At 48.3% G+C, this 57,671-nt stretch carries 53 protein-coding genes (1 of these 53 running past the window's edge); 32 read left to right on the top strand and 21 right to left on the bottom strand.

What is annotated here, in order from left to right; genetic code table 11:
* From GBK04_RS00245 to GBK04_RS00215, 6 genes are all read right to left on the bottom strand, one after another.
* Window positions 1-995 carry the 5' portion of a hypothetical protein gene (locus tag GBK04_RS00245; protein ID WP_373330562.1) on the bottom strand. The gene continues 97 nt to the left of window position 1, outside the view, so 995 of the gene's 1,092 nt are visible here — the first part of the coding sequence; the start codon lies at window positions 993-995; its stop codon lies off the left edge, out of view.
* Between the two features lie 12 nt (window positions 996-1,007).
* Window positions 1,008-3,449 carry a TraG family conjugative transposon ATPase gene (locus tag GBK04_RS00240; protein ID WP_373330561.1) on the bottom strand — a complete coding sequence of 814 codons (2,442 nt, stop codon included), beginning with the start codon at window positions 3,447-3,449 and terminating at the stop codon, window positions 1,008-1,010.
* A 291-nt stretch (window positions 3,450-3,740) separates the two neighbouring features.
* Window positions 3,741-4,085 carry a hypothetical protein gene (locus tag GBK04_RS00230; protein WP_373330560.1) on the bottom strand — a complete coding sequence of 115 codons (345 nt, stop codon included), beginning with the start codon at window positions 4,083-4,085 and terminating at the stop codon, window positions 3,741-3,743.
* Window positions 4,086-4,359: 274 nt separating this feature from the next.
* Entirely contained in the window at window positions 4,360-4,791 is a 432-nt protein-coding gene (locus GBK04_RS00225) for a hypothetical protein (RefSeq protein ID WP_152755812.1), read from the bottom strand.
* 52 nt (window positions 4,792-4,843) lie between these two features.
* A complete protein-coding gene (locus GBK04_RS00220; protein WP_152755810.1) occupies window positions 4,844-5,146 on the bottom strand; it encodes a hypothetical protein in 303 nt (100 codons plus the stop codon).
* Between the two features lie 2 nt (window positions 5,147-5,148).
* Window positions 5,149-5,811 (bottom strand): ParA family protein, encoded by a 663-nt coding sequence (locus GBK04_RS00215; RefSeq protein WP_152755808.1) that lies wholly within the window; start codon window positions 5,809-5,811, stop codon window positions 5,149-5,151.
* 277 nt (window positions 5,812-6,088) lie between these two features.
* Between GBK04_RS00215 and GBK04_RS30110 the strand changes: the two genes are divergently transcribed.
* The 11 genes from GBK04_RS30110 (at window position 6,089) to GBK04_RS00165 (ending at window position 15,101) form a co-directional block, all read left to right on the top strand.
* Entirely contained in the window at window positions 6,089-6,241 is a 153-nt protein-coding gene (locus tag GBK04_RS30110) for a hypothetical protein (protein WP_373330559.1), read from the top strand.
* Between the two features lie 69 nt (window positions 6,242-6,310).
* On the top strand, window positions 6,311-6,514 hold the full coding sequence (locus tag GBK04_RS00210) for a SymE family type I addiction module toxin (RefSeq protein WP_152755806.1): 204 nt from the start codon (window positions 6,311-6,313) through the stop codon (window positions 6,512-6,514).
* Complete coding sequence (locus GBK04_RS00205) at window positions 6,515-7,186, top strand: hypothetical protein (RefSeq protein WP_152755804.1); 672 nt, start codon at window positions 6,515-6,517, stop codon at window positions 7,184-7,186.
* A 58-nt stretch (window positions 7,187-7,244) separates the two neighbouring features.
* Entirely contained in the window at window positions 7,245-7,616 is a 372-nt protein-coding gene (locus GBK04_RS00200; protein ID WP_152755802.1) for a DUF3846 domain-containing protein, read from the top strand.
* A gap of 57 nt (window positions 7,617-7,673) precedes the next feature.
* Window positions 7,674-8,321, top strand: a complete 648-nt coding sequence (locus tag GBK04_RS00195) for a PD-(D/E)XK nuclease-like domain-containing protein (RefSeq protein WP_152755800.1) — start codon at window positions 7,674-7,676, stop codon at window positions 8,319-8,321.
* 881 nt (window positions 8,322-9,202) lie between these two features.
* A complete protein-coding gene (locus GBK04_RS00190) occupies window positions 9,203-10,039 on the top strand; it encodes an ABC transporter ATP-binding protein (protein ID WP_152755798.1) in 837 nt (278 codons plus the stop codon).
* Between the two features lie 44 nt (window positions 10,040-10,083).
* On the top strand, window positions 10,084-10,869 hold the full coding sequence (locus GBK04_RS00185) for a hypothetical protein (RefSeq protein WP_152755796.1): 786 nt from the start codon (window positions 10,084-10,086) through the stop codon (window positions 10,867-10,869).
* Between the two features lie 12 nt (window positions 10,870-10,881).
* Window positions 10,882-11,262 (top strand): GntR family transcriptional regulator, encoded by a 381-nt coding sequence (locus GBK04_RS00180; protein ID WP_152755794.1) that lies wholly within the window; start codon window positions 10,882-10,884, stop codon window positions 11,260-11,262.
* Between the two features lie 4 nt (window positions 11,263-11,266).
* Window positions 11,267-11,950: a hypothetical protein gene (locus tag GBK04_RS00175; protein ID WP_152755792.1), complete on the top strand. Its 684-nt coding sequence runs from the start codon at window positions 11,267-11,269 to the stop codon at window positions 11,948-11,950.
* Between the two features lies 1 nt (window position 11,951).
* Window positions 11,952-14,180, top strand: a complete 2,229-nt coding sequence (locus GBK04_RS00170; protein WP_152755790.1) for a S41 family peptidase — start codon at window positions 11,952-11,954, stop codon at window positions 14,178-14,180.
* Window positions 14,181-14,285: 105 nt separating this feature from the next.
* A complete protein-coding gene (locus tag GBK04_RS00165; RefSeq protein ID WP_152755788.1) occupies window positions 14,286-15,101 on the top strand; it encodes an alpha/beta hydrolase in 816 nt (271 codons plus the stop codon).
* A gap of 48 nt (window positions 15,102-15,149) precedes the next feature.
* On the opposite strand, the gene GBK04_RS00160 is transcribed toward GBK04_RS00165, so the two are convergent.
* Entirely contained in the window at window positions 15,150-15,809 is a 660-nt protein-coding gene (locus GBK04_RS00160; RefSeq protein WP_152755786.1) for a DUF6624 domain-containing protein, read from the bottom strand.
* A gap of 579 nt (window positions 15,810-16,388) precedes the next feature.
* Window positions 16,389-16,607, bottom strand: coding sequence for a hypothetical protein (locus tag GBK04_RS30105; protein WP_373330558.1), 219 nt, complete (start codon window positions 16,605-16,607; stop codon window positions 16,389-16,391).
* A 210-nt stretch (window positions 16,608-16,817) separates the two neighbouring features.
* On the opposite strand from GBK04_RS30105, the gene GBK04_RS00150 reads away from it, so the two are divergent.
* The 4 genes from GBK04_RS00150 (at window position 16,818) to GBK04_RS00140 (ending at window position 20,333) form a co-directional block, all read left to right on the top strand.
* A complete protein-coding gene (locus tag GBK04_RS00150; RefSeq protein ID WP_152755784.1) occupies window positions 16,818-18,080 on the top strand; it encodes a thioredoxin family protein in 1,263 nt (420 codons plus the stop codon).
* A gap of 171 nt (window positions 18,081-18,251) precedes the next feature.
* The gene (locus tag GBK04_RS30100) at window positions 18,252-18,722 is read left to right on the top strand and encodes a winged helix-turn-helix domain-containing protein (protein WP_373330554.1); all 471 of its coding nucleotides are present in this window, start codon (window positions 18,252-18,254) and stop codon (window positions 18,720-18,722) included.
* Between the two features lie 49 nt (window positions 18,723-18,771).
* Window positions 18,772-19,263, top strand: a complete 492-nt coding sequence (locus tag GBK04_RS30095; RefSeq protein WP_373330555.1) for an IS630 family transposase — start codon at window positions 18,772-18,774, stop codon at window positions 19,261-19,263.
* Window positions 19,264-19,337: 74 nt separating this feature from the next.
* Window positions 19,338-20,333: a hypothetical protein gene (locus GBK04_RS00140; RefSeq protein WP_152755782.1), complete on the top strand. Its 996-nt coding sequence runs from the start codon at window positions 19,338-19,340 to the stop codon at window positions 20,331-20,333.
* A gap of 214 nt (window positions 20,334-20,547) precedes the next feature.
* Here the strand turns inward: GBK04_RS00140 and GBK04_RS00135 are convergent, their stop codons facing one another.
* The 3 genes from GBK04_RS00135 to GBK04_RS00130 all read right to left on the bottom strand — a co-directional run bounded on the left by GBK04_RS00135 (window position 20,548) and on the right by GBK04_RS00130 (window position 24,485).
* Window positions 20,548-22,152: a TlpA family protein disulfide reductase gene (locus tag GBK04_RS00135; RefSeq protein WP_152755780.1), complete on the bottom strand. Its 1,605-nt coding sequence runs from the start codon at window positions 22,150-22,152 to the stop codon at window positions 20,548-20,550.
* Window positions 22,153-22,736: 584 nt separating this feature from the next.
* Complete coding sequence (locus tag GBK04_RS30090) at window positions 22,737-22,841, bottom strand: hypothetical protein (RefSeq protein ID WP_373330586.1); 105 nt, start codon at window positions 22,839-22,841, stop codon at window positions 22,737-22,739.
* 333 nt (window positions 22,842-23,174) lie between these two features.
* Window positions 23,175-24,485: a hypothetical protein gene (locus GBK04_RS00130; protein ID WP_152755778.1), complete on the bottom strand. Its 1,311-nt coding sequence runs from the start codon at window positions 24,483-24,485 to the stop codon at window positions 23,175-23,177.
* A 154-nt stretch (window positions 24,486-24,639) separates the two neighbouring features.
* Between GBK04_RS00130 and GBK04_RS00125 the strand changes: the two genes are divergently transcribed.
* Together GBK04_RS00125 and GBK04_RS00120 are read left to right on the top strand one after the other, a co-directional pair.
* The gene (locus tag GBK04_RS00125) at window positions 24,640-25,923 is read left to right on the top strand and encodes an AAA family ATPase (protein ID WP_152755776.1); all 1,284 of its coding nucleotides are present in this window, start codon (window positions 24,640-24,642) and stop codon (window positions 25,921-25,923) included.
* The gene (locus GBK04_RS00120) at window positions 25,920-26,756 is read left to right on the top strand and encodes an HNH endonuclease (RefSeq protein ID WP_152755774.1); all 837 of its coding nucleotides are present in this window, start codon (window positions 25,920-25,922) and stop codon (window positions 26,754-26,756) included. Before GBK04_RS00125 ends, GBK04_RS00120 begins: the two co-directional genes overlap by 4 nt.
* Here the strand turns inward: GBK04_RS00120 and GBK04_RS00115 are convergent.
* From GBK04_RS00115 to GBK04_RS00090, 6 genes are all read right to left on the bottom strand, one after another.
* Window positions 26,740-27,777: a hypothetical protein gene (locus GBK04_RS00115; protein WP_152755772.1), complete on the bottom strand. Its 1,038-nt coding sequence runs from the start codon at window positions 27,775-27,777 to the stop codon at window positions 26,740-26,742. The two genes, GBK04_RS00120 and GBK04_RS00115, sit on opposite strands and share 17 nt — an antisense overlap.
* Window positions 27,778-27,878: 101 nt before the next feature.
* Window positions 27,879-28,262 (bottom strand): hypothetical protein, encoded by a 384-nt coding sequence (locus GBK04_RS00110; protein WP_152755770.1) that lies wholly within the window; start codon window positions 28,260-28,262, stop codon window positions 27,879-27,881.
* Window positions 28,259-30,772: an argonaute/piwi family protein gene (locus GBK04_RS00105; protein ID WP_152755768.1), complete on the bottom strand. Its 2,514-nt coding sequence runs from the start codon at window positions 30,770-30,772 to the stop codon at window positions 28,259-28,261. Before GBK04_RS00105 ends, GBK04_RS00110 begins: the two co-directional genes overlap by 4 nt.
* Window positions 30,714-31,751 carry a PD-(D/E)XK nuclease family protein gene (locus GBK04_RS00100; RefSeq protein ID WP_152755766.1) on the bottom strand — a complete coding sequence of 346 codons (1,038 nt, stop codon included), beginning with the start codon at window positions 31,749-31,751 and terminating at the stop codon, window positions 30,714-30,716. The genes GBK04_RS00105 and GBK04_RS00100 overlap by 59 nt, the downstream gene beginning before the upstream one ends.
* A gap of 15 nt (window positions 31,752-31,766) precedes the next feature.
* Window positions 31,767-32,333: a hypothetical protein gene (locus GBK04_RS00095; RefSeq protein ID WP_152755764.1), complete on the bottom strand. Its 567-nt coding sequence runs from the start codon at window positions 32,331-32,333 to the stop codon at window positions 31,767-31,769.
* A gap of 2 nt (window positions 32,334-32,335) precedes the next feature.
* Window positions 32,336-32,938 (bottom strand): RNA polymerase sigma factor, encoded by a 603-nt coding sequence (locus GBK04_RS00090; RefSeq protein WP_152755762.1) that lies wholly within the window; start codon window positions 32,936-32,938, stop codon window positions 32,336-32,338.
* Between the two features lie 1,674 nt (window positions 32,939-34,612).
* Between GBK04_RS00090 and GBK04_RS30085 the strand changes: the two genes are divergently transcribed.
* From GBK04_RS30085 to GBK04_RS00070, 5 genes are all read left to right on the top strand, one after another.
* Complete coding sequence (locus GBK04_RS30085) at window positions 34,613-34,750, top strand: hypothetical protein (RefSeq protein ID WP_373330557.1); 138 nt, start codon at window positions 34,613-34,615, stop codon at window positions 34,748-34,750.
* A gap of 592 nt (window positions 34,751-35,342) precedes the next feature.
* Window positions 35,343-38,744: a helicase-related protein gene (locus GBK04_RS00085; RefSeq protein WP_152755760.1), complete on the top strand. Its 3,402-nt coding sequence runs from the start codon at window positions 35,343-35,345 to the stop codon at window positions 38,742-38,744.
* A gap of 17 nt (window positions 38,745-38,761) precedes the next feature.
* A complete protein-coding gene (locus tag GBK04_RS00080; RefSeq protein WP_373330556.1) occupies window positions 38,762-42,601 on the top strand; it encodes an Eco57I restriction-modification methylase domain-containing protein in 3,840 nt (1,279 codons plus the stop codon).
* A 22-nt stretch (window positions 42,602-42,623) separates the two neighbouring features.
* A complete protein-coding gene (locus GBK04_RS00075; protein ID WP_152755756.1) occupies window positions 42,624-44,375 on the top strand; it encodes an AAA family ATPase in 1,752 nt (583 codons plus the stop codon).
* Between the two features lie 342 nt (window positions 44,376-44,717).
* Entirely contained in the window at window positions 44,718-45,959 is a 1,242-nt protein-coding gene (locus tag GBK04_RS00070; RefSeq protein ID WP_152755754.1) for an HNH endonuclease, read from the top strand.
* Window positions 45,960-46,006: 47 nt separating this feature from the next.
* On the opposite strand, the gene GBK04_RS00065 is transcribed toward GBK04_RS00070, so the two are convergent.
* From GBK04_RS00065 to GBK04_RS30075, 3 genes are all read right to left on the bottom strand, one after another.
* On the bottom strand, window positions 46,007-47,023 hold the full coding sequence (locus tag GBK04_RS00065; protein ID WP_152755751.1) for an IS110 family RNA-guided transposase: 1,017 nt from the start codon (window positions 47,021-47,023) through the stop codon (window positions 46,007-46,009).
* Between the two features lie 448 nt (window positions 47,024-47,471).
* Window positions 47,472-47,963, bottom strand: coding sequence for an IS630 family transposase (locus tag GBK04_RS30080; RefSeq protein WP_373330555.1), 492 nt, complete (start codon window positions 47,961-47,963; stop codon window positions 47,472-47,474).
* Between the two features lie 49 nt (window positions 47,964-48,012).
* Entirely contained in the window at window positions 48,013-48,483 is a 471-nt protein-coding gene (locus GBK04_RS30075) for a winged helix-turn-helix domain-containing protein (protein WP_373330554.1), read from the bottom strand.
* 119 nt (window positions 48,484-48,602) lie between these two features.
* On the opposite strand from GBK04_RS30075, the gene GBK04_RS00055 reads away from it, so the two are divergent.
* The 5 genes from GBK04_RS00055 to GBK04_RS00035 all read left to right on the top strand — a co-directional run bounded on the left by GBK04_RS00055 (window position 48,603) and on the right by GBK04_RS00035 (window position 53,229).
* Window positions 48,603-49,259, top strand: coding sequence for a hypothetical protein (locus tag GBK04_RS00055; protein ID WP_152755749.1), 657 nt, complete (start codon window positions 48,603-48,605; stop codon window positions 49,257-49,259).
* 229 nt (window positions 49,260-49,488) lie between these two features.
* Window positions 49,489-50,043: a hypothetical protein gene (locus GBK04_RS00050; protein ID WP_152755747.1), complete on the top strand. Its 555-nt coding sequence runs from the start codon at window positions 49,489-49,491 to the stop codon at window positions 50,041-50,043.
* Window positions 50,044-51,364: 1,321 nt separating this feature from the next.
* Complete coding sequence (locus tag GBK04_RS00045) at window positions 51,365-51,829, top strand: hypothetical protein (RefSeq protein ID WP_152755745.1); 465 nt, start codon at window positions 51,365-51,367, stop codon at window positions 51,827-51,829.
* A 285-nt stretch (window positions 51,830-52,114) separates the two neighbouring features.
* Window positions 52,115-52,474 carry a hypothetical protein gene (locus GBK04_RS00040; protein ID WP_152755743.1) on the top strand — a complete coding sequence of 120 codons (360 nt, stop codon included), beginning with the start codon at window positions 52,115-52,117 and terminating at the stop codon, window positions 52,472-52,474.
* An 8-nt stretch (window positions 52,475-52,482) separates the two neighbouring features.
* Window positions 52,483-53,229 (top strand): hypothetical protein, encoded by a 747-nt coding sequence (locus GBK04_RS00035; RefSeq protein ID WP_152755741.1) that lies wholly within the window; start codon window positions 52,483-52,485, stop codon window positions 53,227-53,229.
* 181 nt (window positions 53,230-53,410) lie between these two features.
* Here the strand turns inward: GBK04_RS00035 and GBK04_RS00030 are convergent, their stop codons facing one another.
* On the bottom strand, window positions 53,411-53,626 hold the full coding sequence (locus tag GBK04_RS00030) for a hypothetical protein (protein ID WP_152755739.1): 216 nt from the start codon (window positions 53,624-53,626) through the stop codon (window positions 53,411-53,413).
* 201 nt (window positions 53,627-53,827) lie between these two features.
* Here GBK04_RS00030 and GBK04_RS00025 point away from each other — a divergent pair, with 201 nt between their 5' ends.
* From GBK04_RS00025 to GBK04_RS31545, 5 genes are all read left to right on the top strand, one after another.
* On the top strand, window positions 53,828-54,109 hold the full coding sequence (locus tag GBK04_RS00025; protein ID WP_152755737.1) for a hypothetical protein: 282 nt from the start codon (window positions 53,828-53,830) through the stop codon (window positions 54,107-54,109).
* A complete protein-coding gene (locus GBK04_RS00020; RefSeq protein WP_152755735.1) occupies window positions 54,094-54,339 on the top strand; it encodes a hypothetical protein in 246 nt (81 codons plus the stop codon). Before GBK04_RS00025 ends, GBK04_RS00020 begins: the two co-directional genes overlap by 16 nt.
* Window positions 54,336-55,253 carry a hypothetical protein gene (locus GBK04_RS00015; protein WP_152755733.1) on the top strand — a complete coding sequence of 306 codons (918 nt, stop codon included), beginning with the start codon at window positions 54,336-54,338 and terminating at the stop codon, window positions 55,251-55,253. The genes GBK04_RS00020 and GBK04_RS00015 overlap by 4 nt, the downstream gene beginning before the upstream one ends.
* A 128-nt stretch (window positions 55,254-55,381) precedes the next feature.
* Window positions 55,382-55,633 carry a hypothetical protein gene (locus tag GBK04_RS00010; RefSeq protein WP_152755731.1) on the top strand — a complete coding sequence of 84 codons (252 nt, stop codon included), beginning with the start codon at window positions 55,382-55,384 and terminating at the stop codon, window positions 55,631-55,633.
* 31 nt (window positions 55,634-55,664) lie between these two features.
* Window positions 55,665-57,593, top strand: a complete 1,929-nt coding sequence (locus GBK04_RS31545) for a PA14 domain-containing protein (protein WP_152755729.1) — start codon at window positions 55,665-55,667, stop codon at window positions 57,591-57,593.
* The last annotated feature ends 78 nt before the right edge of the window (window positions 57,594-57,671 follow it).

Genomic DNA, 57,671 nt, shown 5'->3' with positions numbered 1-57,671 from the left:
TTATCTGAAACGCTTCTTCTATCGGTGGAACTGCTCGAACGAGATGCTGAACCGCCGCCACCGCCCGACCCCATTCTGCTGACTGTCTGAGCGGTGCGGGCTGCGGAACCAGGCAGGTTGGCCCCTTTGCTTGCCGCCCAACTTCCCAATCCTCCGGCCGAGGTCATACCGCCAATGAAAGCGTTTGTCAAAAAGGGCGTGGCCAGGTAGGCCCCAATCACGCAGTAATGTACCACGACCAAATTGAACACAGCCCCGAATCGCTCTTCCAGTGAGGCGTTGTTCATCATATTGTCGATATGCGTATCCACGAGATTATCCACGTAGAAATTGACCATATTGTCGAGGACGCCAATTGTCAAAGCCCAAAACTTGGCATGAAGCAAATTCCGAAACCAGTAGCCCATTGCGCCCTGTAAGCCGGGAATCATGGAAACCAGTATGGCAATCGGCCCGGTAATCATGAGGAAGACCGTGACCAGCACCTGCATCTTGGCCACGAAAGCCCGGATGAGTAGCGTCAAACCTTCGGCCACCAGACGAACCATTTTTAGAATGACCATTTCCATAGAATTGCTCATCACGCCCAGCACGATGTCGATGTCCTTCTTCATCTGATCCGAGTCCCAGGACAAGTCGAAATCCTTCCAGAGGTTTGAGTTGGCTGTGGTGAAAGCACCGTCTACTTTGGCAGTCATAGCTTTCAGGGACGCCAGTACCTCTTGCGGGTCTTTTGGCGCGAAAAGTCCGGCGATGAGGTCGATCATGCCCGTTACGATGTTCAGTAGATCTCCGTAGAGTGTTAGTACAATGGTCAGTATAATAGCCCTGATCAGAGGCGTGTAGTCGGTGGTCAGATCGGAAGACACGAGGAAAGTGCGGCCCAGAGCCCAAAGGAAATTGATCATCATGAGCAACGCCGCCAACCCTAGTACCTTAGTACGGATGAGATCACCGTTGCTAGCCATCAGAAAGCTAAACGATTCTTCTTTCACGCGATAAATGGTTTAAATGATTCCTTCGGCTTTGTCTTCGTTGTATTGGCGCACGGCGTACACAATATTCCCCTGATAGGTCTGGGTCAAATCACGTAGATGTTCCCGTTCGGCGGGCTTCGAAGTCAACAGGGGATAGATGTTTGGGGCCGCTTCCAGACGGTACACTTTTCCGTGTTCTCCCTGTCGGATAAAGATTTCCCGCCAGGTCTTGGTTACTCTGATCGAGCGCATTTTCTCCATTTCGTGCCGGGTGAAGCCCAGTACCGCTGAGACCCGATCAAGTTGCTTGGCATCTTGGTGGTTTAGAATGATTTTGGTATCGGCGTTGGCCACAATCACCGGGCCGACCGTCGAATCCTCGATTTCCTTCACCCCCTGCGTAATGATGCACATCGAGCCGTTATTCTTGCGAATGGTTCGGTACATCATTTCCACAAAATCGCCCATTCCTTCCGAAAGCATAGACCATGCTTCGTCCATATAGAGGTACTTCACATCCTTTGGAAAGCGGCGGATCACGTCTAGGGAAAGCTCGGTGATTAGCATCGTGACCACTGATTTCAACAATTCGTTGTCCTTGATTCGGGCCATGTCGAAGCATACCAAAGGGTAGGCGCTGATGTCTTCATTTTCGCTGGCGTCCAGTACATCTCGGTAGTGACCCACCACAAAGGGTTCCAGGCAGGTAAAGAATTCTGCGAAGTCAAAGGCTTTGTGCCAGCGGATTAATTCCTCGCAGTTGTCATTGTCCTTCAAGTATTGATACAAGAAGTCATAGAATCCAATGAGGCTGGGAACAGTCGTTGGCGGCTCGGGTTGTGTGTTATACCATTCATAATAAATTGGGATAAGTCGTACCAGAACCGAGCGTTCCGCCTGCCTTATCGGGCGTTTGTAGCCCTTCCAGATTATGGCCAGCAGCGTAGAGAGGAAATTGATTTTATCTCCATCGGGAAGATACTTGCCCTCCGCATCCATATGAATACCGAAGGGGTTAAACTTGATCGGCTTCTGCGGATCGTATTGATAGTAGCGTCCGCCCAAAGCGGTCATTAGCGATAGGTAAGTACCGCCAACGTCAATGATGATTTGTCTACGACCGGCCTCGTAACGCTGAAGCATAAAATAACCCATCGTGAAGGATTTACCCGAGCCGGTTGGACCCACGACCACGCTGTTTTGATTGTTCAGGTCTGTATTGAATAAATTGACCAAAACCGGATTTCCGTAGCGATCGGCGAGTAATTCACCTTGGTTGGCCGTGCGGTAATTCGTCGCACAATTAAGATAACAGGCCGCATTGTCGCCCGACATTAGTAGCCAGCGGTAATTTTGGTAGCCATTGCCGGGTGCCAGGGCAAAGAAAAGATTGGTCGTATCCATCGTTTCGACGAAGACATCGGCTCCACCCATAGCCCGGAATGCCGCAATCCCTTGCTGCACCATTTTCTCCCGTAGCTTGTTATCTGTGCTCCAAACCACCAGCGATAGATTGAGACTCATTAAGCTCTTATTGTCCGTACGAAGCGCGTCGATATAATCCTCGAGTTCAAGCATTTTGATCTTGTTCTCGTGGGTCATCAAGAAGTCGAGATTGCGGTTAATTTTCTGTTCGAACTCCAGCGAACTTATCATTTTCTCGGTGTCCTCGATCAGGAAACTCGTTACCAGTAAGTGCGGTATTTGTAAGTCAAGAGCAAGAGTGGATATGAAGGGAGCTTCCACGCCAGTCCGGCCGGGCTGGGTGTTGTGGATCACCGAAGGTTGACCGATCATGGTTAGCACATTGACCTTCTTTTCACCCACCCCGACGAAGGTAGGATCCGGCTGTATCGACCGATTCAGGGTCGTCGGTTGTCGGTCAAAATCCAAGTTGAAGAACTGGAAATAAAGATTTTCCAATTCTTCTTCATCTAGTCTGGTCAACCGTATCTTTCCGAGCGAAATGCTTTGGGCAAACTCTTCGGCCGCTCGTTCCGCCCGTTCGGCCAAAGCGTCGATGCCATCGAAAGGGTTTTTAAGCATCGGTAACCCCAGACGCGCCCAGATTGTATTGGCAGCATTGGTCCGAGGTTGCCGCTCGTTCCCAAAAGAGAGGCATAAGTAGGCTGCGTGGTGCAACACAGGCTTGTCCTGCATATGGACATGCTGTTGCTGGGTAAATGGCGCATTTACTTTCTCCCTCAAACCTTTGGGAATCCGGTGACGTTCGGTATGGTAAGCGTCCAGTCTCTGTAAGACTGTACCGACAGGAAGCGTTCGGGAAGCCCGGTAAAAAGCCGAACTTAGGGCATCGAACTCCCCGTCCGTGATGCTTTCAGCTTCAACACCTTCAAACCGGTAGCAAAGAGCAACGCGCCCATCTTTCATAACTGCTACCGCTCCGCCGTCGCTGCTATTCTCAATGCTGAAAACGGGAAATACCGCGTCATAGTTGACTGTTTTTGCCACGAAGTTTGATAATTACGTGATTGACTTTTTTAGGTTGGAGCCAAGCCCAGGAAATTATTGAAATCAGAAAAGACGGGTGTTTGTGGCGCTCACCCCACCGCAGTACAAGCCACGACATTACGAGTAGTACCAGAATAATCCCGTAAACGGCGCGAGGAACAGGGACAATCGTTCGGGCCAAGGACGCCAGCGTTATGAGACCAATTAACAAGCTGACATACAGACCTAACTCTTGCATTCGCATCCCCAGAATCCGGGTCGGCTTCTCTAAGGACTTTTGGACTTTCATGCCTACTTGGTAAGCGTGTAACCGCCCGTCGAGCCGCCCGAAGTAGTCTGGACATCAGTAACTATTAGATTGAAACCAAACCAAATCACGGCACCCACCACCAGATAGAGCAGGTTGCGGACTGAATTGGGGGAGTTACTAATAAAGGAGGATACGACCTTCACGACGCCCACAACCATCAGAATACCGAAAATCACGTTGCCGATGGTGACAATAGTTTGGTAGTAGCCTGTCAAGGCTTGTGACACAGAACCTCCTGCCCCCTGAGCGAGAAGATTCATCGAAAAGCAGGAGAATGCTAGAGTAGCGAAACAGATTACTGTCTTTTTCATTTTGATCGGTTTCATTTTGATTGTTTATGTTTGGTAACTAATTGAAATTGAGACTTTTAATGTCAAATTAGTGTGTGTTTCCCAAGACTTACGGCACAATCGTAACGGAACGCCCCGATACAAAAACGAGGTTTAGGCGGTGTAAAACAGAAGGCAAAGCTCCGCCAGAAGCACAAAAAGTGCGTATGGATTGGAAGCACTCGCTTGCGCGAACACCGTCTGGATTTATACGTAAATTGGATTAGTGGGCCCGTTAAAGAGGTATCGGGCCAAAATGAAGTTTATATTCTCATACTATTTTGCTGTTACGGTTGTAAATATCTTTCAACTCCTTAGCCGCACTTTCCATGTCGGCAAATCTCGACCTCCTCCACTTTACAAGCGTACTCGCATTCTCTGTCTGGGTTTGCTCAATGGCTAAGCCCAGGTCTTCACCAAAACCAGAATCCATAGCGTCTACAGCTTCAGGTTTTGCATTTTCCTGATTTGAGGGTTCCGTTTGCCCTGTCTTTTGGACGGTGGATTCCCCTCTGATTTGCCTGCGTCGTTCGTTGACAACTTTCTTCTGTTCCGTCAGCAAAGCGGAACGATTTGTCTGTAATGGTACGGTTACTAATTTTTGGGGAATACTACAATATTTATTATATATCCGATAGAGTAGATAGATTAATAAACAACAAATAATTGCGCCCAAGAGTGTGACCATTATTTGAGTCGTCATCTTGGGCACAAATTTAAAAGTGTCGTAATGTAAAAAGCAAGTGACAGAATTATTATTTTTTCATCAACTCCATTATTTCCTGAATTCTTGGATCGTTGGCGATTGCTTCTGAGGCTAATTCCCTGATTTCCATACCCTGTTGGATGGAAGCTATTTTCAGTAGGCGGTGCACCGATTTACGAATTGTAATGTTTTGATACCCGTCCGATTCGGCTTTTTCTTGGGGCCGGATTGGGGCAGTATCAGCCTTCATATCCTTTGGTAATTGCGCCGGAGCTTGCAGCGCATCCTGAATGCTCTTCTTGGCTTCTGGATCATCCAGTAGAGAGGAAAACGGTTTCTTATTTTTTGCCATAATTATAATATTTGGTAACGTTGCTTGAATTCCTGATAAAATGCTCCGTAGGGTTCGGCGATGCTGGTATAGTCCAGCGGGCAGTCCGTAGTACCCACCCGCATGAAATCGGCCCGGTTCGGAAGCGCGTGTTCAAAAATGGTTATATCCAGCATTTCGGCGTAACGGTCGATATCGCTGTTCTCCCGCAGGTTGTGCTGCCGAAAATTCTGGACACCGTAAATATTGAAATCAAAACCACGTTCCATACGAATATCCCCCATCTTCTTAGCTGCCTTGATAAACTCAAAAGCCGATAAGACATCGGAATCTCCCAACCGGATAGGGACAAGGAGACTATCGCAAAAAGTTAGTGCCATTACCGCCTCATCAGGTCCAGTCATTCGGGGTAGATCCAGGAAGATGATGTCGTAGTCTTCGTAACGTTCATCCAACACCGAAGCCACGTCGTCCGTGGCCATTACTTCACAAGCGTTTTCCGGCTCACCGAGTCTCTCTATCTCCCTGGCCCGCAGCTTGGCGATGGTTCGCTGTCCATCGGCATCCAATACCAGCACCCGTTTATTTTCCCGGCTCAGGCAATTCGCCAGCCAGATGGTGATGGCTGATTTTCCGCTGCCCCCCTTCTGAGAGCAAACGGAAATAATTCGTGTGTCCTCTTTCATTAGTTCAATGTGATTTAATGCAAAGAAATCCAATATTTTGATATAATGAAAGGTTGCTATATCAAAATTTTAAAACATCGACTAATAATTGGCTTAGTACGTGTTCAATGCTCCTTGTAAGCCAAATGTAACTTGTTGAATAGAAGGGAACAAAAGTTTGGCACTACACCAAAATCTGTAATTTTGCTATCTCATTATTTTAATATTTTGATATAATGACTTATCTTTATGTAGTCAACCAGTAAGGAAAACAGCATTAAAACTATAAACTGGACCAATGAAAAACACCTTGGAATTAGAAGTTCCCAGACATGAAACGGAATGGCAAACACGGGATTTTTGGCAGAACAGCCAGCATGATGCAGAGGGAGCCCAACAAGTAGAAGACGAAGCGTTCGCCGCTCAGATAGAAGCATACGAAGCATGGTAAGCAGCCATTTGGCCGTACTGAAAAGCACATTATCCATTCCAATCCCAGCAACTTTTTAACATTTTCAGAATGAACTCATCGAACGTAAACCAGACCCGGCCCCGAAAAATTGGCTACCAGGCACGGCCCAATTGGCGAACCTGCCGAACCAGATTTTTTCCTTCCCTTCTACTGGCGGGCAACTGGTTTGCCGAAGCAGGATTTGATGTCGGCCAGTCCGTTACCGTCGAGGTGCAAAGCGGAATTATTACCATCCGGCCAGCCACTAGCTAGATGAATCACCCGTTGGCCGGACAGGCAGTCATTTCCGGCCATTTTTCAACTCCAAACTTTATTCCCAATGTCAAAAGCCGCAGCAACACCGAGACCTCAGACCTGTCAAATACGATTAAGTATATGCCAGGCAGTACAGGACAATACCGATTTAATGCCCAAAATGGTCGTTTTAATATCGATGGAAAACAAGATGTCGGCGACAGCTTTACTTTTCAACCCATCGCTTGGAGGATTTTTGAAAATAGTCTCTTTGCCCGTGGCCGGGTCGAGACATGGGCGGAATTGTTCTTCGTAGACGACAAGAAGGCTATGTCTTCCGTGATGTATAATAACAGTAGCGTTTGCGAACTGCGTAGACTGATGGAACGGCTTTTCTATGACGACCTGAAACTTTCCGACATAGTGCTGAAAGTTACCAGCGAAAAGAAGATCAACGAGAAAACTACGCACAAAGGAACATGGTATCGGGCTGTTTTTCAGTATGAAACAGCAAACCGTGCCATTGTGGCCGAACTAGCTGCATTTGCACAAGCGAACCCGATTAACAGGACTGAAACCTTAACGGAATCAGGAGTACACAGACTTATTTCAGACTCCTATGCTTATGGCTTATCCTTACCGGGCCTGCCAGTCGCTCCGGTGTTACTAACGCCCAGACTAGCAGCTTGAATGACCACATAGACCAGGCTCCCGCCAGTGGGCGGGAGCTTCTTCAAAACCTTACCATATGCTTATTTCAGCCATCAAAATCGACGTTGTTAAACAAGAGGTTTACCAAATTCAAATCGAAAACGACCTAGATGCTATGTATGAAGTCATTGACTGTCAGATAGTGGAACGTGTAGTTATTGACCATAAAAATGATCTATGGCTTGATGAGGAAGGACTTTTACACCATCCCCAACCGCCAAAGTTTATGTTTAAAGGAGCAAACGCGCCTTTCAGCGGCAACGGCCTCATCTGTGGATATAATGGAGAAGGTCAAACCATAAGTACCACGCTCACCACAGAGGAGATTGAACCGCGAATTTTATTTCTAGGAGACGCTCACATAGAGCCACAATGTGGGTTCATTCCATGGGATGAATTACCCAAATGATTTTTTAGTAACCCGGCCCGATGCGCTAAGCATCGGGCCATCACGCCACCTACGCACATGGAATATCGTTCAATCCCTCGCATCAGCAATAGCGATCTAACCGAATTTAGAAATTTTTTATTTGGTCGTTCTGAAAAGATACCCGTGAAAGCTTTTGCATTCGGTACTGCATTACACGAAATGATTTTGGAACCCGGCAAAGGCGGAACAAATCCACCTTTTGTGGATTTGGAATTAGTTAATAAACTGGCTAGAGTCGCCCGTGAGGATAAATTTCTCAAATGGATCCTTCAATTTTCTTCTAAGGAGGAAGTGCGTCTTTGGCAAGACACCGAGACTGGATTAACATTGAAATCGCGGTTGGATATCGTATACAAAAACAGATTGGTTGTCGATATTAAATCCACATCATGCCGTACCCGAGAAGACTTTGTAGCCAGCTGTCTCAAATATGATTATGACCGACAGGCGGCCTTCTATCTCGACTCGCTCGGGGCAGAGGAAGGAGTAGGGCGACGCTTTGCTTTTGTCGCTATTCAAAAGGTCAAGCCGTTTAATGTCTGGAGGATCGAGTATTCGGGTGGAAGCGACTTTATTGAACAGGGGCGGCACCGCGAATTTTTGGGATTGCCTTTTGTACCTATGACTTGGAAGCCTGGACTGTTTCCGAATGATGAGGAAAGCCCTAGCACGCTTGCTGCTTAAATTGAAAGGGACTAAGTTATTTGCTTGTAATTGAATGATTTGCCTGGCAGAACAAATCATCGATGAGCGTTATAGATTTGTGATAGCTGCAGAATTTTGCCCAAATCCCCCTAAGTTATAAAAATCCAAATTGTTCTAAGCATTTATTACATAAATCTTAAAGCTGATTTGCCAAGCGCCACAGGCAGCCTTCATTTGCCAGAGCTGGACACATTAGGTATGGATGCAACAAGCAGGGAGGTAATTGTGTCGATCTGCATTGATGGCCGCTAGCTCCCGGCCTTGTCCATCCCTTTTCATTCGAGATGTTACTCCGCTTTTATACGTGGACAAGCCGGTGCGTTCATGAGGCAGGGGGGCACACTCCAGCTCCCCTGTCCCCAACCATACCTGACACACTCCGCCCCGGGTGGCCTCTTCGAGCCGCTGACCAATTGCAGGGGTTGCCTGGGGTGTGGGAATGAAAGCGTTGTCAGCAGGGTTCGGGCGGGTAGGCTCAGTGAGGCGTTTCCTTATCTGGCCTTTTGTGCCGTCCGCGCTTTTTACAGACAGTGTCTGTAAAATTGATAAGGAAACAAGGCCGGCGGCAATACTGTCAGCCAACCACAATCAGGCCAAATCCAGGTTCCTGGGGAGGAATAAGTTGGCCTCAGTCTTTCCTTCAGCTTTTGAAAGCAGTCCGGCGCAAGGGTTCCTAGGCCCCTGACTGCTCCGGTATGGCCCTGGTGACTTGCCGAACGTGGCTTTGGCCTATGCTGGTTTTCAAAGGTCTGACAGAATCATGTGTTGTGTCCGGGTAGCGGATTAAAATTTCTATTGCTTATTTGATTTAGAGTTATAGATTTGTAGTGTACTATATAACTACAACACTTGCCAAACGTATGATTACGCTCAGTAATGTCTGCTTTGGGTATCCTAAAAAAAGCCCATTATTCAAGGACCTAAGTGCAGAATTGCCCCCAGGCCGCATTTACGGCCTGTTAGGCAAAAACGGGGAGGGAAAATCCAGCCTGCTGCGGAACATCGCTGGACTCCTTTTCCCGGACAGCGGGATGATTCAGGTGGACGGATATGAACCCAGACTGCGTGATGCCGAATTCCTTCAGGAGGTGTTTTTTATACCGGAAGAGATTTATCTGCCCCCAATTTCGGTCAACGGACTATCACATCACTACGGCGGCCTATATCCCAGGTTCGATGCCGACCGTTTTTTTGAGCTAATTTCAAAACTGCAAATTCCCGTTAAAAATAGGCTTGATAAAATGTCATACGGGCAGAAAAAGAAGGCTTTGATCGCGTTTGCCCTGGCGGCAAATACAAAATTGGTGCTTATGGATGAGCCTACGAACGGACTGGACATCCCCTCCAAAAGCCTCTTCAGGAAGTTGGTTTTATCCCATCTTGGTTTTGACCGTTTGTTTATAATATCCACGCACCAGGTAAGGGATTTGGATAATTTGATAGACTCCGTAATTATCCTGAATGATGGAGAGATCGTTGTTCAGGAAAGCCTCGACAATATCTGCCAGCGTATAGAGTTCGATACGCTGGCAGGTATTGATATTGACGAAAGGATATTGTACAAACAGCCCTTCCTTGGTGGATTTAAAGTGTTGAGGGAAAATGTGTTTGGTGTTGAAAGCGTATTGGATATTGAACAATTTTTTAACGCTGCGATCGAATATCCTGACAGGATTAAACAGGTATTTCATGATTAGTGTTCTGGAAAGCAAGTGAATTGATTTAGTAAACCGGTATTCAAATGCGCCAATCTTTCAGCGTTCAACGATTAGTGATATTAATCAGGATAAATTTTGTCGAGAATGGCAGAAACTATCTTTTAATGGGGGGCGTGTTGGTGGCTTTGCTGCTCATCATGATGCTTCCAGTGTGTTTTTTTGATACATACAATAACCCAGCTCAATTATTGCAATTTGCCGCCGTTCCCATAGTCGTCATATTGGGAAGCAGCCTGTACACAAGCCACGCACTGACGCAGTATGCCGCTGGTTCAAAGGGCATGCTGTCCCTTATGTCCCCTGCCACCAGCTTGGAGAAGTTTCTCAGCTCACTGATCGTCAACTTGCTGTTTCTTATACCTTTTCTGCTTTTCTTTCTGCTTCTGCATCATCAGACGATCACTTTTGGAAATCGGAGAATTCCGGCCAACGGCATGCAATACAGTTTCATTGCCAGGGGTGTGCTGATTTATATCGGCTTTTCCTATTTCTTATTTCATAGCGTATTTTTCCTGGGCTCCATATATTTCACAAGGTCGTCCTATGTGAAGACATTTGCCAGTCTGATTTTCGTGATGCTGACCGTCGGCATTTTGAATTCCCTGCTGGCAAAATACTTGGCCTCCTATCCTTTAATGATGAGCACCGTTCCTATGGCTGGCTGGAGCATCGTCCGTGATGCGGGCTTGAAGGTGTACAGAATACCCTTTCCAGACAAGGGATTGATACTTTTGTACCTGACTCTCACATTGACAACCCTGGGATTATGGCTTGCTGCCTACCAGCGTTTAAGAGAAAAGCAGATTTAGTTACCCGAACAGATGGAATTTCGTGATAAACAGGCCATTTACATTCAAATCGCAGAATATGTCTGTGATGGGATACTCAATGGGAAATGGGTTCCCGGGGAGCGTATCCCTTCGGTGCGGGATTTGGCTCTGACTTTGGAGGTAAATCCGCACACCATCTTGCGGAGCTACGAATACCTTCAGAATGAGGGAATCATTTTTTCTAAAAGGGGTTTGGGATATTCCGCTTCAACCAGGGCGAAGGAATTGATCATCTCCTACCGGAAAGAACGGTTCTTGGAAAAAGAGCTTCCCCGTTTCTTTGCATCCATCCACCAGCTCAATATAAGTATGGAGGAGATCGGGCGACGCTACGGTTTTTTCGTTGACCAGATACACCCCGTCAACCCTTAAATCGATGCAAAAAAGTAACAAAATACTGATCTCTGTTGTGTCGCTTTTCACGATTGTAACGCTGGGATGCAATGTAATCCTTAAAGCGCAGTACGACAAGATTGACTTTGATGATCCCTATCATGGCTACGGGACAGAGATAGTCAGCCCGTTCAAACATGTCGTTCTCTCCGGAACGGGGCGCGGCCTCACCCAAATTTTGCCCGGAAGGGAATTTCAGATAAAAACAACCCTCTCAGAACGAGCGCTTAATTGGAAGGTTGAGGGCGATACACTCAGGGTAGACTTGGCCAGGAATTTAAATGAGAATAATTGGGCGCCGAATGACCTTTCCAAGGCTGAACCAGTCGCTTTTATTATTGCACCGCGCGTTTCAGGGGTTTACTCTACTGGTGTCAACTGTAAGGTAAGTGATTTGAAAAATGAGCGTTTCACTCTAAGGCAGGAAAAGAGCAGGGTGCTGCTCGTAAACAATTCGATCCAGAACCTAACCGCCCAGGTAGTTCTGGGATCGTCTCTCACGATTGATCAAAAGAGCCGCATTGATACAGCCGCCATTAGCCTCAATGACAGCAGTCGGCTGACTGCCGCCGATGATAATTTTAAGAGGTTCCAATTGCAAGCCGATGAATCAGCCCACCTGGAGCTACCCATGAGTCTGATAAACATAATCTCAAAAAAACAGTGATATGAAAGCCCTTTCTGTAATCCTGATCCTTTCTGTCCATTCGGCCATGCTCTCGGCCCAACCCGTTGCTGATTCGACGGACTACAATTTGAATTTCGAGAAATTGGCGCAAAACAAGAAGTTGCCCGAGAAGTGGATGCAGTGGGGAACCGGTTATTCCCTGAGCGTTGACACAACCCAGAAATTTGACGGCAAGTCTTCCCTGCGAATAAAATCTTCCGACCAGAAAACGGATGGCTCATTTGGATCTGCCGCCAATACGATCCCGGCGGTATACGAGGGAAAAGAGATCGAGCTGCGTGGCTATGTCAAACTGGACCGGGTTGAGAACGGCTGGGCGGGTCTGATGCTCAGGGTGGACGGAGCTTCCGGGATGCTGCAGTTCGACAATATGCAGAAAGAGAATGTAAGCGGAACCTCCGATTGGAAGCAGTACAGTGTGAAGTTGCCCTATTCCAGGGATGCCAAAAAAATCCATGTGGGTGCGCTGCTTACCGGGACTGGGTCCATGTGGATAGACCACTTCGAACTGCTCATCGACGGCAGGCCATTCACGGATGCACCGTTAAAGGCACTTTCCGCCGTTGAACTTGATAAAGAATTTGTACAGGGGTCCAAAGTTACGTTCGGGGAGCTGAGTTCGAAAATCATCAAAGACATGACCGAAGTCGGCATGCTTTGGGGGTTCCTGAAATACTACCATCCGGCCGTCGCCTCGGGTAATTACAACTGGGATTTTGAGCTGTTCAGAATCCTGCCGAAAATCCTCAATGCCAAAACAGAGGCAGAGAAGCAGCGGGAGATCTATCAATGGGTTCAAAAACTGGGAGCCGTTTCAATCGACAGACCTACCGAAGGCCAGACTGGTACAGTGAAATACAAACCTGACCTGGCCTGGATAAACGCCCTTGGCTATGACAGGGAACTTCTGTCAAAGCTCGATTCTGTCAAAAGGGCGGCCCGCCCACAGGAACACTACTATGTGGGGCTCGTCCCCAATGTCCTGAATCCTATTTTCAAAAACGAGAACCCCTACGCCACTATGGCTTATCCGGATGCCGGTTACAGGCTGCTGACCTTATTCCGTTACTGGAACATGATCGAGTATTTCTTTCCCTACAAGTCTTTGATCGGAGAGGACTGGCGCGGTGTATTGGCGGAATTCGTTCCAAAATTCATCGGGGCATCCAACGAAACGGAGTTCAAACTGGCGACGCTGGCTTTAATCGCCAGGGTAAACGACACCCATGCCAATGTTTACAATTATGACAGGGCACTTGACAATTACTTCGGTAATAACTACGCGGCGGTTGAGACCGGTTTTATCGAAAACAAGGCGGTTGTGGTCAATTATTTCAATCAAAAGCTGGGGTTGAAATCTGGTTTGAAGATTGGCGATGTCATTGAAACAATCGATGGAAAAACCATCGAACAAATCACCGGGGAGAAGCTTCCATACACCCCCGCGTCCAACTATCCAACGCAACTGAGGAATCTGGCCAGGGACCTGTTGCGAACCAACGATACCCTGCTGTCGGTGGGATACAGAAGGAACGATGTTTCTGACAAAACAGACGTTGCCGCCTATGACAGAAAGAAAATCAACTTCTACGCCAATCACACTAAAAGGGACACCTGTTTCAAACTGATCGGCCCGGATGTCGCTTATCTGTACCCCGGAACGATTAAAGGGTCCTACCTGCCTCGGATTGCCCCTGACCTTTTGAAGACAAAAGGCCTTATCATCGACATGCGGTGCTACCCGTCGGACTTTATTGTGTACTCCCTGAGCGAATACTTACTACCCAAACCCGAACCTTTTGTAAAGTTCACCGCCGGAAGCTTGTCCACTCCGGGGCAGTTCACCGTGGGGCCTGACCTCAGCGCCGGTAAAATCAACCCCGGTTATTACAAGGGCAGGATTATCATCATGGTTAACGAGAGCACGCTGAGTCAATCCGAATTCAGCACCATGGCGTTTTCGACGGCTCCGAATGTGACGATCATCGGAAGCACAACCGCCGGTGCGGATGGCAATGTTTCCCAGATTGTGCTTCCTTCGGGAATCACGACCGGCATCAGCGGGATAGGCGTGTACTACCCTGACGGTAGGGAGACACAACGCGTGGGCATCGTACCGGACGTCGAAATCAAGCCAACAATCCTTGGCATTGCCGCAGGGAGAGACGAACTGTTGGAAAAAGCCATTGGGATGATAAATTCAAAATGAAACGATTAGTGAGCGGAGAAACTGACCGCCCAACTCCGTGATTTTAACAAGATTTAACAGCGGCATAAAAATGCGAGCGGCGATCTTTGTAAAAAGACCATCGCCATGAACCGCTTGCTGCTCGCCTTCTTTTTTTTCGTTCCTTCCATCGCCAGTGCTTTGCCGCCCGAACGCGAATACTGGATCACGCCTGACTCACTGGGCCTGGATTACGTGCAGAAGGAGCTGGTCACGCCCGACGGCGCGCGGCTGCTCTCTTGGTCGCTGCCCACCAAGAGCAGCGAACCGCTCCACAAGACCCTGCTGATCACCAATGCGACTACGGGCAACATGGCCAATATGCTTCATTACGCCAAGGCCTTCCTGGCGGCCGGTTTCGATGTGGTGCTGTTCGACTACCGCGGCTTCGGCCACAGCTCCGATTTTCCAAAGGATCCGGCCTACCTGTACTACAATGAGTACGTGACGGACATGGAGACCGCCATCGTGGCCGCCAAGAAGCAGTTCCCTGAAAACCAATTGGGTATCCTGTCCTTTTCGGCAAGCACCATTCTGGCGACGCTGGCCGTGCAAAAGCGGCCGGTCGACTTCATCATTGGCGAAGGCTACGTCCGGGACCCGTCCAGAATCATCGAAATCTGGAAAGTGATGGACCCATCGCTGAAACTTGTTCTCCCGGCGGGGGCGGAGGGCTACGTGCAGGCCACCCGCCGGATCCCTTGCCCCATGCTCCTGATGACCGGCACCCAGGATGACATCACGCCCCCGGCTGACGTTCGGGCCGTTGCCGACATGCGCCCGAACCGTACGTTTCTGCTGTACGAGGGACACCATCTGCAAGCGACCATCGTGTGGGAGGAGAACGAATTCGCCGACGGCTACGTCCGCCGCATTCGGGAGTTCGTTACATCCCTCAGGTAAGGTGATCCTATTTGAAATGGAATATTCTGTACCAATATGGACGTTCCCCTACTTTTCAGGAACTACATACTCAAACCCCCAGTGTCTAGCGTACTCTTCAAGTGGGGGCAAACCCATTTCTGTCCGACGTTTGTTCACATTGGACTCATCTTCGATAGGCTCAAATCCGCTTGGCCTGCCATCTGGCCCGTTATGCACCTGAGTGCCATATAATTGCTTTTGTCCCTTTTTGAGTCGCAACCGGTCGATTAACAAAGCTAAGTTTGACTTATCCAATTCCCCCTGCTCAGCAGCCTGCTGTATGAGGGGCAGGTATTTTTCCTGAACAGATAAAGAAGAATGTTGAATGATCAGCCATGCGGTACTGGATAGCTTATTGCCCACCAGCCGTTTGCCCGGATATCCAAACAGTTGCAAAATCTGCTCCACTTTTGGCAGGTTCATGGAATCTACCCGGCGCATTTCGTCCCACACGGGCTTCGCCTGTGGAGAATTAAACCCATAGTGCCTGCCAACTGTGTCCATCAGTAGTCTTGGCCTTTGATCTGCTTCAAGGATTTGTTTAAGTTCCCGTTCCAGATCTGGATTTCTACCGGCTGCTACTTTACTTTTATTTAAGTGAACCTCAAATTCCTTCGCTATTGAACCAGTTCTTAAAGGATTCAGCTCTGGATATTCCTTCTGCTCCTCCCAGAGGTACTCACTCATTTCCCAATCTAGGGCGACCGCTTTTTTTAGATAACTGGTCGTCACTTCTTTCTCTTGGCATTGGAAGGCACAAACAGCGGCCCGTAAAGTACTTACAATGCTTTTATGAGAAATTGCAAAAGCGTGACGATATTCTGTGAGACAGGAAGTGCAATCACCTTCTTAAAGTGCCCTCAAAGCCGCCTCGGCCGCATTAATGTAAATCGTGTCTTTGGTGGCGTAGATAGATAGCTTCCTGTGCTTGGACAGATATGGTCAGCAATAGGAATAAACTCAAAGCAAATCCAAAGAATTTCATATATTGATGTTCTGCATCACAGGGTTAAATGAAGGGATCCTCGCACACTTGCTGATGTTCTTTACTGAAATAGTGAAGGCATATGATTAGTGAAGTTGTGTAATTTTTACAGGGAATGGATGAATTGTCGTTTTCTTGATAAGCTGAATATACGTTTTCAGAACGATTTTTGCCTTGCTCGGAATTCGGCTTGCGATGCCCTCGATGATCGTTGCCAAGTGGTCTATTTGGTTCTTAATATCTGCCGGAGCTGTTAGTAGTTGGGCCTGGGTGAGCTAGTTTTAAGCGAAGCTGCGAACATCTTCATTGGTGTACTGGCCGATAGTCTTACCCGCCCGCTCAGCGGCCTTCTCGATCACCGAACGGGTGTCTCGTTCAATGCCTCGATTGGACCAGGGGGTAGGTGCCTTGACTTTTCGGGATGGCCTACCTATTCTGCTGGGCTTTTCAGTAAGTGGAGCGCTTAAATCACATTCTGTCTTACCCTTCTGAGTACCCATAGGATTTCTGCCATACATGAGGTATGACAGAAATGTACGAAGAAATCGGGGATCAACAAGAGTGTATGACAAAAACGCATTCATACACTAAACAACATAATTCCACTTACACAACATCCTTCGGCCTTTGCAAAAATGTATCAGTAGTATGTATCGTTAGAAAGCGTCTTTTAAAGAGCAGCAAAAAGTTTATCCTAAACCATAATCCCTATGAGAACCAAGTATTTAATCGTTATGTTTTTTATCATGGGTGTAGCTAATGCCCAGAAAACGACAGGTATCAAATTTGAGCATGGTTTAAGTTGGCAACAGATCCAGGAGAAAGCAAAAAAGGAGAATAAATATATTTTTATTGACGCATACACCACCTGGTGCGGCCCTTGTAAAATGATGGATCAGAACATCTTTCCACAGAAGAAAGTGGGGGAATTCTTCAATGCCTTTTTTATAAATGTAAAGGTGCAGATAGATTCCACCCAAAAAGACGACGATCAGACGAAAAAGTGGTATAAGGATGCTCAGGACCTGGTTAATACATACAACATAGATAGTTATCCCACCTATTTGTTTTTTAATCCAAAGGGTGAGATTGTGCACAGGATAAATGGAGGATCAACTACTGCGGATGAATTTATCTCCAAGTCAGAAGCGGCCCTAGCTGGATATCCGAAACAAAAGTGGCAGTTTATTAGAGGAAGCAAAGATTTTGAATCACTTTTAGGGATGATGAAGTCAGCCCGACTAATGAATGACAGAGAGTTTATACCGGTGGTCACGAATACATATCTGACGACTCAGAACGACCTTTTGACGGAGGAGAACCTGAAACTCATCGCGAGCAACACGAGGCATATAACTGATCCAGGGTTTTCCGTCCTAAGGAATCAGGCAGATAAGGCGGATCAGGTATTAGGAAAAGGGAAGAGCGCAAGACTGGTGAAGATCGTAGTATTTGACGATATAGTGTTCCCGTACCTGAGGAAGAATGGTGTCAAAAAAGACTATGGTGGAATGTTTGGCTATTTAGGGGAGGTAAACGAGAGTGTGAATTGGACGGAGGTAGAGGGTAAGCTAAAGAAGGAGTTTCCAGACCTTTCCGATGAAATTCTACTGACATCTAAACCCACGTACTACAAATGGGCTGCTAACTGGCCCGCATTCGCTTCCTATATATCTTCCCAAAAAAATGTAATTGCTAAGGACCAGTTAGATTCCTACGCCAACGATGTCTTCCTGTTTTGTGATGATCCGGCGAGCATTGAAAAAGCAGTTGGGTGGTCTGAGTACTTATTGACGAGCGAGAACGAGCACAACATAGGTTTTTTATCTACCTATGCCAATCTATTATATAAGACTGGTAAGAAGGGCGAAGGGGTTAAAACCATGGAACAAGTGGTTGCCCTTTCAGGAGAAAAAGAGGGAGATCTAATAAAAAGGCTTGAAAAGATGAAGAGTGGAGAAAAGACATGGTAATACCTTGTTGTATGAAAAATTACCCACATGAGAATAAAGCTAAACCCATTTATAGTGGCGGACTACATTGGTATTTTAACAAGACTACTTCAAAGCACATATCAGTCTCACTTCCCGGAAATATCTTTTATTGATCAGTGAATAAATATATTAAGTTTGTACTTTGCAAGAATGAGAGCAAAATACAAACCTAGCGACTACGAAGCTTTCCGGAAGCGCTGCGTAGAGATGAAAGAAGCTGGCTGGCGTCAGAAGGACATTTCGGCCGCGCTTGGGCTGACCGAAGGCTGGGTCAGCCAGACTTTAAAGAAGTACCGAGACTCAGGCGCGCAGGGGCTTTTGGCTCGGAAGGCCACCGGTGCCCCGCCTCGAATGACTAGCGATCAATTGGAGAAGCTGGTGGAGGAACTCAAACGGGGAGCACAACACCATGGGTTCAGCGGAGAGATATGGACCCGACAGCGAGTGAACGCGTTGATTGAAAGGTTGTTCGGTGTAAGCTATGACCCGACCCAAGTGGGCCGTATCCTGAAAAAGCTGGGATGGAGCCTGCAAAAACCAGCCAAGAAAGCCCGCCAGCAGAGTACTCAGAAAGTAAATCAGTGGCGGGAAGAGGTACTTCCAGGACTAAAAAAAAGCTGAGGATGAGAACAGGGTTATCCTATACATTGATGAAGCAGCCTGTTATCTGTTGCCTTTCCTGAGCCGTACTTGGGCACCCCGAGGGCAGACACCGATCATCGAAGAGAAAGCGGGAAGGGAACATCTAAGTCTGATCGCTGGCTTGGCTCCCAATGGCCGTTTATACCTCAGTGGGCAGCACAAAGCCTTCGATAGCGACGGGGTAATTGGTTTTCTAGAGTATCTGTGCCGCAGGTACCGCAAGAAGGATCTGATAGTGGTATGGGATGGAGCTACGATTCATCGCAGCCAGGCCATTAAAGACTTTTTGAAAAGGAAGCCAGGGAGGATACACTTGGTTGCCTTACCGGGCTACAGTCCAGAATTGAACCCTGTAGAACTCCTATGGAACCAATTGAAAAAGGAGCTGAAAAATCAGGCGTTTCTGAATTTAAAAGACTTGGTAGAGGCCGCAGTAAGCAAAGTTGAGGAAATCAGGAATGATGTAGAACTACTCAATTCTTTCTTTCATAAAAAAGAGGTGGCATTCTTTACAAATTAATTCATCTATCAATAACATAAATTAGATTACAAAACAACGTAATCAGTCAAGCGTTTCGACTTAAAACAACTTCAATGAATACTATTTGTAAAGTTTTAATTTTGGGGTCTTCACTGTGGTCCACTTGTTGTTCAGCTGGTATCGAACAGTATTATGAGTTCACAAACAGAGCAGAGTTATTTATAATCCAAAAAAGCCATATAAAGGCTTTACAACTTTATGATAGCGCTTTTAGCTCCGTCGATAAAAATAAGATTTTTGTTGGGGATCTTTATAACGGGTCAGTGTGTGCAGCAAAGCTTTCTGAGTGGAACACTCTCAAGACTTATTGCTTATGGATGGCAGAGAATGGGTGCCCGATCACATTTTTTAAAAAAAGTATCTTTAAGGGTATTATTAGCGAAAGTCGTTTTTATAAAAAATTAGAGACAACATGTCAAGTAAATAGTCAAAAACGAAATATTACCTTAAATGACGAGTATGGCTTATTGGTTGAAAAATATGATTCATTGATGAAATACTGCTCAGCAACCGGTGACTTTGACAACCCTTACCGACTTACATTATCTAAACAGGTCGGATTGTTCATAGGTAGGTATGGATATCCTACAGACAATGACGTTGGCACTACGGTTCGATCGGATACAATTCTTAGGTTTTCTAAGTTTTCACAAATCATTCAGTCTTTTGCTACTTATTTTGAGCCCCAAACGGTAGAGATTTTATTATCAGAAATCGAGCGCGGTAAAATGCCTAGCATGGATTTGTATGCGCTCCGAAATAGGCTCGGGTCACGTACATGGGATTCCCCTTATATTGTTTACGGTTGTGATGTTTACAAAACTAAAAACAGTATATCTGACTTTTTCACTAAATTCTCGGGCCGCTATTTTATTGCCTCCTTCCAAGATTATGGCGATAAAATGTATTTCAACTTAACCTCAAATCAAGATAGTTTTTATTTTAAAACATTCCAAGTTACTATAGGGTCATTCAAAAACGAGGAAGGAGAAAAACAAACCCTGAGCTTGTATGATAAAATGCCAGACAAGTTGCTGGGATGTCAATGATACAGCAGAAAAACCTGTTTGATATCCATTCAATGTTAACCTGTTCTTTGTCTGTAGCGATTGTTCTTTGTATTATTAAAGTTCACCAAATAGCAGGTGTTCAAGTTAGTTAAAAGAATCTTTCAATAACATAAGTTTAGTTATACCACCATTCTGGTTAAAATGCAACGCCCGCCCATAATTCTGTAAGGGCACCTGCCTTGAAAAATTTTTGCTAGGGCTTACCCGCCAGGGAAGTCAGCAGCAGGCCCACGCCACCGCTTTCCACGCGGGGCGCATTGGCGTGGGTGAGTCGCCCGGTTTTGTCGAAAATCATGTAACGGGGAATCGTGTTCAATTTGTTTTGTTTTAAAAAATCGGACGTGCTGGTGTTCACGATAAGATAGTTTTCAGCGTATTTGCTGAGCTTCTCGATTTCGCTGGCCTTCTGCCAGGGCTTGATGCTACCGTCAATGGAAAGGTACACGAACACCACTTTTTTGTCTTTGAGAGCTTTACGTAGGTCAGCAGAGGCAGGCATGGCTTCGCGGCATGGGCCGCACCAGCTGGCCCAGAAATCAACGTAGATTACCTTCCCCTTGTGCCGGGCCTTCACTTCATCAAAAGTCATTTTCTTGCCGCTCAGGTCGGTGAGTACCACCGAACCCGTTTCGCTGCGGCGGTCGTCGAATTCCAGCGCAAAGTCTTGGCGTACCGCATTGACCAGGTTCTTATCCTTGACTTTGGACTCATACTTTTTGAAATAGGCGATGAAATCGTCGTGGGAAAATGTGTCATGGATCCGCTTGATCTCCTTGGTGAGAAGGTAGTTGCGGTCTTTTTCGGGAAAGAGGGAGGAGGTGTCGACTTGATCGAAGACTTGTCGATAGTCCCAGAGACTGGGCTTATCGTTATCGATAAAATTGACTTTTTCCTGTATGTATTTTTCTTCAATGGCTTCCAGAAATTGTTGGTAGTAGATGTCAGGGTACCCAAGACGGTTTACCTGATGCTCTTTCAGGATGGCGGTAATTTGCGGTTGGCTGAGGCGGTCGGTTAGTGCATCCAGCAAGTAACCGAGGTATTTATTCCGCTCTTTGTAAAAGTAATAGGGAACGGCTGATAACCCTTTGATGGATTTTAGAGAATCAAGCAGACTGTTCTCTTTGCTCAAATAAGTTTTTGTTTCTGCATAAAACTTGTTCCTGAAATCTGCTATTATACCAAGATTTCTTGCCTTCTTTTGTGGGAAAGTCAGCTTATGGTTTTTAGATGTAATCTCTTTACTAGACATAGTCTCTGCCATAGCCAAACCACGTGCTTCCAGGAATTTTCCCACAGGCGAATATTGATCTTGCTTGAAATAAGACCGGGCTAAGCTATCGAAATTAGCATCGTACTTTAAGATTTTCCGATTTTGAAAAGTGAGTCGTGGCCTTTTGTTCTTGTATTCGATCTGTACCGAATCTCCTTTTTGCAAAATGTATTCGTTGGCATCGAAATAATTGACAGAATGGCTGAAAACCAGGTAATCATTTGCTGGGGTTATAGCAAGCGTGTCAAAGATCATATCAGGTTTGTCGGAATTGTCGTTCAGCGTCGACTGCGTGTCATCGTAATACAAGGTGGCGAGGTGCATCTTGCCTGTCCAGGTCGAATCGTTCATCGAGATGGAGAAAAACTGTAAACGAGCATCAATATCATGCGGATTCTTGAATGACACCACCACCGGGCCACCTTTTACAGGGGTACCTTCCAGGTCTGCATCCTCCTGGGTGGTGGTATTGCAGGAAAAGAGAGCAAACAATATGCCGATGGATAGGGCGAGAATGGTTTTCATACTGGTTGGGTTTAGGTAGGCAGTTGAGGTAACCTTTCATGCACATAACGTACTCAGGCAATTAAAGTGGATATCACAACCAATAAAACCAACCAACTAGTTTGAAATAACTAATGGATTAGTCTTATTGGGGTTCTTCTTCCAAATTGAATTCGCCAACAGTATCTAAATGGGCCGCTCCGGCGTACCGGGATTTATGGCGTACCGAGATTTATACGGTAAGCACCTAAATGCTCAGTTTATTCTCTACAGCCACTTTGCATGACATAGGTCTAAACTACTCAAAGGTACATTTTTCCCCACGGCTCTCGCACACGGATTCTATCCACATTCCTGAGCGTAAAGACAAACGTCAGAATATGGAATGACATTTTTCATAGTCTTCTTTTCTTTGATAATAAGTAAATTCGGCAATCCCTTTCTGAAGTAAAATCCGTTAGATTACAAACCTACTAGGGTCGTTGTATGAGTGGGTGGGTAAAGATAGGCGGTTTGTCTCAACGGTCAAATTGAAGTTTCATGCCTTCATGAGCGTCTATGAATCCCAGTGATTGGTAAAACCGTTTGACTCGGGGTCTGTGTAGTCAGTAGTTAGCTGCAAAACATGAGCCCCCCTGGATGGCGTAATGAAAGATCTCAGTTCCGAGCCCCTGACCACGGTGGGTGGAGTTTACGCGCACCTCTTCAATCTGAGCACTCAGGCCGCCCTGATAAGTCAGATGTTAAATGAAACTGATTTGGAATGTTGCCAATAGCTTACCGCTGTCTTCGACGACTATCAATACTGGCTGCTTTTCTTCGAAAATTATTTAAAACTGGTGGTATTCATAACTTTACACGATTTGTGTCAAGCTATTTCAGGGAGATACAATCCCCAGATCGTGACCTGGTTTGTCGAAAACAAATAGACAATGTACTTATTATCAAAGCCTCGCACACCATACGATTATTACCTGAATATCTATGCTATGTGATTTCACATCTGGCATCGTGGTATGGCTGAACCGTCAAGGTTACTCCTTTTATAAATCAGGGTTTTCCGCAAAACGCATTTCCATCCGCGCTCTTATAAGTGACAGGCTCTCTGTTTCCAACTCATCCCAATATCTAGTGTGGGAGAAAAAAGGTAACCAAGCAAGCCTCTGCGGTGCTAAGCGGGTGTTCTCTACCCCAGAACCAAAGCCCTCGATAGGTCCGCCCACAAAATCATTTGCGAAGAAAATGTTCGTCCACCTGGTAAAGGCAAATGGGGCAGCGTGATGAAGGGTTCTGACCTGTCCGTCGCTTTTTAGCGGATAAGAGAAAAAAAACTGCCCTGCATTATTCTTTTCCATTTCGGGCGGACAAGTTGAAAACTCCCTCTGCCGTTTTTTTTCGTCAAAAGCCAACTCACTTTCAGCCAAGTACAGCTCCGCAAAGGCCAATGGGCTGCCCAGGGTAATGAAGTCCGAAATCCTCCACGACCCTTTCCTTGGAGCCTGTGCCGCCCAGAATGCAAACTGTCCCTGCCGATACTGGTCGGTACTTATCGAGCCGCCCATCAAATCTGTGGCTTGGCTCTCGGCCAGGTCCATTTTATCCGGGGAGATCGTAGGGATTCCGGTGTTTCGCTCGCACCAGAAAAGGTTGAGGAGGTCGTAGGCTATGACAGAACCCAGGCTGTGGCCAACCACCACAACCCGGTCGTATCGGTTTTTGCCGTTCTGGTCGGTTTCATGTAATCTTCTGAGAAGCTGAATTCCTGCTTTACGGATCTGCTGGCGCTCATTGATATTTCTCGGTAGTGGCGTCATGTATCGCACCGCATCGCCGAGATAATTGACCAAAATGCCATTGAAAACAGCCAGTATGGCGCTAGCTAGCAGACCTAGTGAAACATTCAGGAGGCTACCGTCTATGAAATCTTTCCAAATGGCAGCGATAGCTATGCCCGTTGAGGCGAGAGTAGCGATCAGGGTGATTGCGGCTAGCCAAAATGAAAAATAAATCGATCTCAGCCTGCGGGGTATGCTGCCAGGTCTTCGCAAAAACAGTTTCCGAACCCAATTCCAGACATCCGATACTTGGGTTCCTTGTATTGAATTCGCCCAGTAAAACTCGTAGAAATCAGTCTTGAAGTTATCTTTCTTCTCAGTTACGGTCAGCCTTCTCAACTCATAGTTATCAGAAAAAGCATCCGGTTTGCTAAAATAGGCTGGGTTTCCAGCATTGGATACGTTCGGAAGAATACACTTCACGAAGCTGCGCAGCGTGTCCATTGGTCTCTGTTCCCCAATCCCATGTATGACTACTACTGCCTGGCGATCCACCTTGGGACCTTCGTTCTTTTGCATTCTGCAGTTTAAGTAGAAGAAGACAGACGATCGAGATAAATACTTGTCGTTGAGATCGCAATACTAGGTATCTTGCTCGTTTAAAAAGCACTATATTGCCTTAAAATTAGAGAGACGGGCATTCAGAATGAGTACATAAGTAATAGCAAAGACCATGTTTTTAAAAAACATAACGATTCGTAACTTCAAGGGTCTCAACCTGAGTCTGTCCTTTAAGAGCGACAAGACAAACGTCAGGGCTACGACTGTCATTCTGGGGGAGAATGGAGTAGGAAAAAGCAATTTTCTAAAGGCTATCGCCTTGGTAACGTCAGGGAGTGAAGTACTAGCAGAACTGCTGGGAAGGGTGGACGATTGGATATCTTACGGCGAGGACATCTGTGAAATCCACGCAGTGCTAAGTACGAAAGACAAAGAAGTACGTGATGTAAGCCTTAAGTTAAAGCGCGGTGACACCATTAAGGACGTAATTACCCATAACCTTGAATCACTGAACCTGATTGATGGTGCCCTTGCCCATTCAAACAGGAATTACTTCGTGATAGGGTACGGTGCCTCGCGACGCCTGTACGAAGGAAACGAGATGGCTGGCTCTGTGGAGGCGCAGTATCGGAACAGCCGGGCTAAAAACGTGGCTACGCTGTTCAATGCCAATGCCTTGCTGCACCCCCTTTCGGCTTGGGTGATGAGTTTGGACTATCGAAGTGATGGCAGGGCTCTTGCTCTAGTTGAGGATGTTCTGAATGATCTCTTGGTGGGGGTACGGTTTAAGAAGATAAATAAATCCGATGGTATGCTTTTATTTCAAGTAGGGAGGAAGACGGTGCCTTTACCACTTTTAAGCGAAGGCTATCAAGGCGTTTTAGCCTGGGTCGGCGATCTCCTTTTTCGTATCACGAATACCTTTGGAGACTATAGATCGCCCTTAAATACGCACGGGCTGCTGCTGGTTGACGAAATAGAACTGCACCTGCACCCCTCCTGGCAGCGCAACCTGCTTCGATACGTCAGGGCAAAGTTCCCCAACCTTCAAATCGTGACGTCCACCCATTCGGTTTTTACCGCGCAGCAGACAGAGGAAGGGGAGCTGTACACGCTCGTCGAAGGTGATCGCGGAGACTTTGACTTGCTTCCTTTCCGAGGCAAACCGAATGAATTGCTGGTAAGCCAATTGCTGATGTCCTCCGCCTTTGGACTTACAACCGACGAGTCTGTTAGGGTTCAGGAAGTCAAAAGTGAATACCGGGAGATGATGAGACGAAAAAGCATCAGCGTCCCCGACGAAGTTAGCGCCTCGGACGAGAAAAGAATGGACACATTGGCTGCGACCCTGGAGAGACTGCCAACTACTCGGAGGACAAACATGGGCATGGAACCTGGACAAATGGATTTAATCCAGGAAGTTCGGGATGAGTTGCGCAAACGCAGTAAGAAATGATCGCACTTGTAAGAGACCGATCCCCTAGGGCGGTACACAAGAATTTTCGGGGTGCGAAGCGAATTGAATTTAATGTCGAACTGCTGAGACAGGAGATTGATGTGCTGGACAGACACCAGGACAATCGAAAATTCGACTCGAGTCGCTGGAAATACGCCAAGGATCAGTTGTTTACGGAAACTGGAGACAAGTGTGCGTACTGCGAAGCTCACACGCGGGCGGTTGCCCACGGAGATGTCGAACACTATCGGCCCAAAAGTGATTACTGGTGGCTTGCCTACTGCTATGAAAATTATCTGGTTTCCTGCGCGGTCTGTAATCAAATTCACAAAAAGGACAAGTTTCCGATTCAGGGTCTGGCGATGAGGGGGCCAGACCCTGAGGCTTTTAGGAAAAGGATTCCCGCTTTTGCAGCCAACCTTAATCCAGACCCCTTACAAGAATCGGCCGGACTTGGTTATAACGATTTCAAGCAAGTTTGCGATCAAGAGGGGGCGCTCTTGTTAAACCCGTATTATCACGATCCGGAGGCTTTCATTGCCTACTCGGCGGATGACTTGCTTCAGGAGGTAGCCGTAACTGCCGCAACCGAAGAGGCGCGCCCGGTCGTGGAGGCTTCGGTGGTCATCTATGGTTTGAATAGGACAGAACTTCTCAGTCTAAGATATTATGTCTTCAGCATTTATGATACATTATGGCTCACCCTGAAGGATCCCGGAATCAGCAATGCGACCCGCCGGAGAGCTGAGGATGAAATAGGGCGAATGACCCATTCTTCCTCTCAGTTTGCGGGCATGGTCAGGTACTTCGAGCGTATTAGGGGAAATAGTTGAAATGGCTGTGCAAAGCAAGAATTTTCTCCTTTTCCCAGGTTTGAAAGTTACTAGGTTCGCTACGCAAAACGTCCCACGCCTCGTTCATCAGCTTAGACATAGAGAAACTGAGTTTTTCAACTTGCTCGGGATAAGGGGAAAAACCTAAATTCTGACACCCCTGATAGACATTAAAGGCTAAATGCTGAAGTATCACATCAGGAAAAACGAGTTGGTAGTGGTTAGGCTCTGTATAAATGGGGAGGCTTAGTAGACCATTCCAGGAATCCAGGATCAAATCAGCTTCATCTCCCATTTCCATTACTCGGAGCATTTCATTTATCGCCCTCATTCGGGATTCATGGGATGGATGAGTTGGTTTATCAATATTATAAATATCTTTTGGCGGGTCCGATGAGGCAATTTTAAGGTTAGTCCATGCGTAGGCTGGACCCACGAAATAAATGGCCAGCATGTCACATGTGAACTCAATTAGCCACGTTTTTTTCCAAAGTGACATCCACTTGGGTAGGAGTTCCAACAGTTCTTGGGATCTTCTTGTGTTATCCTCGACTTCAATCATCTCCTTCTGAAAGACTTCACTAATATCCTGTGAGATGTTTCCGACAATCCAATTGTTGTCCGAATTAAAATCAAATACGAAATGCCCGATCTCATGAGCAAGGTCAGGTAAGCTAGTTAGATGCCATTCTTCCCCGTTAGGCACTCCTATAAGCTTACATCCCACGTCAGCCCAGAAATAATCTCTGTTTGACCTTATGGTCGCCACCATAATTGACGACATGCTGACCTTGAATTGGTTTTGTGTCAAATCTCTGATGAGGTCTGAGAAGTACTGGCCGGTGTTATCAAATTTTACCAGCACCTGGACACGATCATGCTCGATAGCATTCAACTTCTCACAAAGTCTTTGATATTTGATGTAGATATTAGGATTCGTCAGAGAATTCGGACTCTTCTCGCTCCCCAGCAATCCGTTTATTTCCAGCTTGAGCTCTCTGAGATATCCGTCAGTTTCCAATTGGAATACACGGTTTACTCCCGGATGAAGTCTGTCCATTGTAATTGAACTACGCATCCTCTCTATCCGGGGTAGTAACTCTTCCAAGAGTGTGAATATCATTAAAACCGACTCATTCTAAGTTCCTGAGAAAGTTCGCTCCGCTTTTCGGCCACAAGGAACAAAAACAAATCCAATGCATTCAAGTCTTTCAAATCAAGACCTTCTTGATTTGAAAGTTTTTTTTGCAAGTCCGACAAAACATTCGTATCCAGCTTCCCAAAGATATTTTCCTTCCGGTATTCAGATTTCAGGAAAGAACCGATCAAAATCCCAATGTAGTCACGGGCGCGCTCTGAATGCCGGCTTACCCTAAGCGGATCGTAAATTTCAGGAGAGTCCGAAACAAGGTATTCCTCTTTCAGTGTAAGGATGGCTTCATTCAAATCCTCAACGGCTTCAGCCCACATATGGTGCTGATTTGACAATTGGTTTACGTAACTCATACTTCCGCTCTGTTTCTGTGAAACGCATTTTGCCTCGGGAACTTAACTCTAACGTTACTTTCCGAAGCTTCTGCTTTGTTCAACTCTTTGCTTAAAATTTTATCTATCCTACCTTGAGCATAACCGAAAGGTTGTAGGTAGTCGTCCAAAAGCTTAATGCTTATTGGCAATCCGTTGGACCGATCCGGGGCTGAAAATGCCAGCAGGCATTGTCCGAAAATGTCTTCAATTATTTTTTCGAAGGACATATTTCCACGGTAGTCGACCAGCGTGAGGTGCAGGGGTTTGGCTGATCCACGAATCTTGAACGGGTATCCTGTCGGAAACAGAAACGCTTGCTCCTGATTCCTGCCCATTATCCGGTAAGTTCCAGCCAGCGGTAGCCCCAGGTTTCTGTGAGCGCTGTCGCGATTCCCAACCCGGAGGGGAATTTGACTCTGCTTATGCAAATCCACCACAGCGCATGGCAGATCAGCGTTATCAATTACGCCTTCGGTATGCAGCCTTTCAACCGTACGAAGCAGTGCGCTCCACTCCCCTTCGTGGCTTTTCCCATCCCGTACGATAACTATGCTGTTCGGAGTGGGGCAATAGCGGGGTATCTGCCTTCTTAGAACAGGGTAGATTAGCTCGAATATTTGGGATTCTGTTAGCTTTTCTGCCCTCGACTTGGAAGGGGGTCTCGCTATGTGGGTGTGTCTAATCTTTATCTCTTCGCCTTTCCCGTAAAAGAAGCAAGCCGCCAGTGATTGCTGATGCACGTCAATTCCAATGTACATGTCATAGTTGGGGGCGTCTTTCAGAGCGTAGGGATAGCACTCGTTTATCTTCAAGTACTCCATTGCCAGATTGAAAAGGTAGGGATTGAATTTGCGACGAGAATCACTATCGACAAAATCGTATTTGCCAGCCCCTTTATTTTCGAAGAATCCGTTGAGTTTGAACCCGCTCGCACACTGGAAGGTGATACTATCCTTGAATTTGTACTTCAAGAAATCGTGAAAGGCACCGATGCGTGGATCGTCTTCACGCCAGTTGGGCAGAATGGCAAGCGCGTAGCCCGAAGAAACCCCCGAGTCGCTCAGGTTTCGTTCAATTCCGTCGATGATATCCGTTACCGACTCCTTATCCGTTTGATAGAAAACCACTTTCCTGAAAGAAGGAAAGTTTTGACACAGCTTTTTCGTCTCCGCTTCAAACAAACTTTGAAAACGAGACTGTAGTCCTTTGGGAAAACTGGTACCCTGGGGTACGAGCAAGCACTGCATGCTGTCTATGTGGTCTTTTTTTAGCACCCCTACAGACAGAAGGCTGCGTTTCCGATCCAAAGAGTAGTCGGCGTTCAGTATCTCCTGGCCATTCCGTATCTTCAACCCATTCACAATTCTCCCCCCGCCGAACTGTAGGTCTTTAAGTGGAAAAGCTGGCAGGTTTGAATCCAGGGGTAATTGAGATATTTCGAGCGGGCGTCCATTGAAATTTAGGTTCTGAAACTTAGCCAAATTCTCACTTTGGATAATCTGGAATCGTTTGTCTGTCTCCTTGATGGTCGCGCTGTGCAGCTTTCCCACCTGCCGGTCACCAGGACCGTACATTCTGCGAATCAGAGAAATCGGGACAGACCGGAGTTCCATCTCCTTACCTGGATACTTGAAGTAAGCCACAGGGTCGCTCTTACTGATTTTGTCCGCAAGACAGGTCGCGTGCCCTTTGGTCACTCTCAGCAGATAATCATACAATGAGACCATTGATCTGGGCCCCGTGGCCGGATCAATTATGAGTTCACTGCCAGCCGTTTTGTCTGAAAAGGCAAATACTTCTATTGGAAACCAATCGTCACCCATTTCATAAAGGAATCGCGTTCCGTAATTCAGGTTAGGCCGCTTTCCTAACAGATCCTTTTCAATGGATTTGACATTCCTTTCTTTAGCATAGTGACTCAGGTAGTTTCTATCGACGTATCGGTGAGTGCTGTCAAGCACCAGAAATAATTTTTCCTTTCCATCGGGTGCCAACCTGAATTTGAAACCCGGCAATAGGTCAACGCCTCCGTTACCTAGATTGTTTGAAGGGTTTTTGACAAAAAAACGGCCGCTGCTGTCTTCAAAGATTTTGCCCTTCCGCTTCAACTTTTGCCGGATTGAGAAATCCAGCCACTTGCTAATTATGTTAAACTCCTGGCTGTCACAATCCAGAAAACTGACCTGGCGTATTTCCGATCCGGGTGCGAGTCGCACAGGTGCGGGCTTGGAGTTGAGCAAGAAAGAATCAAAGCTTGAATCGGAAGGTATGGCGATGTACTGCCTTCCACCTTCCCGGAACAAGCAGGCCGGGCCACTAATTCGAGAACTCACCTGACGTTCGGCTTTTTTCAGTTCTCTATGGTAGAGGCCATCCAGCCCTTCAATGCGCTTGATATCTACTGCGACCAGCTTGAAGTCGAACTTGTAATCAGATAAGTTGAGCAGCTCGAATGAATTCTCGGTAGTTGGCTGGGTTGAAACTTTCATGGCTATTTTCAATTAAATAATTACACAAATGTCGGAAAGAGCAGGATTGGCACGCATAGTCGCTTTCTGTAAAAGCGTATTCGTTCAGAGGTATGTCTTGCCAAGAGCGTCCTTTTTGGAAAAACTCCATATCTCTACTGGTTTTACTCACATAGTCCACGTGACTGCCATAAGTAGACTTGTCGAAGACATGCTCTCTGGCGTAACCACTGAGCAAGTTGACCTCATGCAGAACTATTTTGCGCTTTTCCAAGTCGTACATCCAGGTGTCCTCGCCAGCTTCCGCTTTCTCCCTGTATACCTTCGTCCGAGCCCGATACACGACCATGCCAATTACGCCTAGTTGGCGACTGTAATCGCTGTTTTTCCCTTCCGACACTTTCCAGTCTATGACGTGCAGGCTTGAACGGCACCAAAACATCAGATCAATTTGGGGGCCAACGCTCGTGTCCCCAATGCTTGTCCAGCGATTATTCAAGTCAGTGGACACCCAATTGGCCTCTTTCAATAGATCCACCAGAGAACTTCCATCCGCAAGCTTCATCTGGCCAACGTTACGGATCGACTCCCGTACTTTCCGCACTACCTCTTCCAGATCTTTCTTTTCAAAAGGAGAGCCGTTTTCGTGAACATCCAGGACACGGTAGGCATCGCCGCTGCCGCTCTCTGTGGTGCCTCTGTACGATCCGTCTTTCGAGAAATGCCACTGTCTGTTGAGGAGGTCGAGCGCATGAGCTTCAGTTAATTGAATATCTGGGTCTAAACCATCCTTATAGGCAGGAACAATTTTATCGGTCATAATCCTATCCACCACGTGTCCGGCCCACATCTCCAAATTCACGGCTTTCTTAAGCCAGTAAGCCTGCTTGGCAATCATAGGGCTGCTCGGGTGGTTTTTAGCAAGAACATGCCCGAAATAGTACTTCCGCTGGCACACCCTAAAGGCGGTTATCGCGCTTAGCGACCATGTAGATGACATAGTTGACACATAATTTTAATTTCCCCAGATTTCTTCGAGCCTGTTGAGGTAAAGCTTTACTGCCTCCTCGTTCTCAAACAGATTTATTCCCTCGCTCTTTCCTTCCGACAAATCGAAAGGGTCACGGCCGGACTTCCGTTTGAAAGCCAGCGACGGGGCTTCGACGCTGAGCGAGAGCTGCGTTCGAAAAATGTGGGTGTTGTACAACACAGCCTCTTTTGCTTTCGAGAGCGGGACGTCCAGGAGGTGGAGGAGTTTTCTGAATAGCACGACCGGGACATTGGTAACCGCCACAGAGTCCGCAAGCAAGCCATTGAGGATTTTTTCAGGCACTAAAGACTTCTGGCTGGCTTGAGAGATAGTGAGGCTCTTGGCCTCGACCGCTTCCCGAATGACCGAACCTAGCGTGTTGCGAAGGCTTGCATTCAGTTGTCGAATCATTTCCTGCTCCTTCTCCGAGGAGAATCCAGACGTATAACCAGTTTCCATGAACTCTCCGGCAAGGCTGTACAGTCTGTCATCGGAAGAGACAAAATCGAGCAGCCTAATGGCTTCGTTTATAGGATTCTTTACTTGTTCCATGATTATTGGTTGAATAACTTGATGAGTTTCTGCTCGGCTCTGAAGCGCTTGACATTCAGGTGTGAGTTGTCTATTTTAAGCATTCGGGCCATTTCTTCGTAACTATAACCTCGCGCTCTCAGTAGTAACAAGTCCCGTTCGAGGGGATCCAGCATTTGGAGGCACTCCTCCAATTTTTCCAAATTGGTACTTTCACCCTCGTCCGCATCGTAAAAATCAGTAATAGCACTGATGAGCTTTTCCGTGTTTACTTCAGAGTCTTCGTCAGCGATCTCTGCCGCTGTTGTTTCGGTAATGCTTTCCCATTTGATCTCTCTTGCAAATCGATTCTTCCGGTGATGCTGCCTTAGAAAATTGAGGAAGAACTTAAATACTAAGCGATCGAAGTGAGCTTGATCTTTGAATTCATAGCGTGGCAGCTTAAGCACAAGTGCTTCAAGGGTCTGGTACACGACATCCCAAGCAGAATCCTCATCCAACTCCCATTTGGAGATGGCGTAACCGCGCATCTGATTAGCGTACTGTCGGTACAAAGCTTCAATACCGAGCGAGTCTCGCTCACATATATGGGAGAGTATATCGGAATATGCTATTTTATCGTCCATTCATATATAGTAATGCATCTTCGTTACCAGAATTACACTCCAAAGTAGGGAGAAAGAGATGAAAACCGCTTACAGGCAAGTTGGTGCCAATTATAAAAGGCTTATAATTAATGAGTTGAGCGAGGAAAGGGATTTTTATATTTTTTTTGGTACAAGGTTCGTTACTGGTAGAACCGCAACTACGGTGCAGGATTAGGTCATTTAGGTTGCTATTAGTGAAGGGCCAAGTTCTGAATATCCCTGAAAACTTGGGTATCAGTAATAGCCTTTAAAAGCCCGCTTTTTCTGAATTCCAAATTTATTCAGTGTTACTCCTCAGCATGTCGTTGAACCAACGGCAAGGAGACATCGGTAGCTGCCAGGCGATATTCTAAATTCGTCATCCGATAATAAGAGTCGGATAATAAGAGAGCAAAACTACGCTAGCATAGCCTGCCGATTCAAAGCGGATGAATTTCGGGTACCCAAGATTGGAGAATTTTCGGTGGTGCAAGTATGTCTGCTTTGGCATCGGATCAATGAAGTAGCAAACTAGGGCACTGATCGGTCTTAAAATGTTACACTTAGACGGATCGTTTTAAGGCAACGCTCCTGTATAGCGCCAACGGCTTGGGAATTTCACGTCGGCGGATACTAACTCGCCCAAAAGTGGCTCAAAGATCGCAAAAGGCGAGCGCTGAGTTTCGAGGACATTCTGGTTCTTGAGAAGATCGGGGTTCGAATCCCTCAGCGCCCACAAAACCCGCTAAATCATACGATTTAGCGGATTTTTTATATGCAATTGTATACAAATGGCCAAATTTAACACCAACTGAATGGTGTCAAATTTAAATAGTAGCCAGGCTTTGCCTCCTTCCTTTTGGCATAGTAGTACTATCTGTCCATTTATAGATATAACAGAAGAAGATTTCTGCCGACTCTAATCTGCTCGTCAGTTGGAACAGGAATGGTACTCAAAAAAACGAAAGGCACCGCCTTTCTCTAATAGGTTTATCTAAGCGTCGAGTCCTCCCAGAAACCCCTCACAGACGCTTTAAAGTCATATCTTTATACAAATTCAAGATAATAGTTACTTATACAAGCAAGTGATATTCAATTCAGGAGTCTATATTCTGTTTTGAAAGAAAGATGCATGTGGAGCACTTCAATTTATTGATTGCAATCAATCTTTTCTTCAAGTTAGCTCAGAATACTGTTATGATATAGAGGATAGCTATGAGATTCAGTTGCTGAAATCATGCGAAAGTTCTGCATTCTCGTACTTAATGCATGTCATACAACCTATCTGCAACTATAAGCTTTCCATGTTAAGCCCGTTCTGGATAGATTGCAATGGTGTTGGAGTGGTTATGAATAGCTGCCAGTTTGTGCTGACATCATAAATGGTGTATTACATGGGCATACTTGTTGTCAGTAACATTTATCAAGGCTAAGCTAAGTCCTTCATTCTGCTAAATTCGGGATTCCTTCCAGCTCCGCCACGCAGCTTCTGACTTACAAAAGCAGAAGCAAAATCCTCTAATTGATATTGCGATTTACTATAAAAGCTACCGCCAGATGACTTTTTATTCGGCTTTCAACATTTTTGACTTATCTCGTCAAGACCGACAAAAGCTTAAAATGATGCAACATTACCTAAGGAATACTGTACGAAAAACCCGAGAATTCCGTCAATTGCTTCTACAGAAGGCAGCGGCATCGCTTGATATTGATGTCGGATTGCTTAGCAATATTGAACGGAATGAACGACGCGCTACCCATGAGCAAATTAAGCTTTTCGCCGAGTATTACAGCCTGGGCTATGATGTGTAATTGACCATGTGGCTGAGTGAGAAGATCATCAGCGAACTAAAAGACGAAACAGTTGTAGCTAAGAAGGTCTTTATAGCCGTTGAAAGTGAAATCTTCAAATAGTAATTTTTTCATCAAAACATATCCAGTATTGGTTTTCATTACCGATCATAAGTTGAAATCATTGCAAACCTAAATTATAGATTAAACATTATTTAGTCCGATCTGACCCCTCGTCTCCTAAACATCCTCAATGCAGATATCCACAGACTCACCAAATGATGCACAAAACCAGGCAATCGACACGATTGACTTTATATAATCATCTAAACATTAGATAGTTATCACTTTTATACTGTGGATATTTTCCAAATATATTAGTTGCCCGTTAATACCTACAATCATTTAAGCGAAGAGCAGCATCTCTCTTGTCTAAAAATTATTCAGAGATCTGATATCCCAAGAAATGTTTTTCACTTCACTCTTAGAAGCCTAACATCTAGCTAAGGTGATGCTTCCAGAGAATTTCATGGCATTTTTAGGGGAATAGGGCATTTAATTGTATTTTTCCAAAATTGCTGAAATCCTAAAAATCTGTTGACATCCTATCCTTATGGCCCAAATCCAAACAGCAATCGATACGTCTTTGATTAGGGATAACCGCAAAGGCGGGACTCGCGGCTCGGTGGGAGATTTTTTGGCTGAACATATCGAACCATACGCCGACTTATCGATCGTTTCGGCTTACTTCACCATTTATGCATATCACCATCTCAAGAGCCGATTAAAACAAATTGACCATCTAAGGTTTCTGTTTGGTGAACCCAATTTCATCCTCGACCGTGATAAAGAGCCAAAGATTTATCGAATCGAAAAGGACGCGTTGAGTATTCGTAATAAACTAAACCAGAAAGCCGTAGCTCGTGAATGCTACGACTGGATTCAGGAAAAAGTGGAAATCCGCTCGATGGTGAAACCCAATTTCCTGCACGGTAAGATGTACCACGTCCAAAACGCCAGCGGCGTCCGCCACGCCATTTCCGGCAGTTCCAATTTCACCGCAAATGGCCTGGGCTTCGGCAACCAGCCAAACATCGAGCTGAACATGGTTGTAGATAGTGATCGCGACAAGCGCGACTTGAAGGCCTGGTTCGATGAATTGTGGAACGACGATACCGGGCTGGTACGGGATGTCAAGGAGGAGGTGATGAAGTACCTTAAAATGCTCTACCGCGAAACTGACCCCGAGTTCGTGTACCTCAAAACCCTCTATCATGTTTTCCAGAATTACCTGGAAGAGCAGGGAAAAGGCGGGCTGCTCAATGAGCGGACGGGCTTTTTTCAGAGTGAGGTGTGGGGAAAACTCTATTTATTTCAGCAAGACGGAGTAAAAGGCGTCATCAATAAGCTTCTCAAACACGGCGGTTGCGTTTTGGCCGACAGCGTGGGGCTGGGCAAAACCTTCGAGGCGCTGGCGGTCATAAAGTACTTCGAGCTGCTCAACGACCGGGTGTTGGTGCTTTGCCCGAAAAAACTGAGCGAAAACTGGACGGTGTATCAAGCCAGCCAGAATTCGTCGCTCAATCCATTCCAGCGTGATCGTTTCAATTACACTGTACTGTACCATACTGACTTGGGACGAAAAGGTGGCGTATCCGGGGCCAACGGCATCGCGCTCGATTCGTTCAACTGGGGCGCATTCGACCTGGTAGTGATCGATGAATCGCATAATTTCCGCAACAATACCGTCGGTAAGTACGATGACGAAGGAAACCTCATCAAAAGCCGCTACCAGCGGCTGATGGACGACATCATCAATGCGGGCGTCGAAACCCGGGTGTTGCTGCTGTCGGCTACGCCCGTCAACAACACGCTGAAAGACCTGCGCAACCAGATTTACTTCGTCACGGGCGGCAGTGATACGGCCCTGGCCGACACCACCGGGGTGCGCAACATCGCCAGTACCATCACGGCCGCTCAGAAGCAGTTCAACGATTGGGCCGATGTACGCCGCAATCCTGACCGCAGCGTGGCCGGGCTGCTGGAGCGGCTGGACAGCGGCTTTTTCAAACTCCTCGACGAACTGACCATCGCTCGCTCGCGGCGGCACATCGAGAAATTCTACGACATGCACCGCATCGGCAAGTTCCCCGAGCGGCGCAAGCCCGTGTCGGTCTATCCCGACATGGACGTGCAGAACCGTTTTCGCTCCTATGATTCGCTCAACCGCGAAATATCAGGTTATAAACTCAGTCTCTTTAACCCGTCGGCGTACCTAATGGAAGAACACCGCGCTAAGTACGTCGAGCGCTATCAAAACCAGCGCACGGCCAATTTTTCCCAGGAAACCCGTGAGCATTTCCTGATCGGCATGATGAAAGTAGGCTTCCTCAAGCGACTTGAAAGTTCGGTACAGTCGTTCGAGCTATCGATGGAGCGGACAATCGGAAAAATTGAAAAGCTGGAACAGAAAATTAAAAACTACCTCGCTAACCCGCTCTCGGAACGGGAGCTCGACACCGAGGAACTCAACGTTGAGGATGACGATGAGGAAGTAGCCGCTATCGAGGAAGCTTACCTGGTGGGCGGCAAACGGAAGTTCGAGCTGGCCCACCTGAATCTGGAAGCCTGGCAAAAAGACCTGAGGGAGGACAAAGACCGGATGCTCTCGCTCTTCCACGACGCCGAGGTCATCACGCCCGAACGCGACGCTAAACTGCAGACGCTCAAAGGACTGATTGCCGATAAGGTACGGCAGCCGCTCAACGAGGGCAACCGCAAAGTGATCGTCTTTACGGCCTTTGCCGACACGGCCAGCTACCTCTACGACAACCTATACGGCTGGGCCAAAACCGAACTGGGCATCGAATCGGCGCTGGTGACGGGCACGGGCGGCAACCGCAGCACGTTCCAGCCCAAGGGGTTTGCCCGGCAAACCGATTTCAACGCCATCCTCACCAACTTCTCGCCCCGCGCCAAACAGCGTGAACTGATGCGCGGCATGCCCCAAACCGGCGAACTGGATCTGCTCGTAGCCACCGACTGCATCTCCGAAGGGCAGAACCTGCAGGACTGCGATTACCTCGTCAACTACGACATTCACTGGAACCCCGTTCGCATCATCCAGCGCTTCGGGCGCATTGATCGCCTCGGCAGCCGCAACGCCGCCATTCAACTTGTTAATTTCTGGCCCACCCGCGACCTCGACCAGTACATCAACCTCCAGAACCGCGTGGAAGCCCGCATGGCGCTGGTGGACATTACCGCTACGGGCGAGGACAACCTGCTGGACAACGGCCAGATCGAGGATTTGGTCACCCAAGACCTCAAATTCCGCGACCGCCAGTTGAAGCGTCTGCAGGATGAAGTACTCGACCTGGAAGATCTCGAAGAGGGAGGCGTGTCGCTGACCGATTTCTCCCTTGACGATTTCCGGGTGGAACTCGCCCGTTTCATTGAGTCGCGCAAGAAGGAACTTGAATTGGCCCCGCTTGGCCTGTACGCCGTGGTGCCCTCGCCCGTGGGCCGCCACGCCGACCACGCGGATTACGGCCAGCTCAAAATCGCCGAAAACGAACTCATTCGGCCCGGCGTACTCTACTGCCTCCGCCAGCGGGAGCCGGACGCCCAACCAGGCGAGACCAAGCCCTCAGACAACGAGCGCGTGAACCCGCTCCACCCCTACTACCTCAGCTATGTCTATGAGACGGGCGAGGTAAAGTTCAGCTACGTGAGCGCCAAGCAGGTGTTGGAGGTGTTCCGGCTGCTGTGCCAGGGGCGGACGGCAGCCTACGATAAACTGTGTGACATTTTCAATCAGGAGACGGATGGCGGGAAAGAAATGGGTCAGTATTCGGAGTTGTTGAGGGCGTCAACTGATTCGGCCACGAAAAAATTTAATCAGCGGGCCAATCAAAGTTTAATGAACGGACGGGGGGGGATCTTGATTCCTGAAAAAGACAGAGTATCTTCCCAAGAAGATTTTGAATTGATAACATGGTTAGTGATAAAGTAAAAGGTTCGGTTGGCGATATGAAAAAGAACCTCCAAAATGCTATCAAGCACTTTGGGGATGGTAATCTGTTCGAAAACGCTATCAATCTATTTCAGGTACTGGGGTACAATACTGAACGTCGAAGTCCGCTTTTACGACCGACGTTTGCGGAACTGAATGATGCTTTCGGCGTGGGAGAACGCATGAACCTGGACAGGGCGCAAGTAGCCGACTGGATGGAAGTGCATCTGCTTTTTCAGTTGACCGAAGCCGAAATGAATCGCCAGATGGGACTGTTCGACGCAGGACGCCTGAACGACACCATCATAGAAGCCTACCTATTTTTTGCCATTGAATTAAAATCCGAGCAAACGTATTCCCGAACCAAACTAGCCGACATTACCCGAGAATTGAACCGGGCCTTTCCCATGCCCGTAATGGTGCTTTTTCGCTGTGGCGACACGCTTTCCTTGTCTGTCATCAAAAGGAGGCTGAACAAGCGGGACGCCGACAGCGACGTACTTGAAAAAGTCACTATAATCAAAGATATTCGCATTTCTCACCCTCATCGCGCTCACATCGAGGTACTTTACGATTTGAGTCTGCCAAAGATCAAGGCGGACTATGGGGTAAAAAACTTCGTGGAGCTACACAATGCCTGGCAGAAAACGCTCGATAGTTCCGAATTAAATAAACGCTTTTACCGCGAACTGGCCAATTGGTACTTCTGGGCCATTCAGGAAGTAGAGTACCCTGACGATGACGGGTCGAAGCGCGAGGTTCGCAACGCGCAGAATGTAATTCGGCTTCTGACGAGACTCATTTTTGTTTGGTTCCTCAAAGAGAAAACGGTCGCGGGCGAACCGCTCATCCCGGATGAACTGTTTGATTATACCCGTTTGCGCAAGGTTCTCAACTTTTCCGACAAAACAGGCAGCACCTACTACAAAGCGATTCTGCAAAACCTGTTTTTTGCTACGCTTAATACCGAAATGGAGAAAGACAAGTCCGGCTCCCGGACTTTTGTGAAGCGGCAAAACGGCATTCAAACCTACTACCGCTACAAAAGATTTTTCAAAGACGAAAGTCAGGCGCTGGACTTGTTTGAAAACATTCCTTTCCTGAACGGGGGACTTTTTGAAAATCTCGACAATGATACGGACGACCCCAATGTGAAGATTCGGGTCGATTGCTTCTCTAACCGCATCGACCATGAGGAACGGTTGAAGGTACCCGACCACTTGTTTTTCCATCCCGAAGGCAAAGATGAAGAAATCGAAGTTGACCTCAACGAGGTGTACGGCACTAAGGGCAAACGCTACAAAGTCCGGCCGCTCATCGACTTGCTGCACAAGTACAAGTTTACGATTGACGAAAACACACCCATCGAAGAGGAAATAGCCCTCGATCCTGAACTACTCGGAAAGGTGTTTGAAAATCTGCTGGCTTCTTACGTGCCGGAGACGCAATCCACGGCCCGCAAGCTCACCGGCTCATTCTACACGCCCCGCGAAATCGTGGATTACATGGTGGACGAAAGTCTGACCGCCCACCTAGATAACGCTCTGGCAAAAGAGCATCCAGAAGCTCAGAATATTCGCCCCCGGCTACGCGATTTGTTTGCCTATACCAGCGACCACCATCAATTTCACGACCGTGAGGTATCAACGCTCATCGGTGCGCTCGATGCCTGCAAAATTCTGGACCCGGCCTGTGGCTCCGGGGCTTTTTCCCTGGGCATATTGCACAAAATGGTGTTCCTGTTGCGGAAACTCGACCCGCACAACGAACGCTGGAAGCAAAAGCAGATCGAAAAAGTGCGCGAACTGACCGACGCCACGCTACACGAACCGTTGATTGAGGACATCGAACGCGCCTTTGCCAACAATGAACTCGACTATGGCCGCAAGCTTTACCTGATCGAGAACTGCCTGTATGGCCTCGACATCCAACCTATCGCCGTGCAGATTACCAAACTGCGCTGTTTCATTTCGCTGATCGTGGATCAGCGCGTAACGCACGCCCAACCCAACCTTGGAATTCGGCCGTTGCCCAACCTGGAATTGAAATTTGTGGCCGCTGACTCGCTGTATATGATTGAAACGGCTGGTAGTCAATTGTCGATTCAGAATGTGGCGCTTGTGGATCGAATCGAGCAAAAGCAAAGCGAGTTGAAAAACGTGCGGGCTCGGTACTTCAATGCGCGCACGCCGGCCACGAAGCAAAAGTACCGCGCCCTGGATTTTGAACTCAGGCACGAATTGGTCGCGCTGTACGAAGCGGTCGGCTGGGATCACGAAATCGCCGAGCGGCTGGTGAGGTGGGATCCCTTCGATCAGAACCAACACGCGGCGTTTTTCCGCGCCGACTGGATGTTCAACCTCACTGGTATCGCCAAGCGCATCGGAAAGGCCGACGAGTTTGGTTACTTTGACATCGTGCTGGCAAATCCGCCCTACGTGCGGCAGGAATCGTTAGGCGACATCAAGCCGTGGTTGAAAGCACAGTATCCCGACATCTATTCGGGTATGGCCGATCTCTACGTGTATTTCGTAAGGCTAGGCATCCGGCTGCTCAAACCTGGCGGTACGCTCACCTACATCCTGCCCAACCACTGGCTGCGCACCAACTACGGCGAAAACCTGCGCCGTTTTCTAAAAACCAAACGCATCGACGCCCTCATCAACTTCGGCGATTTGCCCGTGTTTTCGGAGGCTACTACCTACTCTTGCATCCTGTCGGTGCAGGAGCGACCAGCCACCAAATCGTTGGGGGCATTGGAAGTTGACACGCTCGATTTTCCCAAGGGATTGAGCGCTTACTTCAACGAAAACCTTTTTGACGTACCCACCGATTCGCTGGCTGACGACGACATTTGGAAAATAGTCGATGCCGATACGCTTCGGCTGCTTGGTCAGATGAATGCGGTAGGGGTTCCCTTGAAACAGTATGTCAGGGATGCATATTATGGCATAAAATCAGGTTTGACTGAGGCTTTTTCGCCTGAACCAAGCATTGGCTTATCTCTACTCGCGGATGACCCGACCCATGAAATAATCAAACTAATGCTCATGGGGCGTGATATAAAGCGTTACGACACTCCTATCCCTGATCGATATTTGATTAGGTTTGAAAAGGGCGTCACTAATCGTGAACGCAAGAAAATGCCCCCCGAAAAATGGCTGGCTGAAACTTATCCGCGTATATACGAGCATTTGCTCCCCTACAAAAAAAGGGCAACTAAGCGGTACGATCAGGGAGACTATTGGTGGGAGTTGCGAGCTTGTGACTATTACAAAGTATTCGATGAACCCAAAATCATGTATCAAAAATTTCAGGTAACACCTTGCTTCATTCTGGATGAAACAGGCTTATACTGCAATGATTCCATGTGGGTCATTCCCAAAGCGGATAAAGTACTACTGGGCATCCTGAATTCAAAAATAGGCTGGTTCCTGATCAGCAACTACTGTATCAGAATTCAAAACGGGCATCAATTGCTGTTCAAAAACCTGGGCCGCATTCCCATAGCGGAGGCCAACGACTGGCAACGGCCTATTATCGAGCGCTACGTAAGTGCTGTCATCGCCGCCAAACGTCACGGCATCGACATCACCCTTACCGAACAACTGCTGGACGCTATGGTATTCGAATTGTATTTTCCGGTGGAGGTACAGACAGAAGGCTGCGAAGTGATAGAATGGGCAGGAAAAGTAACGGAATATCAACAAAGCACCAATAACGACACCCAGGAGGAATGGCAGGTATGGATTGACATGGTCAATAACCCTAAGTCCGAACTACGCAACCGGGTCATCGCTCAGGCGCATACAGTAGAGCCAGTGCGGAAAATTCTTAGCGCCGTGGGTAAAAAGTAAGTGTTAGGCTCCCTCTATTCCTATGAAAATCAAAAGATTATTTATACAAAATTTTAAAGCTTTCGGTCCAGAACAAGTATTAGACTTTGAGTCAAAGAATATACTTATTTATGGAAATAATGGATCTGGTAAATCAAGCATTTATGCTGCTCTACATACCTTTATGCAAAGCAGCATTATCGGCAAATATTGGGAGAAGTATTTCGATTCTACCCACGATGAAAACTTATTAAACCGATATATTTCTGAAACAGAATTTCCACCATTTATTCAGGTTGAGCTTGACGATGCTTTCAATAGTCTTTATGAACTAAATCCCAATAGAGAACATAATTTAGGATATAGGCCCGATGATCCTAATGATTCTAAGATTCGGTTGGCTAATTTGGCCTCTGATTTCATGAACTATCGATTATTATCAAATTTCTTTCATTTCCGTAACTCCGAAGATGCCAATGTATGGCCTATTTTTGAAAAGGAAATCCTAATGTACTGGCAAATTGACGCCACGAGTGCCAGCGCTCCTACTTTTGAAGATGAATTGAAAAGCATTCGCAAAGAACTCGAAGCTCTGAAGGACAGGCGGGGGCTTATACGACGCACTGGGCGGAGGGGCAATGATTACAGCGCATTGCTCGAAAAAATAGAAAATTTCAATCGGCGATTTGCTGACGAGTTCCGCCGACTGTTACCTGACATTGAACCCTTATTGGGCATATTTTTAGATGCAAGCGAACTCTATAAGCCTGTTTTGGAACCTATTAGAATATTAGAGATTAGCGATGAAGACCCTTATGCCTGGAAAGAATCGATCATCAACCTCACCCTTGAATGTGACAAGACACTGACTTCCCGAGTCCCCAAGCCGCAGTCGTTTTTAAATGAAGCAAGATTAACAGCCCTGGCCCTGTCAATTCGTCTGGCCATGGTCGGACAGAAATTCAAAGGAATTCCAGGCCGCGATGACCTGCGGATTCTAGTACTGGACGATCTGCTTATCAGCCTTGATATGTCCAACCGGATGAAAGTGATCAAATACCTACGGGAGAACGAGGATTTCCAAAACTATCAGCTAATCATTCTGACGCATGACAAGGGATTCTACAATATTCTACGCAATAGCTTGGCAGCTGATGCGGGGAGTTGGAAATGGTTTGAACTGTACGAACAAGCTCATTTGTTTGATGGCGAAGGCCGTTTTGTAAATCCCCTGTCCCTGGAAACAAAAGATTCGCTGAAGAAGGCACGAGAATTTTTAGATGCCAATGATTTTGAAGCTTGCGCACTCTACCTACGCAAAAAAACAGAGGAATTGTTAAGGATCTTCTTTGACCCTACTTTGATGGAGTTGACGCGATTTACTGTTTTCAAAGAATTGGTCATTACTTTGGGTAGCGTTAAAAGAGAAGTTCACCAGCAATTGATAGAAAGATTCAAAAGGGTTTTATTGAATGATTTTGTTTCAGAAGAACGATTAGAAAATCTCAAATCACTAGCCCTAACAGCAGAATCTGGTGCGGACGATGAAAGACACAGAGAAATAGGGCAAGCTAATTCCTATAAGAACGATGTATTCAACTACCTAATCGAGCACTACAAAAACGACAAAGAGGCAGCTGAAAAATTAGTTGAGTCTGCAAACAAGTTAAACGAAATTCGGGGACGAGTCCTGAACCTTGGGGCACATTATGGCGATGAAGCTTTATATCGGGCAGAATTAGAGGAAGCGTATAATGCTGTAAAGGACTTCGAGACAGGAGTAAAAAGAGGCTAAGATCTTACTTTCAACGAGAAATGTAGTAAAACAGCCATGCTAAGCCCCATTTCGAAACGGTCAGCGATTACACCTATTTTCTGTCCATGCTACTCATTAGCCTGTGATGACACAGGCCCGATACAAGAATGTAAGGGGCAGCAACCAATAATATGCACCGTTGACGGTTAGGATAGCATATAGCAAAATCTAAAGGTTAAAATCTCAAAAGGCCTGTTCTAATTAAGTTGTCCCCATATTTTAGGGCTAGACAAACCATATTGGGTCGCAGGCAATGACACAGTTTACTACGTTCTCGAGATTTTAGAAAGTAATTGAAGTACGTTCAAGCAATCTTAAAAAATGGTAAATAGAAGAGCTATCTATGATTCACTTCATTTAAAATTGGAAGAAGCCGGTTTCCAATTTGAAAGAGAGCAAAAGCCACATCATCAAAATAGAAAGGAGACAGAATTGGTTTTTGTTCATCCCCGGCTTACCAAAAAATTCAAAGACGAGGGGCATCCTGTTAAAGCAAATAAATTTTATATAAAAGCATTGTCAGATGAGCCTGATTGTGAAATAGGTTTGGTGACAGGTAAAACATCTATCCTCAATAATAACATAAATTTTATTCCTGCAAATTCTTTAGATTCACATAAAGAAGCACCTGCCTGGGTCAACAGAGAGTCGGATAAGACTTTGAATAACTTATTGAAATCCATAAAACATTACTTGGATTCTCCTAGCCAATCCCACGCTGAAAATAGGAACAACTCGAATACATTTCTCTGTTCTTGGAATCCGAATAATTGGGATTGGGTTGATCTAAAAGAGAATATTTATTATCACGAAAACGTCGGAACCTTCGAAGGAAGATGGAGTTGTGGAAACTCAAAGAGCATAAGAAAAGGGGATAGAATTTTTCTGATACGTCTGGGTGTAGAACCTAAAGGCATTATGGGTAGTGGTTATGCTAAGACGTCCTATTACGTGGCCCCTCATTGGAACGGTGAAGAAGGAAAAACTGCCAATTACATTGATGTTGAATTTGATACTTTAATAAACCCGGAAGAAAATCCTCTTTTAAATATAGAGTCGTTAGAAAGTATTGATCCTAATAATATTCAAACATGGCTTCCACAGCAAGGGGGTATTTCAGTTAATAAGGAATTAGTTAACTCTTTGGAATCCATATGGTTTGATTTTATCATAAAAAATAATTATGCAAAGACTAGCTTTCTCTTCAATGAAGAAGCAGGTAATAAAATAGACACTTTTCGGGAAGGTAAATCTATTGAAGTAACACAAACCCGTTATGAAAGAAATCCCGAAGCTCGTAGGAGATGTTTATCACATTACGGTTATTCCTGTGCAGTCTGTCATTTCAACTTTGAAAGATATTTTGGTGAGGTAGGAAAAGGGTTTATTCATGTTCATCATGTTAATCAAATATCATCAATTGGGAATGAATATAATGTTGATCCAATTAAGGATTTGATCCCTGTATGCCCTAATTGTCATGCAATGATTCACTCAAGAAAAACAGCTTTTACAATTCAGGAAATAAAAAAAATAAGAGATATTCCCATTAAAAAGAAATAATTGATCCTAGCCCCATTCCATGGCCTAAGTCTCTATTCCGTGGATTTCTATGACAAAACCAAAGAGAAATTAGCGGAATTTTCATATTTCTGTTTTCGTCTGACCACTGACAAGACTCGGTGGAGAAGTTTAGCCTTGACGGCGTTGAGAACCGACATCTTGCTCTTGCCGTCGGCAACTTTTCGCTGGTAGTAGGCCTTGAGCTGTACGTCGAGCTTGACGGCCGTCAGCGAGGCCATGTGCAGGGCGGTTTTCAGGTCCATGTTGGCCATCTTCGAGACGCGGGTTCTGCCCTTGACGCTGGTGCCCGAGGCATAGACGAAGGGAGCAACCCCGGCATAGCAAGCCAGTTTTCTAGCGTCGTCGAATAGCGTGAAGCCGTCGGTGTAGATCATGAGAGCCAGGGCGGTCTGCGTACCGATACCCACCACCGAGGTGGCCAACGCGAAGAGTTCTTTGAGGTTTTCATCGGCGTCGATCATGGCTTTTATCTGCTTGTCTATGGCGGCGATGTCAGCTTCCAGGGAGCGAATCGTGGATTTCATGGCCTTGCCCAGCATGGCCGCCGTGCGCGTGTCGCCCATCTGGCTGAACTCCTCGACGGGAACGGTGAGTTGGTTTTTGCTCTTGATTAGCCTATCGCGAAGGCTGGCCAGGTTTTTGACCGCCGTGAGCGTGGCGCTGGCGGGTTTCCACAGGCGGGCGTTTTCCTGGTTCTTGGCCGCGTAGACTGCGATTCGCAGTGCATCGGCCTTGTCGTTTTTACCGCGTTGCAGGCCGATGGACTTCTTGATTCGAACCGCCGACTCGAGCCAGAGGTTCACGCCGTGCTGCGCGGCGAAGGTCAGCAGGGGATGGGCGTAAAGGCCGGTGGCCTCGACGCAGACCAGGCACTCATCGAGTGAGAAGCCGGGGCCTTTGCCCAACTCGGAGAAGAGCTGTGCGATCTGCTCGACGGTGTTGCCCAGGTGGTGGTGGGTGGCCGACTGCGGCTGACCACCGACGATCAGCGCCGCGTCCAGCGTGAGCTTGGATATGTCGATCCCGATGACGAATTTGTACATGATGGAAAGGGGAATGGATTAGAGATTGAGCCGGTTTGCTGAGTTTCATTAAAACCTTGATAACGGTGCTTTCCACCAAATTTCTATTTGATGCTTGCTCAGAAAAATCAGGACAAGTCTATATCCACGGGTAAGCCTCGATGCTTCGTCTGTGTCCTTGTTCACTTATCCTGACAGGCTCTTTTGGTAATTTAAAAAGCTAGAAGGGGAATGGAATTACCCTCAGATATAATCAATGCCAATAAATCTGTGATCTTGGAATAATCGCAATACTCAAAGGTAAAGGTCTGTGTCCCCACTGACATTTCGACGTAGTAGTTCTGTTGGGACACGGACCCAGGTGATGGGTGTAGTAGTTTTCAGGATTGCAAAAGACCTAGACTTTTACCAATTTAACAATTAGGTATTCAAAATACACAACATCTAAAATTTAATATTGATAGATGAATTAATTTGTAAAGAATGCCACCTCTTTTTTATGAAAGAAAGAATTGAGTAGTTCTACATCATTCCTGATTTCCTCAACTTTGCTTACTGCGGCCTCTACCAAGTCTTTTAAATTCAGAAACGCCTGATTTTTCAGCTCCTTTTTCAATTGGTTCCATAGGAGTTCTACAGGGTTCAATTCTGGACTGTAGCCCGGTAAGGCAACCAAGTGTATCCTCCCTGGCTTCCTTTTCAAAAAGTCTTTAATGGCCTGGCTGCGATGAATCGTAGCTCCATCCCATACCACTATCAGATCCTTCTTGCGGTACCTGCGGCACAGATACTCTAGAAAACCAATTACCCCGTCGCTATCGAAGGCTTTGTGCTGCCCACTGAGGTATAAACGGCCATTGGGAGCCAAGCCAGCGATCAGACTTAGATGTTCCCTTCCCGCTTTCTCTTCGATGATCGGTGTCTGCCCTCGGGGTGCCCAAGTACGGCTCAGGAAAGGCAACAGATAACAGGCTGCTTCATCAATGTATAGGATAACCCTGTTCTCATCCTCAGCTTTTTTTTAGTCCTGGAAGTACCTCTTCCCGCCACTGATTTACTTTCTGAGTACTCTGCTGGCGGGCTTTCTTGGCTGGTTTTTGCAGGCTCCATCCCAGCTTTTTCAGGATACGGCCCACTTGGGTCGGGTCATAGCTTACACCGAACAACCTTTCAATCAACGCGTTCACTCGCTGTCGGGTCCATATCTCTCCGCTGAACCCATGGTGTTGTGCTCCCCGTTTGAGTTCCTCCACCAGCTTCTCCAATTGATCGCTAGTCATTCGAGGCGGGGCACCGGTGGCCTTCCGAGCCAAAAGCCCCTGCGCGCCTGAGTCTCGGTACTTCTTTAAAGTCTGGCTGACCCAGCCTTCGGTCAGCCCAAGCGCGGCCGAAATGTCCTTCTGACGCCAGCCAGCTTCTTTCATCTCTACGCAGCGCTTCCGGAAAGCTTCGTAGTCGCTAGGTTTGTATTTTGCTCTCATTCTTGCAAAGTACAAACTTAATATATTTATTCACTGATCAATAAAACATCAGAATAGTACAAATAGATACAAAAGTACGACAAAACTTTCGCATATTTACAAGTTAGCAGCCACCTTATATGGACACAACCCTAACGATAGAAAAGATCGAAAATTGCTTAGCAAAAAAGCCGTGGGACTTAGTCAATCAGGTTTTATATGACTTGTGCACAAACTACTTTAAGCATGACACAGCCGAAAAAATATTAGCGAAGACCTTACTCATTGGCAGAGCCTACGCCGCTGCCATAGAACGACGAAAAAACAAGAGCGGCATCAATGATAATTTTTATATTTACACAGTTGTTCCAATGTTCAAAAACTCACGGCTTGACACAATCTTAGCAGACTTAAAAAATAAACAGCTTTCGGCTGACACTTTGCCCGACATTATTAATACACATTTCTACTTGACAAAACGATTATTTGAAATTACAGAACTTGACAAACGTTCATTCAGCTCAAAGTATTTACATTTTCATCTTCCAGACCTGTTTTTTATTTATGATAGCCGTGCTGTAACAGCAATGAGGCAGTTTGTAAAAAGGCTTCCAAAACATTTTAAAGCATTAGCCGACAAAGAAGCAGTTGACAAGCAATACTCAAACTTTGTTTATAAGTGCTTTTATCTTCGGCAGAAAATCTTTGAACAGTATCAAATTCTTCTTACGCCACGGCAGCTTGACAATTTGCTCATTGAAACAGCTAACAACAAAATGACAGTGATTAAGGTGTGATAGAGAAAGGCGGCTGCTAACATGGGGTTTTGTGCAAGTGTGGCTGGACTTTGGCAGCATCGGCAGCAGTTCACTATTTAGCTTCGGTTCCGGGCTGGACGTTAGTAATTTGACTTTTGTTCTTATTTTCATCACCAGTTTTTCAATCGGCTTTTGTTACGGGCTTGACGTTCAATGAATGGCACACCTGCACAAAGCCCTGTTCCTTAGAGATGATTAATACCATTCGATGAAAAGGATTGAAATAGTAAAATCGGGAAAAGCTTTGACTCAGGATTGTTGGGCCCTGTTGCGTAATGATAATCAAGAATATAGTGTAATTACAACAATAGATTTGGTTGAGCCGAAAGAAACTGAAATGGATGACAAAATCTACCGAACCATACAATGGCTTCCATTTTCAAGTACAACTCATCTGGATAATAAAGTTTCGACTTCCAAGGTTGCCTATTTCAAAAATTCGAAACTGAATTTTGGCATGTATAAAGGTTATGAAGTAGGAATAGTTTATTCATTCGATGCCCCATACTTAGAATGGTGTATAGAGAATATTTCAAATTTCTATATAGCTGACCTTGACGTAATAGAAGAATTTGGAGTAATTAGATATAATGACAAATACGATATCGTCAGAGAGATTGGGGACGGAAGTCTGAACACATGGCTCAATTATTTTTCTACTATTCAGGACATCGCAAGGGAAATTGGATTTGCGTATACCAAATATAGATTCTCAGAGTCTGCACAATTGATAAACAATGAGAGAATGAGAAACCACCTTTAACAAGGGGTTTAAGATAGCGGGGTTCCGTGCTTCGCAGACACATTTGTGCAAGATGAAAGTTCAGTTCTCCGTATGAAGTTTAGTGCAAATAATCTCCGCTATCTAAAACCCCTGAAATGTTAGCGGTATTCCCCAGCCTATATCAATTAGCCCTTTTCCAAAGGTCCAATAAGCCATACCTTTCTGAACCAAGGCTGTGGATAGGGGTTCCTTCGAAAACTCCCTTGGAAACCGGGTCCAACAAGTGGGATCAGCAAAAAATGAAAGGATGCCTTTCTGAACCTGACTTTTTGACGTCCTATCGATCATACCTTTCGGATAGGCCGGAAGCGGCCCTCTTCCATCCCTTCAGTACAGTTTTGCATACTGAAAGCAGAAGTTCGGTTTCGGCCGCATCTAATAAAGACGAATCAAGTCGAATATGGGAGTTCCAGAAGCCAGGCAACAGGCTAGCACCGTAATAAGATGATACACCAGGAGGCACCCAAACGGCATAGACAACCCTGGCCGCCGAAGAACGGGCAACGCCTCTTGCCATTTACCAACAGCCCAGCAAGGGGGATCATGGAACAGATGCCGTCCTGGGGCAACTTAAAGAATATTCGATACGTAAGAAAGCCGTCGTGCCAATGGTCTGAAGAAGCAGCGAAGTGGACAGAAGGAAATCCATGCCTGCTTCTCGAATGCCACTGAAATAGTCCGGTTATGAATCTCGTCTGTCTAGAAATATCTCTTCGCAGTAGCTCCCTTTTTCTTGGTGCCCATGGGGCACCATATCGTACTTGTTGGCCACATATTTTTATTCGCCGGGCTGAACCTAAACGAAGGGATGCCCTGATCCGCGTTTATGCTCTTCCAACCGGTTACCGTGCCCAACGCTTCCCAGTGACCAGAGCCGTGTAGAGGTTAAAGAACCACCAGGGTGATGATGCCAAGTACAGCAACTGCCCCCGCTCCCGCCTTGTGAAGGATTGCTTCGAGCCTACCATTGGAATCGAATTAGGATATGATTTTCCTAATTAAGTAACCTGTTAGATCGCATGTATTACCGTGTGGTAGTAAAGCCAGCCAGACAGTGTTTTGGAAGCGCTTTTTCTAATATTTTAATATAAAATTCTGCAAATTTCAGTTTTTGATGCGTGAATTGCCATAACGAACAAACTGAAAAAAAGTTTCAAATTTATTTTGGTTTATTAATAATAGGCTTACATTTACAGCGGAGTGATATAGAGATGTTGATTTAAATTCATAATTTGTATCCACTTTTTGTCAAAGTAGCACCATTCATACCTAAACCGTTTCACACCCACACCCCTTCTTCATGCGCTACCTCTACCTGGTCGTACTGGCCCTTACTTCGGCACCCTTTTCCCCCACTCTGGCCCAGAAGGCCGAGCCGGCGGGTGCTCCCGAAAACATCGAGATCCTCCTCAACACGGATGGCGAGCTCACGCTGAATGGGGTGCCGGCCACCTCCAAAGCCACCACCAACAAGGCCCAGAACCCGGCCAACGACAGGCTGGTCAGACAATCCAGCAGTGGAAGGGAAACCAAGGTGTTCACCACCAAGACCGAGGCCAGGGCCAGCAAGCGGCACGAAAAACTGGGCATCGACATTCCGGACCGCTCGCTGGTGAGCCTGCGCACCCAAAAGGGCGACGTGACGATCAGCGGGGTGAACGCCTACCTCTCGGGCCACATGCAGAGCGGTGCGTTGGCGCTCAACGACCTCAAGGGTGAGGTCGAGCTGGTCAGCGAGCAGGGGACATCACCGCCACGGGCGTAGAGGCCCGGGGGATGCTCATCGCCCGCCAGGGCAGCATCCGGCTGACGGATGTCACGGGCCTGATCGCCACCCATGCCCCCAGGGGAAGATTTCATTACTTATTGGAGCAAACTATTACAAGAAAAGTCCTAAGCCGCTGGATATCGAATTGCCGGCGGGGGAGATTGAAATAACCTCCGCGCCCTACGGGGCAAGGTTCAGCTGGGCAAGGGCTCGCTTTCGGTCACCGACATCGGCCAGCCGCTCACCATCCGGGCCGAGACGGCCTCGATCGCCATCCGTGGGTTGGCCGCCCCACTCTCCCTGCGCAACCGGGGGAACGTAGCCGTGCAACTGGCCAGGTTCGCCGACAGGAAGGACGAGAGCCAGACGGTGGACATCGAAACGAGCAACGGCGATGTGACACTCGAACTGGCCAAGAACTTCGCGGGCAGCCTGGAGATATGGATCACGGAGACCAACCCGGCGGGTGGGGAAGCCCCCATCCTGAGCAAGGTAGCCCTGGGCAAGGCCACGGTGGGGGACAACGGCTGGGGCGACGGAACGGTCAACATCCGCGAGACCACCAACAGCGTGGTGATTGGCAAAGGCGGACCGAAAGTGTCCGTACACGTGACCAACGGGAAGGTAATTATCAACAACTGAAATACAGAATGAAGAAACTATCCATTGTTTTGATGCTGGCGGCGGCGTGCCTGCTGCTACCACCAACAGCAGTCGCCCAGTACGTGGACTGGACCGGCACGGTGAGCACCGAGTGGAATGAACCTGACAACTGGAGTACCCACGCCGTGCCGGTGGATACGAGTTTTGTCCGGATAATACAGGCAGCCAGTGACGGCCGTTACCCCGTGCTGAGCAGTTCAGTTAAAGTGCGCTATTTTAGATTACAGACTTACCAGATAACGATCGGAAGCCACACCCTTGAGGCCGACGAGATGGACACCCTCTGGGGCACGATTGTCTCAGACAACGGGAAGCTCAAGGTGACGGGGATCAACCCGCTTTACGGCACGTACATCCAGGGGCCAATAAACATCGACCTGGAATACGGGAGGCTGTTCGGGATCACCTATGGCGGGGATGTGGTTATGCATGTCACATCCAAGGCTAATCAATACAACTGGTGGCCGAGGAATTCGGGGGTGTACATTTCATACAATGCAAACGACACCTTCAAGGGGAATGTCAAGTTCATTGTGGACGGAGTGGGTGACCTGAACATCGGCACCTTCGCCTCCACCACCCTTTTCGAAAAGAAGGTCGATTTCATCCTGAGCAATCCCGGCCCAAACCAGACCAGGGTTTACTTTTCACAGCGGGGGGGCACTTCGATTTTCAAGGACAGTGTCAACGTCTTCCTTACCCCAGGACCGAGTTTTATCCCAAGTCTTTCGTGAATTTCGAGGGACCGGTCTCTCTGAACAATCAGGGGGGGAGATTTGAAGTCGCTGCGTGGGGTGATTTCACAAACAATCCTTCTGGAGACGCGAAATCAAGCCTGATACGCTTCAGCAAAGACATCAACGTCGACCAGTCAGAAGGCAGTGTTGCTTTTGGCAGCAACTATACCTCCGAATATCAGGGATTTCTATCCGCGTCTTCCAGCGGCTCCCTGATCGACACCCTTTCCACGGTCAGACTCAGTGGCGCGGGGCTGTCAAAGGGGAGCATAAGCTTCATCAACAGCATCATCAACACCCCCATACGGAATTGGCCGCCGCCACCCACCCGGCCACAGCCGTGGAGGGAACGCGCATAAGCCTGGCCAATTGCACCGTCAACGGGAGCCTCCATATCAAAGCGGATAACGTCGCTTCCGCCGCCACTGTCTACAACGGCAGGGTCATCCTCAACCGTGACGGTTATGCCGCCGGGTCTGACAGCGCGGGCGGAAACACCTTCCACAAGCCGGTCGAGCTGATCAACTCTGCGGGCTACGACTGGGGGTTCGGCACCAAGTTTCGTGACACTTACAAGGACAGCGTCCGCATCGTGATGAATGGCAACGGGCAGTGGCTGACACCCGGCAGCCTACGGGGCGGCTACTTCAAAATCGGGTTACTGAACGGCAGTACCTTCGAAGGGCCGGTCCGTCTGGAGGCCGGCCCGGACTCCAACCAAATCCACATCGGCAGCTACGGGCCAACCGAACTCCTGGATGCCGTGGACATTTCCGGCTTCGAAAGCGGGGACCTGGTATTCTCCCACAGCAGGTTCCATGACACCTGGCCGAGCCGGACGCTGGTTTCGGCCCACCCAGGATGCGGCTACTTCTGAAGGACAACTGCCTCTTCGAGGGACCCGTGACGATCAGGGTCCCCCGGTTCGGCTCCAACTACACTACGTTCATGAAACCCGCGGTGATCTGGAAGACAGGGAACGGGGACGACGGCAGCATCGGCGGCAACACCTTCCGCCAGCAGGTACAGTTCAAGAATACGGCCAGTTCGGGAAAAGTGCACCTGCTCTCGGGTGAGGACAAACTTATCGACCGGGTTCCCCAATGAGAAAACTTTACTACCTCGCCTTCTTACTGCTGCTGTCCGCACTGTCCGCCCGCGCCCAACAGGCCAACACCTGGACGGGAAGCGTCAGCAGCGACTGGTACAACTCCCGGAACTGGTCGCTGGGCAAGACGCCCAGCGCCTGCCAGCGGGTCCTCATCCCGGTGCTGTCGGGCAGGCCCTACCCCTCCCTGACGCGCGACGTGTACGCCGAGGACGTGACCCTGGAGGAAGGGGCCACGCTGACGACCAACGACTACGACGTCTACGTCGGCCTGCCGTCGTTCACCGTCCAGATCGACGACGTGGCGGCCGCCTGCGACCAGGCCGCCGCCCTGCCTCTGTCCGCCACGGTGACCGGGAACGACAGCACGAAGTATTCCTACAACTGGACGCTGCCCGACGGCTACCCGGACAGTTCAGCGGAAACCGCTCCGGTAGGCTTGGCGGACACGCTTATCGTGGACACCCCCCAAACGGGTGTCAGGCGCGACTCGGCCAGCCGGGCCGTCCTTTTCAAGCCAGCCTCCCCCGGCATTGCCGGGTTCTCCGTCGAACCGGGGGCCGATTACACGGCCTTCCTCACCGATGTGCCCGTACGGCAAAGCGTGCTGACGGCCAGCACGCCGGGGCGCTACATCCTCAACGTCACCGATCTGAAGACCGGCTGCGTGGTCAGCGACACGGCCTATGTGCAGCGGGCGGGCGCGCCCGCCCTGTCCGTCTCGGGTCTGGATACGCTTGACTGCGTGAGGACCTCCGTCACGCTGGAGGCCTTCGGCTCCCCGCAGGACATTACGTACAGCTGGACGGGGCCGGGGGTGGTGGCACCCGCCACATCCTACCAGCTGGCCGCCGACCAGCCCGGCACCTACACCGTCACGGCACCGATCCGCCAACGGCTGCGCCACCACTAGGTCGGTGACGGTCGTCCGGAACCTCACCCCCCGACCGCCACGCTGGCTGGCGGCATGCTGAGCTGCGACCCGCTGAACCCGCTGGTCCTCCAGCCGGCGGGCCTGTCGCCGGCCAACGCCGCCTTCTCGTGGAGTGGGGGCAGCCTGAATCCCGAATCGCCGCCAACCACGGGCAGCCTGGCCGTGTCCCAGCCCGGCACCTACCAGCTGAAGCTCACCAACCCGCCTCCCGGTGCACGCTGACGCTCTCGGCTGGCGTGGTGGCCCATCCCTACTGCGCCCCGGCGCAGCTTTGCGCCGATACGCCGCCCGGACAGGCCTGGAACCAGATCACCTACGAGCGCTGGAACGGGATAGGCGGGGGAAAGTATCGGACCTGACGGCAGTGCCAAGTACCAGCAGGCGGCGGACGTGACCGCCGTCCTGACTTCCTTCGAAGCCCCTTCCGGGGTGGCCGACAACTACGGCGCGCGCATCAGCGGCTACGTGGTGCCGCCCGTTGGCGGGAGCTATACCTTCTGGGTCACGGCGGACGACGCCGCCATACTCTGGCTGAGCACGGACGAGTCACCGTCCCACAAGGATACAATTGCCTATAAGTCTACCTACACCAATTCTCGGAACTATACTGCGAGTGCCACCCAAAAGTCGGCACCCATCACCCTGGAGTGCGGCAAGCGGTATTACATCGAGGCCCTGGTCAAGGACAGCATTGCGGGCGATCACCTGTCGGTGAGCTGGCAGATTCCCGGCCGGCTCTGGGACCGGCTGCCCATCGCCGGGCAGTACCTGGCCCCGGCCCCCACCTGCGCCTTCGCCATCCGGGCGGGCGACGCGCCCGGCGTGCTGGCCGATACCGGAAGGGTATACCAGAACGCGCCGTTGAGGCTGGCCGTGGAGAAGCCCGCGGGCTGGACCGACACCTTCACCTGGACGGCCGCCCGCAACCACTTCGTGAGCGGCCCCACGGCCACCGACAGCACCGCCACCCGCAGCTCCACCGATTCGGTCTACGTGCGGCCCACCAGCCCGGGCGTCTACACCTATAAGGTCACCAGCACCACGCGCGCCACCTGTTTCCGCGAGTTCAGGCTCACCGTCGAGGATGCGGCCTGCGAATGCACCGACTGCGACCTGCCCCAGTGGCAGTCGGAGAAGGTGGTGGCCGACGCCGACATTGACCTTAGCTCTTATCCTTTTGCGGCGGTGGTCGAGAACACCTACCTGGCCCCGACGGCGACGCTGACCGGCACCACCGAGATCAGCCAGACGGTCACTACCTCAACGGCTTCGGACGGCCGCGGCAGGTGGTGCAGACGGGCGTCAGCCCCACGGGGCAGGACGCCGTGCAGCCCGTGGCCTACGACGGGCTGGGCCGCGCCACGAAGAGCTACCTGCCCTACGTGGGCGGCACGGGCGGGGCATTCCAGGCCAACGCTGAGGGGCACAGGGCAGCTTCTACGCCGCTTTGAAGGGGACGGTAACGCCTATTCGATTTCAGTGCTTGAGCAGTCGCCTTTGCAGCGGCTGGAGCAGCAGGGTTCGGTAGGGGGGGCCTGGCAGCCTGTGGCCGGCAATCAGAACAAGATCGGCTCCGACAAGGCCACCTACCGCCACAACACTTCCGCCGACGACGTGGTGGAGATCACCTGGACTACGCCCAGGTCAATGGCAGGTGGGCCCTATGCCGCCAGCCGCCTGTTCGTAACTGAATATAAGGACGCCCAGAATAACCGCGCCGAGGAGTTCCGCGACATCTACGGACGCACCGTCTGCACCCGTGTCCATAACGGCACCCAGACGCTGACGACCTACCACGCCCACGACGACTTCGACCGTCCCCGGCTGATGTTCCCGCCCAACGCCTCGGTGGCCCTCGAAGGCTGGCCCCCGGCACCTACGACTTCAAGGCCGTCACCACGGTCCAAAGACCAGGTGTTCTGTACGAGTACGACGCGCGGGGCCGGGCCGTGGAGACCAAGACGCCCGACGCCGAGGTGGAGGAGACCGTCTACAACCCCACGACCAGCAGGTGCTCTACCGCAACGGCCTACACCGCGCCGCCGGGCAGTGGACCTACACCAATACGACGAGCTGGGCCGCGTCCACAGCCGGGGCGTGCTGGCCAGCACCGCCGACCGCGCCACGCAGCAGGCCGCCGTCGAGGCCGTCTTCACCGGCACATTGGCTACGGCGATGCGGCCTTCCCCACGGTGGCACCACCGAACTGACCCGCAACTACTACGGACTACACCTTCACGGCCCACACCGGCCCGACCCAGCCCGCCGAATTCAGCGTGGACGCCATCGGGTGACGGGTGCGGTGACCGTGCGCGGTAAGCTGACGGGTACCAAGGAGCAAATCCTTAAGGCCCCGGACGCGGTGGCCCCGCCGCCAGCGAGCTGGTCTCGGTCTTC

It is taken from the genome of Salmonirosea aquatica, from assembly GCF_009296315.1.
Lineage (GTDB): Bacteria > Bacteroidota > Bacteroidia > Cytophagales > Spirosomataceae > Salmonirosea > Salmonirosea aquatica.
Note: the sequence above shows the minus strand (reverse complement) of the source record. Positions and strands in the feature narration are given on the sequence as shown.

Coding starts and splice junctions, on each gene's coding strand:
- GBK04_RS00065 (WP_152755751.1), bottom strand. CDS start 47,023: ATGTACAAATTCGTCATCGGGATCGACATATCCAAGCTCACGCTGGAC.
- GBK04_RS00105 (WP_152755768.1), bottom strand. CDS start 30,772: ATGAAAGTTTCAACCCAGCCAACTACCGAGAATTCATTCGAGCTGCTC.
- GBK04_RS00110 (WP_152755770.1), bottom strand. CDS start 28,262: ATGAGTTACGTAAACCAATTGTCAAATCAGCACCATATGTGGGCTGAA.
- GBK04_RS00225 (WP_152755812.1), bottom strand. CDS start 4,791: ATGACGACTCAAATAATGGTCACACTCTTGGGCGCAATTATTTGTTGT.
- GBK04_RS00100 (WP_152755766.1), bottom strand. CDS start 31,751: ATGTCATCTACATGGTCGCTAAGCGCGATAACCGCCTTTAGGGTGTGC.
- GBK04_RS00125 (WP_152755776.1), top strand. CDS start 24,640: ATGTTTTTAAAAAACATAACGATTCGTAACTTCAAGGGTCTCAACCTG.
- GBK04_RS00180 (WP_152755794.1), top strand. CDS start 10,882: ATGGAATTTCGTGATAAACAGGCCATTTACATTCAAATCGCAGAATAT.
- GBK04_RS30110 (WP_373330559.1), top strand. CDS start 6,089: ATGAAAAACACCTTGGAATTAGAAGTTCCCAGACATGAAACGGAATGG.
- GBK04_RS00025 (WP_152755737.1), top strand. CDS start 53,828: ATGAATGGCAACGGGCAGTGGCTGACACCCGGCAGCCTACGGGGCGGC.
- GBK04_RS00185 (WP_152755796.1), top strand. CDS start 10,084: ATGCGCCAATCTTTCAGCGTTCAACGATTAGTGATATTAATCAGGATA.
- GBK04_RS00165 (WP_152755788.1), top strand. CDS start 14,286: ATGAACCGCTTGCTGCTCGCCTTCTTTTTTTTCGTTCCTTCCATCGCC.
- GBK04_RS00090 (WP_152755762.1), bottom strand. CDS start 32,938: ATGGACGATAAAATAGCATATTCCGATATACTCTCCCATATATGTGAG.
- GBK04_RS00130 (WP_152755778.1), bottom strand. CDS start 24,485: ATGCAAAAGAACGAAGGTCCCAAGGTGGATCGCCAGGCAGTAGTAGTC.
- GBK04_RS00160 (WP_152755786.1), bottom strand. CDS start 15,809: ATGAGTGAGTACCTCTGGGAGGAGCAGAAGGAATATCCAGAGCTGAAT.
- GBK04_RS00035 (WP_152755741.1), top strand. CDS start 52,483: ATGAAGAAACTATCCATTGTTTTGATGCTGGCGGCGGCGTGCCTGCTG.
- GBK04_RS00080 (WP_373330556.1), top strand. CDS start 38,762: ATGAAAAAGAACCTCCAAAATGCTATCAAGCACTTTGGGGATGGTAAT.
- GBK04_RS30075 (WP_373330554.1), bottom strand. CDS start 48,483: ATGAGAGCAAAATACAAACCTAGCGACTACGAAGCTTTCCGGAAGCGC.
- GBK04_RS00045 (WP_152755745.1), top strand. CDS start 51,365: ATGCGCTACCTCTACCTGGTCGTACTGGCCCTTACTTCGGCACCCTTT.
- GBK04_RS00150 (WP_152755784.1), top strand. CDS start 16,818: ATGAGAACCAAGTATTTAATCGTTATGTTTTTTATCATGGGTGTAGCT.
- GBK04_RS00135 (WP_152755780.1), bottom strand. CDS start 22,152: ATGAAAACCATTCTCGCCCTATCCATCGGCATATTGTTTGCTCTCTTT.
- GBK04_RS00195 (WP_152755800.1), top strand. CDS start 7,674: ATGGAATATCGTTCAATCCCTCGCATCAGCAATAGCGATCTAACCGAA.
- GBK04_RS00175 (WP_152755792.1), top strand. CDS start 11,267: ATGCAAAAAAGTAACAAAATACTGATCTCTGTTGTGTCGCTTTTCACG.
- GBK04_RS30105 (WP_373330558.1), bottom strand. CDS start 16,607: ATGGGTACTCAGAAGGGTAAGACAGAATGTGATTTAAGCGCTCCACTT.
- GBK04_RS00220 (WP_152755810.1), bottom strand. CDS start 5,146: ATGGCAAAAAATAAGAAACCGTTTTCCTCTCTACTGGATGATCCAGAA.
- GBK04_RS00205 (WP_152755804.1), top strand. CDS start 6,515: ATGAATCACCCGTTGGCCGGACAGGCAGTCATTTCCGGCCATTTTTCA.
- GBK04_RS00085 (WP_152755760.1), top strand. CDS start 35,343: ATGGCCCAAATCCAAACAGCAATCGATACGTCTTTGATTAGGGATAAC.
- GBK04_RS00140 (WP_152755782.1), top strand. CDS start 19,338: ATGAATACTATTTGTAAAGTTTTAATTTTGGGGTCTTCACTGTGGTCC.
- GBK04_RS00055 (WP_152755749.1), top strand. CDS start 48,603: ATGGACACAACCCTAACGATAGAAAAGATCGAAAATTGCTTAGCAAAA.
- GBK04_RS00030 (WP_152755739.1), bottom strand. CDS start 53,626: ATGGAGGCTCCCGTTGACGGTGCAATTGGCCAGGCTTATGCGCGTTCC.
- GBK04_RS00120 (WP_152755774.1), top strand. CDS start 25,920: ATGATCGCACTTGTAAGAGACCGATCCCCTAGGGCGGTACACAAGAAT.
- GBK04_RS00015 (WP_152755733.1), top strand. CDS start 54,336: ATGAGAAAACTTTACTACCTCGCCTTCTTACTGCTGCTGTCCGCACTG.
- GBK04_RS00020 (WP_152755735.1), top strand. CDS start 54,094: ATGCGGCTACTTCTGAAGGACAACTGCCTCTTCGAGGGACCCGTGACG.
- GBK04_RS00210 (WP_152755806.1), top strand. CDS start 6,311: ATGAACTCATCGAACGTAAACCAGACCCGGCCCCGAAAAATTGGCTAC.
- GBK04_RS00230 (WP_373330560.1), bottom strand. CDS start 4,085: ATGAAACCGATCAAAATGAAAAAGACAGTAATCTGTTTCGCTACTCTA.
- GBK04_RS00075 (WP_152755756.1), top strand. CDS start 42,624: ATGAAAATCAAAAGATTATTTATACAAAATTTTAAAGCTTTCGGTCCA.
- GBK04_RS00215 (WP_152755808.1), bottom strand. CDS start 5,811: ATGAAAGAGGACACACGAATTATTTCCGTTTGCTCTCAGAAGGGGGGC.
- GBK04_RS00190 (WP_152755798.1), top strand. CDS start 9,203: ATGATTACGCTCAGTAATGTCTGCTTTGGGTATCCTAAAAAAAGCCCA.
- GBK04_RS00095 (WP_152755764.1), bottom strand. CDS start 32,333: ATGGAACAAGTAAAGAATCCTATAAACGAAGCCATTAGGCTGCTCGAT.
- GBK04_RS30100 (WP_373330554.1), top strand. CDS start 18,252: ATGAGAGCAAAATACAAACCTAGCGACTACGAAGCTTTCCGGAAGCGC.
- GBK04_RS00070 (WP_152755754.1), top strand. CDS start 44,718: ATGGTAAATAGAAGAGCTATCTATGATTCACTTCATTTAAAATTGGAA.
- GBK04_RS00200 (WP_152755802.1), top strand. CDS start 7,245: ATGCTTATTTCAGCCATCAAAATCGACGTTGTTAAACAAGAGGTTTAC.
- GBK04_RS00170 (WP_152755790.1), top strand. CDS start 11,952: ATGAAAGCCCTTTCTGTAATCCTGATCCTTTCTGTCCATTCGGCCATG.
- GBK04_RS00050 (WP_152755747.1), top strand. CDS start 49,489: ATGAAAAGGATTGAAATAGTAAAATCGGGAAAAGCTTTGACTCAGGAT.